Raw genomic sequence first — 43,829 nt, 5'->3', positions numbered from 1 at the left:
GGTCGCGGATCGCGACCGGGCGCAGCGGAGGCCTGCGAGCTGCTCAATCAGATCTACCCCTGGCTCGATCAGCGGCTGGAAGGACGCCACTGGATTGCCGGCGCAGACTTCACGCTGGCCGATTGCGCCGCCGCACCCTCGCTCTTCTACGCCGACTGGGCCCACGAGATCCCGGCTGGCTATGGCCGTCTGCGTGCCTATCGCGCCCGTCTGCTCAATCATCCCTCCATCGTGCGGGTGGTGGAGGAGGCGAGGCCATTTCGACACTACTTCCCGCTGGACGCGCCAGCGCGTGATTGAGCGGGATGACTTGTGGTGGGCGAGTATTGTCGCCCCAGGCAATGTGCGAGGCGGACAAGGGGCATGGCGTGATCCATTGCAGGGGAAAACAGCAATATTCATTCAAATGAGTGGGTATGCGTTTATGGCTGATATTTCCCCGAGGATTTTTTAATATTGATGCGTAATATTTCATGCTTTTGCATAAAGCAAATGCCGGGCATGTCTCTGCTGGTGGGTTGTGTAGTGAAAGAGAGATGAGAATCGGGTTAACGATGCGGCAACCTTTGATTAAAGATGGCAGTCGTCAGTCGAAGAGGAGGGATGGGGGCAGCAATCGCTGTTGGTGGCAAAGTCGGGGGGAGGTTGTCTCTTTGGCGGCCGCATAAAAAAAGCCCGCTTTGATCGCGGGCTTTTTGATTACTAGCAGAACCCAGCCTGGCTCGGATCTGGCACCGGGAACAAGGGGGCTGCGCTGGTCTGCTCGGCTTAGCGGGCGCGCACCACCAGTCCCTTGAGGTAGAAGCCTTCCGGATAGGCGGTGCCGATGGGGTGATCGGATGCCTGGGAGAGGAGCTCCAGGATCTGGGCATCACGGCCTGCATCGAGGGCCGCATCGGCCACTATCTTCTGGAACAGGCTCTGCTCCATCAGGCCGGAGCAGGAGTAGGTCAAGAGCACGCCACCCGGCGCCAGCAGTTGGAACGCCAGCATGTTGATGTCCTTGTAGCCGCGGCAGGCGCCCAGCAGCTGGGCCTTGCTCTCGGCGAACTTGGGCGGGTCCAGCACGATGACATCGAACTTCTCGCCCTTCTCGCGATATTCACGCAGCAGCTTGAACACGTCGTGACGGACAAACTGGGTGTTGCTGGTATCCAGCCCGTTCAGCTCGGCGTTCTGGCGGGCGATATCCAGCGCATTCTGGGAGAGATCGACGTTGACCACCTCTTTGGCACCGCCCTTGAGGGCATAAACGCCAAAACCGCCGGTGTAGCAGAAGCAGTTGAGGACGCGCTTGCCTTCGGTGTACTTGGCGGCAGCCTGACGGTTATCCCGCTGATCCAGATAGAAACCGGTTTTGTGGCCGTTGCGAATATCCACCAGGATCTTGACGCCGCCATTCTCCTCGATCACCACGGGGTCGGTCGGGGTCTGGCCATAGATAACGCCGGTGCGCTCTTTCAGCCCTTCCTTCTTGCGCACTGCCACGTCGGAGCGCTCATAGATGCTGCACTCGGGGTAGAGGGTACGCAGCGCTTGCGTGATCAGCTCACGCTGGAACTCGGCACCGGCGGAGAGAATTTGGCACACCAGAAAATCGGCGTAGCGGTCGATGGTCAGACCCGGCAGACCGTCAGATTCGGCGGCGCAGAGGCGGTAACCGGTGAGGCCCTGACGCTTGATGAGCCCATCGCGGGACTCTTGCGCATATTTGAGGCGACGGATAAAGAAGTCGAGATCGACGGTCTCATCCTTGTCGAAGGTCCAGACCCGGGCACGGATCTGGGAGCTGCCCGACCAGGCGCCACGAGCAAGCCATTTGCCGTCATGGGTGAGGATCTCGACGGTATCGCCGTCAATGGGGTTGCCCTGCACCCGCTCAATGCCCTTGGAGAAGATCCAGGGGTGGCGACGCAGCAGGGATTTTTCGCGGCCTTTGACGAGATAGATGGAAGCGCTCATGGGTAGTTGCCGATGGTAGAAAAGAAGGGGGCATATAGTAGGGGCTGCGAGGGTAGGCACGCAAGCCGCGTCTACCGGGATCCGTGCATCCACACGCGGTCAGGGTCGGACGGGCTGTTTCGCGCGTCCCAAGCGCCTGGCCCAGACATGGCAGGCCATCTGGACGATGGCCTGCCGGAGGGGGTCAGATCCGCAGGCCGGTGAGCGCCTGACCGAGTTCGCTGGCGGTTCCCTTGAGGCCGGTGGTGCCGGCAACCGCCGCGCTGGCGGACTCCTCCACCCGGCTCGCCTCGTGGCGCACCTTGTCGAGGTTGCGGGTGATCTCTTCTGCCACCGAACTCTGCTCTTCGCTGGAGGTGGCGATCTGGGTGCTCATCTCCAGCACCGCATCGCTGTGGTTGCTGAGCCGCTCGATGTCCATGCCCACTTCGGTGATGAGCTGCTGGCTGTCGGCCGCGCGCCCCACCGTCTTCTCCATGATGTCGTTCAGCGCCCCGGTCCCGGCCTGGAGCTCCTCGATCATCTGCTGGATCTCCACCGTGGCCTGCTGGGTGCGGCTGGCGAGGGTGCGCACCTCGTCGGCCACCACCGCAAAGCCGCGTCCCTGTTCACCAGCCCGGGCGGCCTCGATGGCGGCGTTGAGGGCCAGCAGGTTGGTTTGCTGGGAGATGGCGTTGATGACGTTGACCACTTCGTTGATGCGATTGGCATTGTGAGTCAGCCGCTCGACCGCGCCCGAGGCATTGCCAATCTCGTCTGCCAGGGTGCGGATGGCGGTAATGGTACGTGCCACCCGCTGTGCCCCGTGAGTCGCCTCGTCGCTGGACTGGCGGGTTTGCAGTAGGGTGTCGTTGGCGTTGCGGGCTACTTCCCGGATGGCGGCGGACATCTGCTCCATGGCGGCGGCCAGGGAGTCCATGTGCTGGCGCTGGGCACGGGCAAGCTGCTCGCCGTCGCTGGCATGCTCGCGAAATTCGTCGGCGGCCAGGGTAAGGGCATCGGCGGACTCTTCCACCAGTTGCACTATCTTGTGCTGGCGGTCGGTGAAGGTGTCGATGCTGCCCGCCAGAATGGAGAACTCGTCCCGCACCGGGAAGAAGTTGAGCCGGAAGGTGAGATCGCCGTTCGCTACCGTCTGCAATGCCTTGTTGGTGGAGTAGAGCGCCCCCGAGACAAAGGTCATCAGATAGTGGGTGATGAGGGCCAGCAGAGCGGCCAGCACCGCGATGATGGTGAGCGTGGTGCCCTGGCCATCCCAGAGGGCGTAGTGACTCGTATCCAGGGTGCCGGAGACGACGCCCGCCTGACCTGCGCTGGCGCCATAGCGAAAGATGTCCCCCTGCCGGCTAAGGCCGGTGGCGGCGCCAGGCGTGAGTACGAGATCCGCGGGCAGGGTAAGGGTCGGCTGCTGGCTCACCAGCTGGGCCGTGGTCTCGACCCGCCCTTTTAGCTGATCAACTCTGAGCTGCATCGCCTGATCATGGCCGTCGGCCAGCAGATACCAGGTGAGGAAGGCGATGAACACCAGGGGGCACCAGAAGGTGATGAGAAATTTCTCGCTGATCGTGAGGTGAATGAGATAACGGTCAACCCACCGAAACTTTACTTCTTTCATAATGGTATTGCGTCCTGCAAGGGGAAGAGAGTGTCGCGCTCATTATCGCCCCGGGGAAAAATTACTTAAGGGAAAGGTGTGATAAATGGGAGAGCAATCGTTTGTCGTGCGGGTGTGGGGTCAGGTTCAGGGGGTGGGGTTTCGCTACTTCACCCGGGAGCGGGCGCTGCAACTGGGGCTGCGGGGGCATGCCTACAACCTGGAAGATGGTTCGGTGGAAATCCTGATTGCCGGTCCCGAACAGAAGGTACAGATGATGCTGGGCTGGCTTGAGCACGGGCCCCGAACCGCCACCGTCACCCGAATGGAGTGCACCCAGGCGTTGCCACCCACCGGAACCGGTTTTCATACCAACTAGCCGGGAGGGTTCATGGGGGAGAGCGGGATTGCGCAGGCCAACCGGCTCGTTGGGCAATATCGGGGGGCGACCCTGGCACTGCGCCAGCACAAGGGGATGGAAGAGGTGCATGCCTACCGGATAGCGGCCCGCCGCCTGCTGGCGCTGCTCGCCCTGTGGCGACCCCTCATTCATGAGCCCGAGCTGGAGCGGCGATTGACCCGTGCCGTCGGCACGCTCTCCGCCCTGCGCGATGCCCAGGTCTATGCGCAGCATCATGGTGGCTCGCTTCGGCAGAACCGCTTGCCACGGGTCCCCCTGTTGACCGGCCTGCTTGCCCGTTGGCTGGCCCGACTGGAAGAGGTGCCCGTCGGTGTCGATCTCTTGCCGCTGTTTCAGCTGCATCTGGCGCTGTCACTGTCGGATGCACTGGCGAAGACCACCTCCCTTCCTGTGGGCATCAGGGCGAAACTTCGGTGCTGGCACCGGCTGCGTCTGGTGCTGAAACAGGCGCGCTACGGGATGGAGCTGCTGACGGCACAGGGGGGAGGGGATCCGGCCTGGTTGTCCATGCTGGTGAGCTGGCAGGAGCGGCTTGGGCAATTGCAGGACAGGCGCCAATGGCTCAGACGCCTTGGGGGCGAAACGGGGCGGGGCCAGCAACGGCGAGCCCTGAAAACAGAGATCCGCTGCCAACTACTGCAACTGGATTGCCATCAGGCGGAGCTGGTCGGCCTTCGCATGGCATTGCTGCAGAGCGGGCAGTAAGCACCCCACAAGGTAAAAAAAGAGAGGCCATTGGCCTCTCTTTTCATTGGGACTGTCCGGGAAGGGGCGTATTACTTCACGCGCATGCCCGGCTGGGCACCTTCCTGGGGCTCGAGGATCCAGAGATCCTTGCCACCTGGACCTGCCGCCAGCACCATGCCTTCGGACATGCCAAAGCGCATCTTGCGCGGGGCCAGGTTGGCCACCATCACGGTCAGCTTGCCTTCCAGATCTTCCGGGTTGTAGGCAGACTTGATACCGGCAAACACCTGACGGGTTTCGCCGCCGATGTCCAGCTGCAACTTCAGCAGCTTCTCGGCTTCCGGCACCGCTTCGGCCTTTTTGATCAGCGCCACCCGCAGGTCAATCTTGGCAAAGTCGTCGTAGGTGATGGTCTCGCTGATGGGATCGTCCACCAGGGGGCCTGCCGGTTTCTTGCTCTGCTCCTTGGCGAGATCTTCCTTGGACGCTTCCACCATGGCATCCACCTTGGCGGACTCGATGCGGGAGAAGAGCGCCTTGAAGGGAGCGACGCCGTGGGCGACCAGAGGGGCGGCGATGCCGTCCCAGGTCAGGGTCTCGCCGAGGAAGGCTTCGGCGCGCTCGGCCAGTTGCGGCATGACCGGCTTCAAGTAGGCCATCAGCACGCGGAACAGGTTGATGCCGACGGAGCAGACGGCTTGCAGCTCGGCATCCGCCCCTTCCTGCTTGGCGATGACCCAGGGAGCCTTGTCGTCCACATAGCGGTTGGCCTTGTCGGCCAGTGCCATGATCTCGCGGATGGCGCGACTGAATTCGCGCGCTTCATAGGCTTCGGCGATGCTGGCGCTGGCGTTGGCAAACTCGGCGTAGAGTGCGGGCTCGGCGCAGGTGGCGGCCAGCTTGCCGTCAAAACGCTTGGCGATAAAGCCGGCGTTGCGAGAGGCCAGGTTGACCAGCTTGTTGACCACGTCGGCGTTGACGCGGGAGACGAAGTCTTCGAGGTTCAAGTCCAGATCGTCGATGCGGCTGTTGAGCTTGGCGGCGTAGTAGTAACGCAGGCACTCCGGATCCAGGTGCTTGAGATAGGTGGACGCCTTGATGAAGGTGCCCTTGGACTTGGACATCTTGGCGCCGTTGACGGTCACATAGCCGTGTACGTTGACCTTGGTCGGCTTGCGGAAGTTCGCGCCTTCCAGCATGGCCGGCCAGAACAGGCAGTGGAAGTAGGCGATGTCCTTGCCGATGAAGTGATAGAGCTCGGCGTCGGAGTCCGCTTTCCAGTAGCTGTCGAAGTCGATGTCGCCGCGCTTGTTGCACAGGTTCTTGAACGACGCCATGTAGCCGATGGGGGCGTCCAGCCAGACATAGAAGTACTTGCCGGGGGCGCCGGGAATTTCGAAGCCGAAGTAGGGGGCGTCACGGGTGATGTCCCACTGCTGCAGGCCGCTTTCGAACCACTCTTGCATCTTGTTGGCCATCTCTTCCTGGATGGCGCCGGAGCCGCGTACCCAGTCGGCGAGCCAGGCTTCGAACTGGGGCAGGTCGAAGAAGTAGTGCTCGGAGTCCTTCATCACCGGGGTCGCACCGGAGACGGCGGATTTCGGATCAATCAGCTCGGTCGGGCTGTAGGTGGCGCCGCAACTGTCGCAGTTGTCACCGTACTGATCGGGGGACTTGCACTTGGGGCAGGTGCCCTTGACGAAGCGATCCGGCAGGAACATGGATTTTTCCGGATCAAACAGTTGGGAGATGGTGCGGATCTTGATTTTGCCGGACTCTTTGAGACGGCCATAGATCACGCCCGCCAGCTCGCGGTTCTCGTCGCTGTGGGTGGAGTGGTAGTTGTCGAAGCTGATGTTGAAACCGGCAAAATCCCCCTGGTGCTCCTGGGAGACGGCGGCAATCATCTCTTCCGGCGAGATCCCCATCTGCTGCGCCTTGAGCATGATGGGCGTGCCGTGGGCATCGTCGGCACAGACGAAATGCACCTGATGGCCACGCATTCGCTGATAACGAACCCAGATATCGGCCTGGATGTGTTCCAGCATGTGGCCGAGATGGATGGAGCCGTTGGCATAGGGGAGGGCGCAGGTTACCAGCATTCTACGAGGATCAGTTGCCATAATACGTTCTTTATGTGCCTGTTGGGATGATACAGTGCCCTGCATGTTACCCGAATTGGGGGCGGCCTGCCTAGGGTTGTGGCCCCCGGCGCCCTGACTGGCGGCTTCACGATGACGTCGGCAAGCCACTGATTTATGTGCGGTAACCGTTCACCTCAGCATAACGACAACATAATGGGGAGTTAATGGTGATTGATTCAGTAAAACAGATCCTGGCCGAATTTAAGCCGGCAGGATGGGGCAAGGATCTGGTCGCGGCCGGTTTTGTGCGTTCCGTCGAGCGGCACGAACAGACCCTGGCCATCACGCTGGTGCTGCCCTTTGCCGGACAGTCCCTGTTTGAACAGATCAAAGAGGAGTTCGATGCCAGGCTGCGCAGCGCAACCGGCGCGACCCGCATCGACTGGACGGGGGAGATAGACGTGGCCAGCATGCCCCGCGCGCAGCAACTGGCGGCGGTGCAGGGGATCCGCAATATCCTGGTGGTTGCCTCTGGCAAGGGAGGGGTGGGCAAGTCCACTACCGCGGTCAACCTGGCGTTGGCGCTGCAAAAAGAGGGGGCGCGGGTCGCCCTGCTGGATGCGGACATCTATGGCCCCTCTATCCCGACCATGACGGGGACCCTCAAGGAGCGCCCTGTCAGCTTTGATGGCAAGCTGATGGAGCCGGTGATGGCCTGCGGCATCAAGAGCAACAGCATCGGTTATCTGGTGGCCGAGCAGGATGCCACCATCTGGCGCGGTCCCATGGCGAGCAAGGCTCTCGGGCAGATCCTGCACGAGACCCGCTGGGGCGAGGTGGACTACCTGGTGGTGGACATGCCCCCGGGCACTGGCGATATCCAGCTGACGTTGGCCCAGCAGGTGCCCACCACGGCGGCGGTGATCGTCACGACGCCCCAGGATGTGGCGCTGGCAGATGCCCGCAAAGGGATTGCCATGTTCAACAAGGTCAATGTGCCTGTGCTTGGCATCGTCGAGAACATGAGTTACCACGTCTGCAGCGCCTGCGGGCATCACGAGCCGTTGTTCGGTACCGGCGGTGGCCAGAAGATGGCGGAGCAGTATCACGTGGCGCTGCTTGGTCAGTTGCCGCTGCATATCGACATTCGCCAGCACATGGATGACGGCTGCCCCACCGTGTTCGGTGCGCCGGATGGCGAGCTGTCACAGACTTACCTGAAACTGGCTCGCCGGGTAGGGGCCGAGCTCTATTTCAGCGCAAAACCGATTGCGACCCCGCTCTACACGGTGGCGCTGGACGAATAATCGGCGTTCGGCCAAGGGGGACGGATTTGGGGTGGGCATGGCCACCCCTTTTTCATATAATGGATCGGTTTAAACAATCCCCAGTGCTCTTCTCTTTAGGTATTTTCAATGTCTGATACTCAACATTCCTGCGTGATCATCGGTATTGCTGGTGCATCCGCGTCCGGCAAGAGTCTTATCGCCCAAACCATCTATGAAGAGCTGGTGGCCGAGCTGGGAGCGGGTCAGATTGGTGTGATCACCGAGGATTGCTACTACCGTGATCAGACCCACCTGACCATGGAAGAGCGGGTCAAGACCAACTATGACCACCCCAATGCCCTGGATCACGATCTGCTGGTGCAGCATCTGACCCAGCTGACGCAAGGGGAGGCGGTCAACATCCCCCAGTACTCCTATACCGAGCACACGCGCATGACCGAGGTCACCACCTTTGCACCGCGCCGTGTCATCATCCTCGAAGGGATACTGCTGTTGACCGACAGCCGCCTGCGCGAACTGATGGACGCCTCCATCTTCATGGATACCCCGCTCGACATCTGTTTACTGCGCCGTCTGGTGCGCGATGTGCAGGAGCGCGGTCGTACCATGGACTCCGTGCTCAAGCAGTATCAGAAGACTGTGCGTCCCATGTTCATGCAGTTCATCGACCCGTCCAAGCAGTATGCCGACGTGATCGTGCCCCGTGGCGGCAAGAACCGCATCGCCATCGACATGCTCAAGGCGCGTATCCGCCATATGTTGATTGGTTGAGAGAAAACAAGCCGGGTGATGCCCGGCTTTTTTTAATGAATCTTTTGTCAGGAGAGTCGCAGAATGCGTCTTTGTGATACCGATATCGAACGGCACCTGGATGAAGGCCAGATCGTCATCGAGCCGCGGCCCGGTGTTGAGCGGATCAGCGGCGTCAGCGTCGATGTGCTGCTGGGCAACGAGTTTCGGGTGTTTCGCGATCATACCGCGCCTTATATCGACCTTGGCGGGACCAGTGCCGAGATGGCCGATGCCATCGAGCGGGTGATGAGCGAGGAGATCCACGTGCCGGACGGCGAAGCCTTCTATCTGCACCCGGGTCAGCTGGCGCTGGCGGTGACCTATGAATCGGTTACCTTGCCCGCCGATATCGTCGGCTGGCTGGATGGTCGCTCCTCCCTGGCGCGCCTGGGCCTCATGGTGCACGTCACCGCCCACCGCATCGATCCGGGCTGGTCCGGTCGCATCGTGCTGGAGTTTTACAACGGCGGCAAGTTGCCTCTGGCCCTGCGTCCCAAGATGAAGATCGGTGCCCTGAACTTCGAGATGCTGTCAGGTACCGCGGCTCGCCCGTACAACAAACGGGAAAATGCCAAATACAAGAGTCAGCAAGGGGCTGTGGCCAGCCGGATCAACCAGGATTGATCCCCGCACCGTGCGGCTTGTCTATCGAGGAGGGTGCCAAGGCACCCTCTTTTTTATCTGACAAAAGGAAACGGGCGTGCCGAGCGGGTTGAAAGGCAGCTTTTTTAGGACATTGAGCCATGCTCCGGCTTTGATTGGCGCCTATCCACAGCAATGGAATGGACTTAAATTAATCATCGACAAGCCCCGTTCCTACAGGCCCTAAGACATTTTCTGACGGAATGCCCTTTTTTTTTTTTGCTGAAATATTTCAACAACGGGTATGGCGCATCGAGCCTTCTGGCATAATCCGCCGCAACTCATAAACAGGTTCGTTTTTATGTTTGAAATGTTTAGTGGTTTGGGTTTGTGGTGGTCAATCGGTTTGGTATTGGCCGTTTTTTTTGTGCTGGCCTATGAATTCATCAACGGCTTTCATGATACCGCCAACGCGGTAGCAACGGTTATCTATACCAAGGCGATGCCGGCTCATATGGCGGTGGTGGCTTCCGGTCTGTTCAATTTCGCCGGTGTCATGCTGGGTGGATTGGGGGTGGCCTACGCCATCGTTCATCTGCTGCCCATCGATCTGCTGCTTGGCATGGACTCCACCCAGGGTCTGATCATGGTGTTCTCCCTGCTGTTCTCGGCCATCGTCTGGAACCTGGGAACCTGGTACTTCGGCATTCCGGCATCCAGCTCCCACACCCTGATCGGTTCCATCCTGGGGGTAGGCGGTGCCTATGCCCTGATCAGCCATCAACCCCTGAAAGAGGGTATCAACGTCGGCAAAGCCATCGACATCATGCTCTCTCTCATCATCTCTCCCACCGTGGGCTTCATCATTGCCGCCCTGCTGCTGTTCGCCATGAAGCGCGTATGGCTTGGCAGCAAGATCCACAAGACCCCGGAAGAGCGCCTGCTGGTGGACGGCAAGAAGCATCCACCGTTCTGGGCCCGTGTCACTCTGATTTGTTCCGCAATGGGGGTGAGCTTCGTGCACGGCTCCAACGATGGCCAGAAAGGCATCGGTCTGGTGATGCTGGTGCTGATCTGCATGGCGCCTGCCTATTTTGCGCTGGACATGAACAGCCGCTCCTATGATCTGGACAGAACCCAGGATGCCAACCAGCGCATCATGGAGATCTACCAGCGTAACCAGGATCAGGTCTCCCATCTGGTGAACTTCAGTGTGCCTGCCAAAGCCCAGGAAGAGCTGATGAGCCACTGTGCGGCAGGGGAGGCCCTGCAGGCCATGGCGACCCTCGACAAGCGTCTGGGGCAGGTGCGCACCTACGAGGAGATGAACCTGGTGGATCGCCGCGAGGTGCGTCGTCTGCTGCTGTGCATCGATGACACTGCCCGCAAGGTCTCCAAGTTGCCACTGCCGGCCAAGGAGCTGACCGATCTCGCCAAATGGCGCAAGGATCTGACCGCAACGGCCGAATATGCGCCGACCTGGGTCATCGTGTCCATCGCCCTGGCGCTCGGTTGCGGCACCATGGTGGGCTGGCGTCGTATCGTCTACACGGTAGGGGAGAAGATCGGTTCCTCCGGCATGACCTACAGCCAGGGCATTGCAGCCCAGATCACGGCCGCCGCGTCCATCGGGATTGCGAGTCTGACCGGGATGCCGGTGTCCACCACCCACATTCTCTCCTCTGCGGTGGCGGGGACCATGGTGGCCAACAAGTCCGGCCTGCAGAGCCAGACCATCAAGACCATTCTGCTGGCCTGGGTGCTGACATTGCCGCTCACCATGCTGCTCTCCGGCGGCCTGTTCCTGCTGAACAACCATCTCTTTGGCGGGTAAGCGCGACAGTCATTGGAAATGAAACAAGGGCCTTCGGGCCCTTTTTTGTTGCCTGGTGAATGTCACGTCATACGGCAATAGTTCAATGAGTGATAGCTGTATGCCATCAGACAAGATGTTGAATGACATTATCTATCACCTCTTTAGCTTCTCTACATCCCTGAACTACTCGTTGTGCACAGTGAGAGGAACCTGCCTGTGTGACGCCTTGTTACAAGCCGACCCTTGCACGTGAAGCTGAAGGGAGGGCGTTCAACGGGTCTATGATCCTCACCAGAAATGATGAGAGTGAAGAGCGCCACAGGTTGCCCTATGTCTGGCATTCCTGTTCAACCTGGGCTGTCTCAGCTACCACGAACACACCGACAGAGCAGTCAAAGGGGCTGCCAGACTGTTTGCCAAAGGCATCATATGCTGTCAATGCACGGACCCTGTCGACAAAGCAGAGCATGTCGTGATGCTTTGTCAGAGATGAATCCTCTGTCTGGTGTGTTATTCACGTCTTGCTTGGACTGGGTGTGTGTGGTCATTGAACATCGGGAAAGCGGCGGATATCGAACGGGCAGGGGGGGAGAGCAAGGCGATGTCAGCCCCAAAAAAGAGACAAAAAAAGAGCCACACAATGTGTGGCTCTTTATTCAGACTAACGGGTCTGCTCAGGGGCGACCGGCCGGGCTGGTTGCCACGTTGCTGGCAGCGGTGCTGCCACCGTGGCGACCGGAGGTCACGACTTCGCTGCGTACCAGGGGAGCGTACTCCACGGGTTCACGGGGTGTCGGGGCAGGAGCCGCAGCCGGCGTTGCCATGGGGGCATAAGCCTTGCGGGCACGGGCCAATACACCGGCACCCTTGCTGACCTTCACTTCGGGGCTGGTTGCTGGCTCGGTTTGCACCACGGCAGCAGGCATCTCGACGACCTCCGCCTCGGCGGTGGCCGTCTCCTCAGCGATCGCGACAGGTGCCGCTTCAGCAACCGGTGCAACCTCTTCTGGGATGGCCTCAACTTGCTGGGTCTGCTCGACAGCGTCGATCACGGCTACAGGTTCGTCATGAGAGGCGGTGTCGACGATAGGTGCGACCATCTCGGGCTCGACAACTGCCACTTCGGCGACGGGTTCAGCGTCTGCTTGCGCAGCCTGCTCAACTTCGTCAGTGGAGGGCACGTCCACAGCCTGGGCTGCCAGTGCCTGCTCTGCCGCTTCCTCAGCAACGGCTTCAGCCACCACGTGTTCGGTCAGTGCGGCGGAGGCCTGCAGGGCGGCAGCAACCGCTTCTGCGCTCGGAATGGTGATGACAGGGACAACCGGTTCTTCCACCTTCACCTGAGCCGCATCGGCCTGGGCTGCGGTAGTCAGCTGCACTTCACCTTGTGCTTCGTCTTCACGCTGGCCACGAGCCTCTTCGTTGATGCGCTTGCGACGTTGCCCTTCGATGCGCTGATTGCGCGGGGTACGGCGGGAACGACGCTGACCTTCGCCTTGCTCTTCTTGCTGCTCAGCGGCGACATCGGTGATTTCCTCGTCAGTCGGCAGGGCAGGGGTGTCGGTCGCGGCGACATCGACACGGATCTGCTTGCGCAGTTGGCGACGTTCGCGGCGCTCAGCCACTTTCTGCTCTTTCTCCTGACGCGGTTCAGCGCTGGCGACCGCAGTATCAACGGTATCAACCGCCTCGACGATCACCTCGGCACGGGGTTCGCGGGGGACGCGAGGTTCACGAGCCGGACGCGGGGCACGAGGTTCGCGCTCCTGGCGGGGTTCGCGAGGCTCACGTTCCATGCGCTGTTCGGTGCGCACGTCACCACGGGGTTCCCGTTCCTGACGCGGTTCCCGCTCTTGACGAGGCTCACGCTCTTTACGCGGGCGACGATTGCGATCACTGCTCTCGCGGCTTGCTGCGCCTTCACGCTTGTCACCGCTCTCGGCGTTGCGATTGCTGCGGTTGTCGTCGCGACGGCCACGTTGACCACGGCTGCGGGATTCATCGCGCTGGTGACGGTGCCCGTCATCCTTGCGAACTTCGCGCTGGGCGGCCGGTTTGTCGGCAGGCGCCTTCACCTCGGCCGGAGCCGCATCGGAGGAGGCACCGAACAGGCCGGAGAAGGCCTTGGCCAGCTTGCCAAAGAAGCCGACTTGTTCTGCAACCGGAGCGGGAGTCGCAACAGGAGCCGGGGCGGCGGGCGCAACCGGCTGAGGAGCCGGGGCAAACCCTTGCAGCAGCGGTTGTTCACGCTCGACTACCTGAGCCTGGCGCGGCTGATAGACCGGCTTGGCAATCTCGGTTTTGAGCTCGTAGCTGGCCGCTTCCGGGATCTCGTTCTGACGGATGCGGGTCACTTCGTAGTGCGGGGTTTCCAGATGCTGGTTCGGAATGATGTAGACACGCACATCATTGCGCTGTTCCAGATTGGCGATGGAAGTACGCTTCTCGTTGAGCAGATAGGCGGCCACATCGACCGGCACCTGGGCATGAACCTGCTCGGTGTTGTCCTTCATGGCCTCTTCTTCGATGAGACGCAGGATGGACAGGGCGAGGGATTCATTGTCACGGATGACCCCCTGACCCTGGCAACGGGGGCAGATATGGCTGCTGGACTCGTTGAGGGAGGGACGCAGACGCTGGCGAGACATCTCCAGCAGACCGAAACGGGAGATACGGCCCAGCTGGATGCGGGCACGATCCTGATGCACCGCTTCACGCAGACGGTTTTCCACTTCGCGCTGATGGCGAACCGGGGTCATGTCGATGAAGTCGATGACAATCAGGCCACCCAGGTCACGCAGGCGCAATTGACGGGCAATCTCGTCGGCCGCTTCCAGGTTGGTCTGCAGGGCGGTCTCTTCGATATCGCCGCCCTTGGTGGCGCGGGAGGAGTTGATATCGATGGAGGTCAGTGCTTCGGTCGGGTCGATGACGATGCTGCCGCCGGAGGGCAGGCGCACTTCGCGCTGGAAGGCCGATTCGATCTGGCTCTCGATCTGGAAGTGGTTGAACAGGGCGACATCACCCTTGTACAGCTTCACGCGATTGAGGAAATCGGGGCGGACCAGCTCGATATGTGACTTGGCGCGCTCGAAGATGACCGGATTATCGATCAGGATCTCGCCCACATCGCGACGCAGATAGTCACGGATGGCGCGCACGATGACGTTGCTCTCCTGGTGAATGAGCACCGGAGCGGAACGTTGTTGTGACGCCTTGTGGATGGAGTCCCAGTGATTGAGCAGAACGTTCAGATCCCACTCCAGCTCTTCCGGGGACTTGCCCACACCGGCGGTGCGCACGATGAGGCCCATGCCGTCCGGCACGGTCAGTCCGCTCAGGGCTTCCTTCAGCTCGGTCCGCTCGTCACCCTCGATGCGACGGGAGATGCCGCCGGCACGAGGGTTGTTCGGCATCAGCACCAAGTAGCTGCCAGCCAGACTGATGAAGGTGGTGAGGGCTGCACCCTTGGTACCACGCTCTTCCTTGTCGATCTGGACAATCACTTCCTGGCCTTCGCGGACCACTTCTTTGATGTTGGGACGACCCTGATAGGAGTAACCGGAGGGGAAGTAATTGCGGGCGATTTCCTTTAACGGCAGGAAACCGTGGCGTTCGGCGCCATAGTCAACAAAAGCAGCTTCGAGACTGGGTTCTACTCGGGTGATTTTGCCCTTGTAAATGTTCGCTTTTTTCTGCTCGTGTCCCGGACTTTCAATATCCAAATCGTAGAGCTGTTGTCCGTCAACCAGCGCTACGCGCAACTCCTCTTCCTGAGTCGCGTTGATTAGCATTCTTTTCATTGAGTTCTCATTATTTTGTCATTTTGATTCCTCCACTGGGTCCTGCCGGCGCCGGCCTCGGGTCTTCAGCATGCTGGGGCAACCTCCCGGTTGGGGTATGCATGAGGCGCAAACTAAGGGCACTCTGGTTCAGCCTTCTCGAGAGGGCGTGAATTAAGGATACCGATGTGGAGACAATTTACGTCGGCTCTGTTTGTGTTCTCCATGCGTTGTACCTCGCACCCGGGAACCGTCATGTTCTTGTATACACGGTGTTTCGGGATTGGGTGGCATACATTTTGGCCACTTAGTACAAGGCTTGAACACAATGACAAAACCTTGTTTATTATCCCATTTAAACCACTTTTATAGCAAGACGCCATTTTTTAACAAAGCATGGAGCCAAGGGCTGTCAGCGGTGTTAAAATCCGCGCCATGACACAGATACATCAACAAGTGCAGCTGCTCACCATCGAAGCTGAGCATGACGGGCAGCGCATCGACAATTTTCTCAAGACTCAGTTAAAGGGCGTCCCCAAGAGCCTGATTTATCGCATCCTTCGAAAAGGGGAGGTGCGGGTCAACAAGAAGCGCATCAAACCGGAATACAAGCTTTGTGCCGGTGACGAGGTGCGGGTGCCCCCCGTGCGTGTGGCCGAGAAGAACGAGTTGCCTTCTGCCAACCTCGGCAGCATCCAGCGTCTGGAGAGCCAGATCCTGTTTGAAGACGATGCCATGATAGTGCTCAACAAGCCGTCCGGCATGGCAGTGCACGGCGGTAGCGGCCTCAGCTTTGGCGTCATCGAAGGGCTGCGTGCCCTGCGCCCCGAAGCCCGTTTCCTCGAACTGGTGCACCGGCTGGATCGCGACACCTCCGGCGTGCTGCTGGTTGCCAAGAAGCGCAGTGCCCTGCGCAGCCTGCACGAGCAGTTGCGGGTCAAGACCATGCGCAAGCAGTATCTGGCGCTGGTGCGCGGCCAGTGGCAACCCCACGTCAAGGTGGTCAATGCGCCACTTCGCAAAAATGATCTGCAATCCGGCGAGCGGGTGGTGCGGGTCAGCAGCGATGGCAAACCTTCCGAGACCCGGTTCCGGATTGCCCGTCAGTTTGCTGAGGCCACACTGGTCGAGTGCAGTCCCATCACTGGCCGTACTCACCAGATCCGTGTCCACACCCAGCACGCCGGCCATCCCATCGCCTGCGATGACAAATATGGTGAGGCCGGGTTTGATGAAAAGATGCGAGGGCAGGGGCTAAAGCGTTTGTTCCTGCACGCCTGGAAGCTCACCTTTACTCATCCGGTGGACGACCGGGAGATGCAGGTGGAAGCGCCATTGTCACCGGAGCTTGAGGCGTTCCTCGCCAAGCTGCCACGCTGACAACCATGAAAAACGGGAGCCAAGGCTCCCGTTTTTCATGGCAGAGTTCTTGTTATGGCAGAGCCAGGCCGTGGCGACCCAGGAGATCAACCAAGCCTATCAGGGGAAGACCGACAAGGGCGTTGGGATCGCGCCCCTCCAGCGCCTTGAACAAGACGATGCCCATTCCCTCGCACTTGAAGCTGCCGGCACAATCCAGAGGACGTTCGGCCTCCACATAGCGACGGATGGCGGCTTCGTCGAGCGAACGAAAATGCACGGTGAAAGGCTCGACGAGCTGCTCGGCATGGCCATTTGCAGCATTGATCACGCACAGCCCGGTGTAAAAGATGACGCGCTTGCCTTGGGCCTGCAGCAACTGCTCGACCGCCTTCTCCACCGTGCCGGGCTTGCCGAGGATCTGCCCGTCACAGACGCACACCTGATCTGAACCGATGATCAATCCTTGATCACGAGCAGCCGCAACCGCACTCGCCTTGGCAAACGCCAATCTGCTGACCAGGGCTTCCGCGGTTTCCCCGTGTTGCGCCGTCTCATCGACTTGAGGCGCGGCACAGTGAAACGGCTGACCGAGTTTTTCCAGCAAGGTCTTGCGGTAGGACGAGGTGGACGCGAGGATCAAGGAAGGCTGCATGTTTTGATGATATCCATTTATAAATCAATTGGTTGATTCTATCTGTGCAGATGGGGCCACGCAAACAGGAGATGTCTACAGCGGGACTCGCCTAATTAGCGGGAAGCATGCATGCTGATGGAACCACAGCACAAACACAAGAGATCGGAATTGAGCGTGATGACACGATATGCGGCCTTGGTCATGGCACTGATCTCCTTCGCCAGCTGGGCAGGGACATGGCAACTTCGCCAGGGGGATGAGGGGGTGATGCTTTGGACCCAGCCACATCCTCCGACCTCTTTTCAGGCCTTACGTCTGGAGATGCGCGTGAATGCCGATCCTGGCGCGCTGATCACGGTGCTGCGCAACACGGCGCGCCATAAAGAGTGGTTGCCCCAGAGCCGTGAAGTCAGGGTGCTGGCCAGATCGGGTCCCGACGATGATCTGGTCTATACCCGCCTGGCATCTCCCTGGCCGGTGCAAGACAGGGAGCTCATCACCCGCTCCCATCTGAGTCGACGCATCGATTGCAGCCTGACTCTCGAGGTGTTGGCAGAGCCGAATGCCCTGCCATTGCATGCAGGGCTGTTCCGGATCCAGGAAAGCGCCGGACGGTGGGAGGCGCTACCCCAACGGGATGGCAGCACACTCGTTCGGCTCGAAACCTATACCAACCCGGGCAACAACTTGCCGGGCTGGCTGGTCAATCCCATTGCCATCAAGGCTGCCGTGGGCAGTTTCAAAGCCATACGCCGACTGATGGAAGCCGAGCCCAGAGTGGCTGCGACACCAGGCCTGCTGGGGAGCGACCCGCGCTGTTCTGCCACCTGATGAGACACCAAGGAGCACATCCGGTGGACAGACAGGGGAGGGGAACAGGATCCTGTGCCAGATCCTGCACGATATGGCATAATCGGCCACCGATGAGCACAAGTTCCTCTTGCAGGGGCCTGTGAAGGTAAAATCATCGGCGGTAAGGACTTTTTCCTTTGACTATCCCTTGTTGGACCTATAATATTCGCGCCCTATGCAAAAGGTGAAGTTGCCCGTTAAGGTTGATCCAGTCCGTAATGCCTTGAAGCTACTCGATTATGTCGGGATAGTGGAAAAGTCGCAGATGCCCAGGCTGGAGGAATCAACCGAAGGCTTGCGAAGTGATGTGGATGTCACACTGCACTTTGGCAAAGATGTCCAGAAGTTGACCGTTATGAAAGGCACTGCCCATGCCAAGGTCGACCTGGTTTGCCAGCGTTGTGGTGAGACATTTGAACACCTTTGTGAAGCTAGTTTTGTTTACACTCCGCTGTTCGAAAGAACAAACGAGGAAGAACTGCCGGAAGCTTATGAGCCCATTGAGTTGGACGAAAACGGCGAGATAGATCTTCATCAAATCCTGGAGGATGAACTCATCCTCTCGTTGCCTCAGGTAGCCATGCATCCGGTGGATGTGTGTCCCAGAGGAAACATGGAGATGACCTGGGGTGAAATCGAACCTGCTGATGAGCGGCCGAATCCCTTTGCAGTTCTTGAAGCGCTCAAACGTAAGTGAATTTTAGGAGTTAGCCTACCATGGCCGTACAACAGAACCGTAAAACCCGCGCCAAGCGTGGCATGCGTCGTTCCCACGATGCGCTGACCACCGCTGCCCTGACTGTTGATCAGACCAGTGGCGAAATTCATCGTCGTCACCACGTGACTGCCGATGGTTTCTACCGCGGTAAAAAGGTAATCGCTTAAGGATTGCCTTTGTCTACGCAAACTGTCGCGCTAGACATAATGGGGGGAGATATCGGCCCCTCGGAAACAGTGCCTGCCGCCGTGCAGGCACTGTCTCTTCTACCCCAGCTAAAACTTGTTCTGGTCGGTGATCAACACCAGACTGCCCCTCTTCTGCAGCAACATGGCCTGCTCAACCACCCTCGCGTTCGTCTCGTGCATGCCTCCCAGGTCGTGGGCATGGGCGAAAAGCCTATCGTGGCGCTGCGTACCCTGAAAGACTCCTCCATGCGCGTGACCCTGGATCTGGTCAAGAGCGGCGCCGCCGATGCCTGTGTCAGTGCCGGTAACACCGGTGCCTTGATGGCCATGGCCAAGTGCGTGCTCAAATCCTTGCCCGGTGTTGACCGGCCAGCCCTCATCAAGGCGCTGCCCACATTGGGTGGAAAACGGACCGTGATGCTGGATCTGGGTGCGAACGTGAGCTGCGATGCCGACACCTTGCTGCAATTTGCCGTGATGGGCGCCGTGGTCGCAGAGAAGGTGGAGGGGATACCTTCACCCAGAGTGGCGCTGCTCAACGTAGGGGAGGAGGAGATCAAGGGCAACGACCTGGTGCGCCACAGCGCTGAGTTGCTGCGCCAATGCTCCGCCCTGAATTTTGTCGGTTTCATTGAGGGAGACAGGATCTTCAGCGGCGAGTGTGACGTGATCGTCTGCGACGGTTTCGTGGGCAACGTGGCGCTCAAGACCGCGGAGGGGGTGGTGCGGATGATGGCCGAACTGGCCGGATATCCGCGTAAAAAACGCAGTTTTCTTGGTCGACTCGCCGGATTTATGTTCAAACGGCGTTTCTCTTACCTGAACCCCGACCAGTATAATGGCGCGAGTCTGTTAGGATTGCGCGGCATTGTGGTAAAAAGCCATGGGCGGGCCGAGCGCCGCGCTCTGTGTCATGCGATTCTGCTGGCCGCACAAGAAGCCAGACATCAACTTCCATTGCAAATTGCAGATCGCCTTGAATCTGTCTTTTCCGACAGGGATTTATAAAACTCTATGCATAGCAAAATTCTGGGTACTGGCAGTTATCTGCCGAGTTCGGTTCGTACCAACGCCGATCTTGAACAGATGGTTGAAACCAGTGACGAATGGATCGTGGAACGCACCGGGATCCGTGAACGCCGTATCGCCGGAGCCGACGAAACCGTCGCGACCCTTTCTCATCAGGCGGCCTTGCGTGCGCTTGATGCGGCAGGTCTGACTGCCGCCGATCTGGACATGATAGTGCTGGCCACCACCAGCGCAGAGAATGCCTTCCCAGCTGCTGCCTGTGAACTGCAGGGGCTGCTTGACGTACCGGGGATCCCGGCGTTTGACGTAGCCGCCGCCTGTGCCGGCTTTACATATGCTCTCGCCATCGCCGATCAGTTCGTCAAATCCGGTGCTGCTCGCCACGTGCTGGTTGTCGGTGCGGACGTGCTGTCACGCATGTGCGATCCCGAGGATCGCGGCACCATCATCCTGTTCGGGGACGGGGCAGGGGCCGTGATCATCGGTGCCAGCGACACTCCTGGGATCCTCTCCACCCATCTGCATGCCGATGGCCGTTATGGCGAGCTGCTCAAACTGCCGCAGCCCCGTCGCGGCATGCCGGGTGCTGAGCTCGAAGCCTACATGTACATGAAGGGCAACGATGTCTTCAAGGTGGCGGTGACACGCCTTAGCGAGATCGTGACCGAAACCCTGGCTGCGGCCAACGTCGAGCCGAGCGAGCTGGACTGGCTGGTGCCCCATCAAGCCAACTTCCGCATCATCAATGCCACCGCCAAGAAACTCGGCATGGGGCTCGACAAGGTGATCCTGACCCTGGATCGTCATGGCAATACCTCCGCGGCCTCCGTGCCCATCGCCTTCGATGAAGGGGTGCGCGATGGTCGCATCAAACCCGGCCAGCTGGTCCTGCTGGAAGCCTTCGGCGGCGGTTTTGCCTGGGGCTCTGCGCTGGTTCGCCTCTGATACCGAGCGGTGCCCGGTCCTCGGGCGCCCGCTTACCGAATTCGTCTTACCTTAAAGGAATCAATGATGACCCGATTTGCCATTGCCTTCCCGGGACAAGGCTCCCAGAGCGTCGGCATGCTGGCCGAGCTGGCCGAGCAACACGCAGTGATTAAAGAGACCTTCGCCGAGGCGAGCCAGGTGCTGGGCTATGACCTGTTTGCCCTGGTGATGGCAGGCCCGGCCGAGGATCTCAACAAAACCTGGCGTACCCAGCCAGCGCTGTTGACCGCCTCCGTCGCGCTGTGGCGCCTGTGGCAACAACAAGGCGGGGTAACCCCTGCCGTGATGGCCGGCCACAGCCTGGGGGAATACTCCGCCCTGGTGTGCAGCGGCGCGCTGGCGTTTGCCGATGCCGTCAAGCTGGTCGAGCTGCGTGGTTTGGCCATGCAGGAAGCCGTACCGGAAGGCACTGGCGCCATGGCTGCCATCATCGGTCTGGACAACGAAAGCATCGCTGCCAACTGTGAGAAAGCGGCCCAGGGGCAGGTGGTCTCTCCGGTCAACTTCAACTCTCCGGGTCAGGTGGTCATCGCCGGCCACAAAGAGGCGGTCGAGCGTGCCAACGTGCTGATGAAAGAGTCAGGCGCCAAGCGTGCCCTGCCGCTGCCGGTCTCCGTGCCCTCCCACTGCGCCCTGATGAAACCGGCCGCAGAAAAGCTGGCCGCCGCCCTGGATGGGATCGAGATCAAGGTTCCTGCCATCGCCGTCATCAATAATGTTGACGTCTCTTGTGAGCAGGATCCTGCCGCCATCAAGCAAGCCCTGGTGCGTCAGCTGTTCAGCCCGGTTCGCTGGACTGAAACGGTAGAGCGCATGGCCAACGACGGTGTTACCCTCGAAATCGAGATGGGCCCGGGCAAGGTGTTGACCGGCCTGGCCAAGCGCATCGATGCGCGAGTGGAAGGTATTCACGCCAACGACGCCGCCTCGTTCGAGCAGGCGCTGGCCCAGATCAAGTAAACAGGAGCAAGTCATGAGTTTTACCGATAAGGTTGTGTTGGTCACTGGCGCCAGCCGTGGCATTGGTCGTGCGATTGCGGAGACGTTTGCTGCTCGTGGCGCCAAAGTCGTGGGTACCGCGACCAGCGAGAGCGGTGCCGAAGCGATCAGTGCTTACCTGGGTGAGCAAGGCTGCGGCATGGCACTGAACGTGACCAGTCAGGAATCCATCGAAACCGTCTTCGCCGCCATCAAGGCGCGTTTTGGCGACATCGACATCCTGATCAACAACGCCGGCATCACCCGCGACAACCTGCTGATGCGGATGAAGGATGACGAGTGGAACGAGATCATCGACACCAATCTCACCTCCCTGTACCGTCTGAGCAAGCCGGTATTGCGTGCCATGATGAAGAAGCGTAACGGTCGCATCATCAGCATCGGTTCCGTAGTCGGCACCATGGGCAACGCCGGTCAGGTCAACTATGCTGCTGCCAAGGCTGGTCTGGTTGGCTTTACCAAGTCGCTGGCCCGTGAAGTGGCATCTCGTGGCATCACGGTGAATGCGGTTGCTCCCGGTTTCATCGAGACCGACATGACCAAGGCGCTCAATGAAGAGCAGCGCGCCGGCATCATGAATCAGGTGCCTGCTGCCCGTTTGGGCGATCCGAAAGAAATTGCTGCCGCTGTGGTATTCTTGGCATCGGATGATGCCGCCTATATTACCGGCGAAACCCTGCATGTTAATGGCGGGATGTACATGGTGTAATCAATTTGTCGTGAGTTCTGTTCAAATTTGCGATAATACGCCGAAGTTTGGCGAATTTCGTGGTTTGACCAGCGGCAAGTCACTTGCAAACTCACGTCAATTGAATACACTACCCCAACCAGACGCAATAGCGTATTTTTAAAGGAAAATTCAGGTCATGAGCAACATCGAAGAACGCGTAAAGAAAATCATCATCGAACAACTGGGTGTTAAAGAAGAAGACGTGAAGAACGCTGCCTCCTTCGTCGACGACCTGGGCGCTGACTCTTTGGATACCGTTGAACTGGTAATGGCGCTGGAAGAAGAATTCGATACCGAAATTCCTGATGAAGAAGCCGAGAAGATCACCACTGTTCAAGCGGCTATCGACTACATCACCGCTAATCAGGAATAAGTTCCTGTTCTGAAAGAAGCGGCCCAAGGGCCGCTTCTTTTATGTTTACCCCTTTCAAAACACCTCTCGGAGACTACCTCAGTGTCAAAACGCAGAGTCGTGGTGACCGGCTTGGGGATGCTTTCCCCGGTAGGCAACACTGCCGAATCCAGCTGGCAAGCCCTGCTCAACGGGCAGAGCGGCATTTCCCTCATCGACCACTTTGATGCAAGCGAGTTCGCAACCCGTTTCGCAGGCCTGGTCAAGGATTTCGACCCCGAAGAGTTCGGCATCAACCGCAAAGAAGCCCGCAAGATGGATCTCTTCATCCAGTATGGCGTGGCGGCGGGTGTCCAGGCCCTGGAAGATTCCGGCCTGATCATCAACGAAGAGAACGCGGAGCGGGTAGGCGTTGCCATCGGCTCCGGTATCGGCGGTCTGGGTCTGATTGAGCAGAACCACAGCAGCCTCATCAATGGCGGCCCTCGCAAGCTGAGCCCTTTCTTCGTTCCGTCCACCATCATCAATATGGTGTCCGGTCATCTTTCCATCATGAAAGGCATGCAGGGCCCGAACATCGCCGTGACTACCGCCTGTACCACGGGTACCCATGCCATCGGCATGGCTGGCCGGATGATCGCCTATGGCGATGCGGACGTGATGGTTGCCGGTGGTGCCGAGAAAGCCTCCACCCCCATGGGCATGGGCGGCTTTGCCGCTGCCAAGGCGCTCTCCACCCGCAATGACGAACCGCAGAAGGCGAGCCGCCCCTGGGACAAGGATCGCGACGGTTTCGTGCTGGGCGACGGTGCCGGCGTGTTGGTGCTGGAAGAGTATGAACATGCCAAGGCCCGAGGCGCCAAGATCTATGCCGAGTTGGTCGGCTTTGGCATGAGCGGGGATGCCTATCACATGACGGCCCCTCCCTCGGACGGTGATGGTGGCGCACGCGCCATGAAGAACGCCATCAAGGATGCTGGCATCGCACCCGAGCAGATCGGTTACATCAATGCTCACGGTACCTCTACCCCCCTTGGGGATGTGGCAGAGCTGCGCGGCATGAAGAAGGTGTTTGGTGAACATGCCAGCGCCCTGATGGTCAGCTCCACCAAGTCCATGACAGGCCACCTGTTGGGTGCGGCTGGCGCCATCGAGGCGATCATCACAGTGCTCTCTCTGCGTGACCAGATGGTGCCTCCCACCATCAACCTGGACAACCCGGATGATGAGTGCGACCTGGATCTGGTGCCGCACGTTGCCAAGGCCGGCAGCTTCGAATATGCCCTCTCCAATTCCTTCGGTTTTGGCGGCACCAATGGCTCCCTGATCTTCAAACGCGTATAATTCGCTCTGGGCGAATGATAAGGCCCGATACGGCAGTATCGGGCCTTTTTTATCGGAGGGATCCCCTTGCTGATTAATGGAATACCCACAGACACACTGTCAGCCAGGGATCGTGGTCTGGCATACGGTGATGGTCATTTCACCACCATGCTGGTGAGGGAAGGGAAGGTACTCTGGTGGCAGGACCATCTGGCCCGGCTGCAACATGCCAACGCCCGGCTTGGTTTTGGCGAGCACTCCTGGGACCTGCTTGCCGACGAAGCGGCGCAGCTGGCTTCTGGGCAGACACAGGCTGTCGTCAAGATAATGCTGACCCGGGGCGCCGGTGGGCGGGGATATGACGGCGCAGGCTGTGACACGCCCACTCGCATCGTCTCTTTGGCACCTTATCCTGAGCATTATCATGATTGGCAGCAAACCGGCATCAATGCCCTGGTATGCCAGCAGCAGCTTGGGGACAGTCCCATGCTCGCCGGTCTCAAGACGCTGGGGCGCCTCGAACAAGTGATGCTGAAGCGCGAACTTGCTGCGCGTGGCGGGGTCGAAGGTATAGTCTTGAACAGCCGGGGATTTCTGATAGAAGGGGTCAGCGCGAATCTGTTTTGGCGTCGTGGCAGGACGGTGTTCACACCGGATCTCACCCGCGCCGGGATCGATGGCATCATGCGCAAGCGCGTGATGACGATGCTTAAACAGATGGGCATTGAACTGCGTGTCGTAGAGGCTCCATTGGAGTCACTCTGGCAGGCGGAAGAGGTCTGGCTGACCAATACCCTGATGGGGATTGTCCCGGTCACCAGCATCGGGGATATGCACTATCCCAGTCCGGTATTGATTCGCCGTTTACAGGAGCGCTTGGTCATTGAAGTTTAATCGGCTTTACACCCTGCTCGCGGGGGCGGCACTCTCTGTCGCCGTTGCCGGAGGGTACGTGTATCACAAGTGGCAACAGGTGGAGACGCTCACCAACAAGGGGCCAACCCGCCTCTTTACCGTCGAAAAAGGCGCCCATGCGGCGCGCCTGATTGCCGAACTGGGGGAGGGGGAAACCAGCCCCTGGGCGGTGCGTCTCTGGTTGCGCGGTCATCCCGAACTGGTGGCCATCAAGTCCGGCACCTATGAAATCAAGGAAGGGGCGCCGCTCAAGGAGACCCTCTCTCTCTTTGCTTCCGGCAAGGAGTTTCACTTCAGCCTGACCTTTGTCGAAGGGTCCCGATTTGAGGATTGGCTGAAGCAACTTTCCAGTGCCCCCTATCTGGAGCGCCTGACTCTGGAGCAGAGCGAAACCGAGCTGGCTCAGGAACTCGGCATCGAAAATGGCAAGCTGGAGGGATGGTTCCTGCCGGAAACCTACGCCTATACCACTCATGCCAGCGATCTCTCCATCCTGCGCCGCGCCTATCAGGACATGAAAACGTTCCTGGAGGCTTCCTGGGAGAAGCGTCAGGCCAATCTGCCCTACAAGACACCCTATGAGGCGCTCATCATGGCCTCCATCATCGAAAAAGAGACGGGCCAACCGGATGAACGGGCCCAGATTGCCTCTGTGTTCGTCAACCGCCTACGCCTTGGCATGAAGTTGCAGACCGACCCTACCGTCATCTACGGGGTGAAGGACAGGTTCGATGGCAACATTCGCCGCAGCGATTTGACCGACGTGAACCCCTACAACACCTATGTGATCGATGGTCTGCCTCCGACGCCCATCGCCATGCCGGGCAAGGCCTCCATCGAGGCGGCGCTCAACCCCAAATCGACCGACTATCTCTACTTCGTTGCCAAGGGGGGCGGTGCCCACTACTTCTCCAAGACCCTCGATGAACACAATCGGGCGGTCCGCGAATACATATTGAAGAAACCCTAATGTCTAAATTTATCGTGATTGAAGGACTGGAAGGAGCAGGGAAGAGCTCCGCGGTGCGTTATGTGACCGACTATCTGCATGGCCACGGCGTGGCTCGGCTCGAGTGTACCCGTGAGCCGGGCGGCACGCCGCTGGCCGAGCGGATGCGGGCCATCGTCAAGGAAGTGCACGACGAGCGCCTGACAGTCGAGGCCGAGCTGCTGTTGATGTACGCCTCCCGGGTACAACTGGTGGAGACCCGGATCAAGCCTGCCTTGGCAGACGGCATCTGGGTAGTGGGCGATCGCCACGATCTCTCCTCCCAGGCCTATCAGGGGGGTGGCCGCGGCATCGATGCGAACCTCATCGGCGCCATCAAACGGGCGGTCCTCGGGGATTTCAAGCCGGATCTGACGCTCTATCTGGACATCGATCCTGCCATCGGCCTGCAGCGGGCCCGCCATCGCGGCGAGCTGGACAGGATTGAGCTGGAGCAGATCGGCTTCTTTGAACGTACCCGCCAGCGTTACCTCGAGTTGGCGGCCGCCGATGATTCCATCCAGGTCATCGATGCCGGATTGCCCCCGGAGCAAGTCAAAGCCGCCATCGAGGCAGCTCTTGAGCATTATCTGGCAAGCGAGGGACTATGTATCCCTGGCTGATCCCGGATTGGCATGCCTTGAGCGAGACGGCCCGGGCCGGACGGCTCGGGCACGCCTGGTTGCTGCTAGGCGATCCCGGCCTTGGCAAGGAGCAGCTTGCAGAGCGACTGGCGCGACTGCACCTGTGTCAGCATCCACAACGAGGTGAGCCCTGCGGTCAGTGCCACTCCTGCCAGCTTTTTGAGAAGGGGCATCACCCGGATCTTGGCACCCTGGGGCCCGAGGGCAAGACCATAGGTGTCGAAGCCATCCGGGAGATTTGCAGCCGTCTCCAGAGCACGTCCCAGCTCGGTCGCGGAAAGGTGGTGATCATTCAGGAGGCGGAGCGCATGACGGAGTCTGCCGCCAATGCTTTGCTGAAGACGCTGGAAGAGCCGGCTGGCGACAGTCTGTTGCTGCTCATCGCATCCCGGGTATCTCGCCTGCTCCCCACCATCTTGAGCCGTTGTCACAAGCATGTCTGCCAGCTCCCCTCTGAGGGGGAGACCCTTGCCTGGCTCGCCGAGCAGGGCCATCAGGCCACCCAGGCCCAGGTGCGGATCTGCCAGGGTGCGCCGCTGCGGGTGCTGAGCTACATCGAAGCACAGCAAGATGATGCCAGACGGGCATTGCTCGACGGATTTGTCTCGCTGGCATCGGCCCCCACCCGTGCGGCGAATGTCTGTGCCCAGTTGGCCGAGGATACTCAGGTCCGGCTGCACTGGTTGCAGCTCTTCCTGTGCGATGCCCTCAAGCTTCAGGCTGGCTGCGGCAATCATCAACTGGCAATGCCGGATCTTGCATCACTCAGCCAGCAACTGGCAGAGAAACACTCCAGCGAACGGCTCCTGGAAGCTGAACAGCAGCTGGTTGTGCTGAAAGAGGCTTGTCAGCCAGGACAGCTTTCCAATCCCACCATCCATTTGATGAACTGGCTCAATCGCTGGTTATAAACAAGGTTGTCTATGTTACTCGTTGATTCCCATTGCCATCTCGATCGCTTGAGTTATGGCACCAAGCAGACCGACATGGCCGATGTGCTGGCCAAGGCGGCGCAGCAGAGCGTGGGATATTTTCTCTGCGTGAGTGTGACCCAGGCCCAGTTCCCGACCATGATGGAGGCCATCGCTCCCTATCCTCAGGTGTTTGCCTCCTGCGGTGTTCACCCGCTCAATCAGGATCCCGGGGTGGATGCTGCCTTGCTGCTGACTCAGGCGGCCGATGAGAGAGTGGTGGCCATCGGCGAAACCGGGCTCGACTACTTCTATTCACCGGAAAACAAGGATGTACAGCAAGCCTCTTTCCGCGAACATATTCGTGTAGCCCGGGCACTGAACAAACCGCTCATCATCCACACCCGGGATGCCCAGGAAGACACGTTGCGGATCATGCGAGAGGAGGGGGCCGAACAGGTGGGCGGAGTGCTGCACTGCTTCACCGAGTCCCTCGAAATGGCCGAGGCCGCGATGGCAATGGGGTTCTATATTTCCATCTCGGGGATAGCCACCTTCAAGAACGCCTCAGCCCTACAGGCCGTGGTCAAGGCGTTGCCCCTGGAGCGACTGCTGGTTGAAACCGACTCTCCCTATCTGGCACCGGTTCCGCACCGGGGGAGGGAGAACGAGCCGGCCTTTGTTCGCGACGTTGCCCAATTTATCGCGGATCTTCGCCAGATATCGCTCGCTGAATTGGCGGAGGCCACCAGCCACAATTTCTTCGAATTGTTCAAGTTGGCAAAGCGATAACAGACAACGCCCCGCATAGCGGGGCGTTTTACTATGACAATCAGCACTATCATTACCCATCCAAAAACAATCATGCCAAGTTGTTATCTCTCACTTTTTTTGCGGTGGATACTGATGAGATTAAAGCCACAATCCTGATAAAACGGAGCAGGGATGACAGGGTACTTGAGAAATAAATGAGGGAGCTGAAATGGGTTAAAAGCACTCTTCCTAAGTATCGATAATATTCATTATCGATACTTGATAGATCTGAATGATCCTGTAAGATCCACCGAAACTCCGCTTTAAATCATAGAGTTAAGTGAACTACCCACGCCTTCAAAACCCAGTTCAGCAATCCTTGCAAAGCGTCTTCGATCCTCAGCTGAACAGCCGGGCAAGACGCTTCCTGCGCAGCGCTAAAGCCGACTCCACCCTCAATGCCTATCAGGCAGATACCCGTATTTTTGTCTCCTGGTGCCAGCTCCACGGGCTGGAGCCCTTGCAGACGACACACCACGACATCATGAATTTTCTGGCGGATCAGGCCGACGGCATCCTGGCCAACTGGGTCTGGCTGGACAAAGAAGAAGGGAAGGGGGAGCTTCGCAACGGGGAACCTCGCAAACCGGCCACCCTGGTAAGACGGCTTGCCGGCATTCGCTATGCCTTCAAGCAGAAGGGGATCCACCCCATGCCGACCGAGCATGCGGAGATAAAGGAGATGATGCGGGGCATAGTACGGCTCGGTGATAACCGCAAACGCAAAACGGGGGCGCTGACCCTGAAACCATTGGCCTGCGTGCTGGACGAGATAGATACCAGCAACCTGGCGGGACTTCGGGATTACACCCTGTTGCTCCTGATGTTCAGTGGCGCCTTGCGCCGATCGGAAGCGGCCAGGATCGAGGTGAATGACGTGCAGTTTGTGGGGCAGGGGATACGCCTTTGTCTCAAACCAAGCAAACATCAGCTCCATGAATCGGAGATAGCACTCATTCCAGGAACCCGGTATTGCCCGGTCTCTGCACTGCAACAATGGCTGAAAAAAAGCCGGATTGCTGAGGGTCCCCTGTTTCGTCGAATGAATCGCTGGGGACAGCTGATGACAGACCCCCTGGGGCCGCAAGGTATCAACCTGATGATCAAGCGGCGAACCGGCCAGGCCATCGACGATCTCCATGTCAGTGGCCACAGTTTGCGGCGGGGGTTCATCACCTCGGCGGTGACGGCGGGCAAGCCGATGAACAAGATCATCGAGGTGACAAGGCACAAGGACATGCGCACCTTGCAGGAATATTTCGATGATGCACACAAGTTCTCGGATCACGCCCTGGATGGGTTGTTATAGAAAAACCGCGCCTCTCCATTTTTTATGTTAAATGATATCCTGTTGATCTGGTGATATATTCATGTCGTCGTCCACAGACATCATGACGGTGGGGGAGTCGTAATCCGATTTACTTTCGTAGAAGATGCCAACGAAAAATGAGAGATAACATTCACGATATAGACATGTCGGAAGGTCACGATAGCCAGGAATTGAAGAAAAGCGCTGCGCAAGAGAATGCCGAACGGCAGCGCCAGCACGTGAAGCGCAAGCAGGAAACCCACAGCCGGTTGCAATGCTGGATAAGCAATCGTCATGCAGAGCGGTTGGCTATGCTGGGGCAACAACTGGAAGACAGTCAGGCCTCCATCATCGAGCAGGCAATCGATCTGCTCTATCAGCACGAACTGCAACAAATGACCAACGCGCAGCAGAGCGATATTCCCGAGTCGGCAGACATGCTCGAATAGACGATGGTATCGTGCCAATATGGTTGAAAAAGGAAGACAAAAAAAGCCAGGTACGAATTCCTTGTACCTGGCATAGGGGAATTGGCTCCTTGCAGAGCCGTGCGCTAACTGGTATGCGGATAGCCTTAAGCTTAGACAAGGCTCTAGGCATTTCAAGAACCGGATAAAAGTTCAACCAGAGTGGGGGTTTTTCAGACTCGAACAGGCGCTGTTTTTGCTCGAGCGACCCCACTCTCACGCATTGAACAGGTTGTTGTCCCGTACCAGCTCCCGGGGCAGGGCATTCTTGATGCGACTCCCCACCCATTTCCCCATGCCGAGCGGGTGCCCCTGGTAACGAACGATCACTTCCCCAGTCCCGGCATCCTGCTCTGGCCAGACATCTCGTCCCATCATGAATTCACGGGCATTGGCGGCATCCAGCTCGACGCATCCCTTGCTCGCCTCATGGCCGTAAGCCAGAGCCCATTCATGGGTCAATCGATATCCCTTCTTGAAGGTCTCAGCCAGCTTGATGCCGATGCGATCGAAACGCAGCTTCCCCTGTACCTGCTCGAAGGCGTGAGGGAAGAGCCAGATCTCGTCATTGCGGCCAAACAGTTGGCCATGGGGCACGATGCCAAAATTCCCTTCAATCTCCCGCAGCATGGGGCCGGCCTCTTTCTCTGGCAGCGGCGAGAAGGGGAACTTGCCGAGCTTGCCCGGTTTGAACATGGTGTTGGGCACGGAGTGATGCTTGTGCAACCGGGCAACGAAAAAGCCCTCACTGTCGAAGATCTGGGGCCACACATGCAGGTATCCCTCCGGCGTACAGGCTTTCTCCGCCCCCGGAAAGAGATCGGCCAACGAGTCAAAGCTGAAGGCATCGCCGAACTTCTCTTGCAGTGACTGACAGACGGCCTGATTCTCTTGCAGGCTCAGGGTGCAGGTGGAGTAGACCAGTACGCCGCCGGGTTTGAGGGCGTGAAAAGCGCTCTCCAGCAGGCCACGCTGCACCGCGGCAATCTCGTCGATGCTCTCGAGACTCCAGTTGCGCAGCGCGTCTTCATCTTTTCGCACCGTCCCCTCGCCGGAGCAGGGGGCGTCGAGCAGGATGGCGTCGAAGGTTTCAGGCAGCCATTGGCCAAAGACCTTGGCATCGAAATGGGTCATGCCGACGTTGGTCACACCGCAGCGCTGGATATTGGCGCTCAGCACTTTCAACCTGCTGCTGGAAAACTCGTTGGCGATCAGCATGCCGCGGTTTTCCATCAGCGCCGCGATCTGGGTAGTCTTGGAGCCAGGGGCGGCGGCCGCGTCCAGCAACATGCCATCCCGTCTGGTTTGCTCACTGGCAAAGAGCGCCGTCACCGGCAACATGGAGCTCGCTTCCTGGATATAGAAGAGGCCGCACAAATGCTCGGCCGTGTTGCCAAGGGGAACGCTCTCATCGCTGCGGGTGAGCCAGAAGCCGGCTGCACACCAGGGCACGGGATCCAGCTGCCAACCAAGCGGCGCCATACGGGCGACAAACTCGGATACCGTGATCTTGAGGGTGTTGACCCTGATGCTGCGCCGCAGCGGCTGCCGGCAACTCGCCACGAATGCCTCCATGGAGAGATGGGATGGCATGAACTCCGCAATGTGACGCAGGAAGTGATCGGGGAGGTAGGTGTTGTCGTGCACGGCGCAATCTCGCTGACCCAAAATGAGGGGCGACATCTTACCACAGTGCGCGGCCCTTCTTGATGGGGGAGTCCATGAGGCCATAAAAAAACCGGCACAAGGCCGGTTTTTGACGAACAGGGGAATAACTCAGGGCAAGATGCGGGGGCTCCACTCCAGCCACTCTTTCTCTGCCTTGACATGAAGCGGATAACGATGGCCCGCCTTGACGGTCGCGCCCATTTCCCGCTCCGGCGTATTGAAGGCAATCCCGCCTGCCAGCAGGCTTTGCACCGTTTCGACCTCGATGGTGCCACCGGTCAGCCCGATATCGGCCTTGACCCCGGAGACATTCCAGAAGCGGCTATTGGCGCGTATCAGATGGGCGTACTGTCCATCCACATTCACATCGATCAGTACCTCACTGCCATCCCGGGCCAGGGTCACGCCGGTGACGCTGCCCACGACCATCTTGCGAAACAGCAGGGGGCTGCCCACGCTGATGCCATCGACGGAGGGGCTCTTGAGGGTCAGGGCAAGACCGGCGGGGCCACTCTGGCTCAAGGGGAAGGTCTCCTTGCCAGCCCCCCGGCCCGGTGTCGCCTCCACAAAGGCCCCCTTGATCAGGGTATCGAGGTGGGCAACCCCCCCCAGCCCGACCTTGGCCTGCACCAGGGCATAGCGTGCCCCGGATTGCAGGAAACGCGCGGCATATTGCTCATTCAGCTCGGCCTTGAAGCTTACCTGGCCCAGGGTCGGATCCAGTTCCACCTGCTCCACCTTGCCGATGTCCACTCCGCGATAGCGGATGGGGCTGCCGACCCCGAGACCCGGGTTGTGATCCGCCGTGAGCGTGAGGGTGCGCACCTGGGAGCTTGCCTGCTCCTTGCTGTCAAAGAGCTGATGACTGCTGCGACCTGTCCCCAGCTTGTCGAATTCGATGGCACCACGCAGCAGGGTGGCGAGGTTCCCCATCTTGACCTGCACGCCGTCGAGCCGGATCTTGCCGTCGATGGCGGCCTTCTTCCAGAACTGGGGTTGCTGCTTGAGCAAAGGAGCATAGATGGCATCGATCTCCAGGGTGATGGCCACCCCGCGATCATCGGCATCCAGCGCCTTGACCTTGCCCGCTTCCAGTCCCAGGTAGAGGACGGGGGAGCCCACACCGATACCATCAGCCTGAGCGGCACGCAGCGTCCAGCTGACCGCTTTGGCATGGCGGCTCCCAAGCAGGGCCAGCTCCTGGCTGGGGTAGAGGCGGTCAATCCTGTCACCCTTCGCAGCCTGTACCAGCTTGATGCCCCCCGCCAACCAGGCACTGGCCGGGCTGGTCTCCACCTTGATACCGCTGAGGTCCGCCTCCACCTGCAAGGGGGCGGCGCGATAGAAGCGAGCCCGTTGCAGCAGATGGCGATAACGCTCGTTCACCAGCAACTCGACACTGGCATTGCCGCCGGCATCCAGGGTCAGTGCCCCGAGCTGACCTATCTGCAACCCCTTGAACCAGAGCGGAGCCCCTTCGCTCAAACCGGCGAGATCCTCTGCCTGCAGGGTCAGCTTGATGCCGCCGCGCTGTGCCTGGCTCTCCAGGGTCATGGTGTTGACCCGTTTACCGGGTTCATAGTCCAGACGAATGGCGGGCCCGGCCAGCAGGCGATCCGCATGCTTGATCCCGGCAGGGGAGAGAGAGACCGTCTCCCACACCAGACGACTCTTGCCGGTCACCCGGAACGCCTGTTCGGGGTTGATGAGGGCCGTCACGCTCCGTCCCTGTTCGGTGAGGCGAATGGGGTCGACTCGTCCAATCTCGATGCCCTCATAGAGGATGGGCATCCCTTCCTTGATGGGCAGAGTCCCCGCCTGGATGGTGATGCGCTCACCCCGGGCGGCCTCGGCCAACCCCTTGTAGAGGATGAAGTTGACCCCCTTTTGCGCCACGGGAGAATCTTTGGGGGAGTCAAACGCAATGCCGCCGCTCAGAATGGAGGTGAGGCTGCCCGCCTCCACGCTGACGCCAGCCAGGCTGAAGGAGCCTTTGATGCCGCTGATGTTCCAGAATCGGGTATCCGCCTTGACGAGGTGCTCGAAGCGCGGCTCGATCACCAGATCCAGGATCACGTTCTGGTTCTCTTCCCCAAGACGGGTGTTGATGACACTGCCCACCTCCAGCCCGCGGAAATAGATCTTGGCGCCGATGCCCACCGACCCCAGAGAATCGGCTGTCAGGTGCAGGGTGCGCCCTTGGGCCTGATAACCGGGGGGAGGGCCATCCAGGGCATCGAACTCATCCTCCAGCGGGTTGTTCTCCCGTCCGGGTTGCAGGTTGATGTAGTTGCCTGACACCAGGGTGTCCAGGCCGGAGATCTCGGTCAGTGACGCCTTCGGACTCACCAGCCAGAAGTCGGAGCCCTTGCGTATGAGGGAGCGGGCACGGCTGTCCACCTTGGCCAGCACCGCAATCTTGCGACCATCCTGTGCCAGTTCCAGCTCCTGGACCACGCCGATGGCGACCCCCTGATAGCGCAACTGGGTCTTGCCCGGCAAGATACCGTTGCCCTGGGCAAAGTTGATGCGAATGAGTTGACCACTGCTCGTCCACTGCTGGTAGAGAAAGCCTCCCGCCAGCAAGAGGGCGATGAAGGGCAGCAACCAGACCGGTGATAACCAGCGGTGCTTCTCAATGACGGGCTCAGCCCCGACCATACCGACTCCTTACATTGGCTGTGATGCACAGCGCGTTCGACACAAAAAACATTAACGGGCCGCCTTGTCCCACAACAGGCGGGTATCGAGCATCCTGGCCGACATCATGGTGAGCACCACCACGCCGGCGAATGCCGTCGCCCCGGGGCCGGCACGCACGTTGAGCAGCACGCCGCGATCCACCAGGGCCACCATCAGCGAGATGACGAACAGGTCCAGCATGGACCAGCGTCCGATGAAATCGATGATGCGGTACATGACGAGCTGGCGTTTGCGGCGCACCGGCTTGCTGCGCTGCAACTGCCAGCAGATCCAGCCAAGACCCAGGATCTTGCCGATGGGCACGATGATGCTCGCGGTCAGTACTATGGTGGCGATGCCGGACATCTTGCTGCGATAGAGCGCCATGATACCGCTGAAAATGGTATCGGACTGCAATAATCCCTTGTTGTAGAAATGGGTGATGGGCAGCAGGTTTGCAGGCAACAACATGAAGGTGGCCAGCGCCAGCAGGCCCCATGACCAGGCGAGGGAATGGGGGATGCGCATCTGCAAGGGGGTGTGACAACGAGGGCAGCTCATGCCGTGTTGATGGCGCACCAGCAACCCGCAGGTATGGCAGCGGCAAAGCCCCAGTTCACGGGCGCTGATCGGGGACATGGTCCGGCTCCCGGGAGGCATGTTGCAGCGGAATCCGCTCCCAGTAAGGGGCAGGATCAAAGAGGATCAGCAGCGTCATGTTGAGCAGCATCAGACAACCCAGGCTCAGCAGACCGCCTCCCAGGCGCACGTCGGCGATGTCGATAAGCTTGAACAGGGCGACCAGCAGGCTGACGATGTACACCTCCAGCATGGCCCAGTGGCGAAATACCTCGACCGCTTTGAGGGTCCACGCCAGCAGATGCCAGCGCTTGGCCAGGCCGGAGGCGAGGGCAAAGATCCCGAGCAGCAGCCCCGTCGGCGCCAGCACGGCGCACCAGAGCACCAGTGTTGCCACCCAGAGCTCGCTCTCGGCATACAGCATCATAATTCCCTTGATCAGGTTGGCGTCCGAGTTCACGCCCGCCAGACGAAGATAGATCAAAGGCTCAAAAAACGCGGAAGGCAGCAACAGGAATCCGGTGATGGTCAGCGCCATCAACTGGGAAGGGCGAAAGGCATAGCGCCCATACAGATGCTGATGACAGCGGGGGCAATGGGCGTGACGGCGCAGTGGCAGCAACTTGCGTTCGATCAGCAAGTCACAGGCCGGACAGACAATCACCGAGTGCGGATCCGACATACGATTCAACCTGTTGAAGGAATTGATGAAATTTACCTTAAAACGCCTGCCCTGTCTTGCCGCGCTGCACACCCCCCTTTGAAAAGACGTGTTTTCCGCTGTGAACTGGCCGCCGCCAGCCAAGCAGGGGCTGGCGATGCATGCCGACATGCTGAGGGTATTTGCAATACTGTATATACGTACATATACTTGCAATCACTATCATCAGGAGGGCGCCGCGATGGCCGTTGAGATCAAGTATGTTGTGGTACGTGGGGGAGTGGAGAAGATGACCTTTGCCAGCAAGAAAGAGGCGGATGCCTATGACAAACTGCTGGACACCGCCGATGAGCTGATGACACTGCTGGCGGGTGCGCCGGTCGCGCTTGCACCGGAGCAGCAGGAGAGTCTGGCCTTTTATCTGGCCGAGCAGCGGGATCAGTTGCAGCAGGTATTGCGCGGTGGAAAAGGGCAGGGGAATCCACCCAAAGAAGACAAGCTGGATACTGAACTGCCAAAGGGGAAGCCCCTGAAGAGCGTGGCTTGAGACGAAAGGGCGGGGAAGGGGATGTGAGGCAGAAGCCGCTCTCTCATTCATGAAAAGTGCAACTTAAGTCATTGTCGCGACTATTTTCCCCGAGAATTTTCCAACCACACTGCATATTCATTGAATATGCCGATTGCTCGTGATCATGGGGTATCACAGCAAGATGCCTCAGGTCGTTGCCCCCAAGGCGCACTGCAAGCCCTGATGCCGATAACCCCATTTATCGGCATCAGGGGGTTGCGGCCCCGTTCAAAACATTCAACCGACATCACACACCATCATGATTCATCCAGCACTTCCACCCGCCATGCCACTGTTCGATAGCGTGGACCACCTTGAAGCGGGCAATCCCCAGGTCAACCAGTACCTCGCCACCCTGAGTCTTGGCAAGGTCCCCGACGCGGGGATCGTGTATGAGCTGGCCGTCGACTGGCTGCTGGAGCAGCGCCACAGCGAAAACAACTACAAGACCTATCGCAGTGAGCTGACCACTTTTTTGCACTGGTGTTTTTGCGAGGTGGCCATCAGCCCCAGGGATCTCACCAGGCGCATCATGATGCGCTATCTCGACTATTGCCAGGCGCCACCGTCCGGACTGATTGCCTATCGCAACGTCGCCCAGTTCGTGCTCGACAAGGAGTGGGGGGAGCGGTTGCCAAACCCCCTGTGGCGTCCGTTTCTTGGCAAGCGGGAACTGGGCCGGGAGCTGCCGTATCGACTGAGTAAGCAGGCGATGAAGACAAAACTCGCCATTTTGTCCGCCTTCTTCCAGTTTCTCATCCAGGAGGAGTACATGGATCGCAATCCGGCTCTCCTGCTGCAGCGGGTTAAACGTGCGGGTCCCCAGGAGGCTGGTGAAGACGCGCAATCCTTCACCGAACTGCAATGGTCCTATGTGATGCAAGCCGCCGAACAGCTCGCTGCCGAATGCCCGGCACAACATGAGCGCAGCCGCTTTCTCATCTGTCTGATGTATGCCTGTTATCTGCGGATTTCCGAGGTGGCGGCCAGGCCGGGTTTCAGCCCAGTCATGGGCCAGTTTCGACGTGACGCCAAAACGGGCGTCTGGGGTTATGACATTCCCCGCAGCAAAGGCGGTAAACGTCGCACCGTGGCCGTTTCTCAGGCTCTGCTCGAAGCCCTGGCTCGCTATCGTACCTTTCTTGGACTTTCGCCACTGCCGGCCCCCGGAGAGCAGACCCCGCTGTTCGTACGCCACAAGGCGGCGGCCCATGGCCGCGAACAAGGCGAACTCAATGCCAATCTGGGTATCCGCCAGCTACGAGACCTGGTAATGGCGGTATTTGAACAGGCCGCAAGCCTTGCCGAACAAGACTGTTTTGATCAGGATGCCGCTGAAATGCGAACCCTGACGCCGCACTCCATTCGCCACACCGGTATCACCCATGACATCAATCTGCACGGCCGGCCTTTATCCCACGTACAAGCCGATGCGGGACATGACAGCATCGACACCACCTCCAAGTACCTGCATACCGGCAACCGGGAACGTCACGAGAGTGCCAGCCGCAAGCCGCTGGACCACTTGCTCGACCAGAACCGAACATATGATTGATAACCAGTGGTGAACAATAAAACTGCACTCATAACCAAGACGCGGGACCTAAAGACAATCCTTGATTGACCATGCCCTGGGACTCATAAAATACGACACTGCGCATAATGTATATTATGTTAAATGAAACATCTTGGTATTCTGTCACCCTCAACCGAACTGTGTATAATGGTGGCAATTGATCCTATCCCCGACCGGATGTCTTAAGTGGCTGAATTAACATCAGAACAATTAAAACCCGCTTTCTCGATTGAGCAGTTCCCCACACTGGGCGAACTCGACCCCATTCCGTTTGCCGCCCTGCAACCCAGAGCGATTTCGGGTATCAAACGGCTGGCCAGTTTTGATGGTGACTGCCCGGTCATGATCCTCAATGGTTTCCCCGGTGCAGATTACGAGAATGTCTGCCAGACCCTGATCGCCTCTTCGAATGGAAAGGATGGCGACCTGTTCGATCTCTGTTATACCGAGAATCTCAACAACCCTTTCAAGCCCATCTGGCTGCGCCTGCAACCGGGCTCGGGTTTCGAGTTCTGCGAAATGGTCGGTGAGCTGCTCAAGCTGATGAGCCACCATCTCGACGCCGAGCGGCTGGTCACCCGGATCATCCGCAAACAGAACAACGACCCCAAGATCGTGGATTTCCTCTCCGATCTGGCCGCCCATGTCGCCCAGGGCCTCGAGTTCCAGCACCCGGTGCTCATCAACCTGCTGATCCATCATGAGGATCAGCAAGCCCCTGTCGTCTACGGCCGTGACCTGAACTGGGATACCTTGTTCGGCTCCATCAACTATCAGACGGAACAAGGCTCCGTTTACGCCAACCAGCACCTTTTGGAACCTGGTCTGCTGCGGGAAGCCAACGGTGGTTACCTGATACTTCAGCTCGATGAGCTGCTGGATCAGCCTCATCTCTGGTTCAAGCTCAAGAACGCCATGCAAAAAGGCGAGCTGGACTGGAATGCCTATCAGGAAGGCAAGACGCTGACGCCGTTCTTCACCCCGGAAGCGACCCCCATCCGGTTCAAGTTGATCCTGGTCGGTGACAGGCTGGACGTGGCGGAATTCCAGATGCTGGACAGGGACATGGCGGAGCGCATCTTCCTGCGTGCCGATCTGGTCTCCGAAGTGAACATCGAGGAAGATCTCCCCGCCTTCCTGCAATATCTCGCCTGGCTGCGAGCGCGCTGGGCGCTGCTGGATTTCACGCCAAGTGCCCTCCTCGCCCTCTGTCGCCATGCCAGCCGCCTGTGTGACCACCAGGAGTGGCTATCCCTCTCCGAGGTACAGCTCGGCGCCATCATGCGCATGGCCGACAGCCTGGCCCGCGAGCTGGAAGCGACCTGCGTCACTGACGAACATATCCTGCTCGCCCTGGAAGAGCAGGATTACCGCCTCAACTATCTGGTGGAGCAATCGGATCAGGGTGTTATCGACGGCCAGATCCTGCTGCAGACCGACGGTGAAGAGGTTGGCCAGATCAACGGCCTTTCCGTCATCCAGGTGGCCGGCCATCCCTATGACTTCGGGGAGCCGGTACGCCTCACCGCGACCGTCCACCTCGGGGATGGCGATGTGGCTGACATCGAGCGCAAGGCGGAGCTCGCCGGGCACATTCACGCCAAAGCCATGATGATCATCCACGGCTACCTCTCCAACAAGTTCGGCGCAGAGAACCCCTCGCCGCTCTCGGCCAACCTGGTGTTCGAGCAGTCATACCACGAGATCGATGGTGACAGCGCCTCCCTGACCGGCCTGTGTGCCCTGCTCTCCGCCCTCGCCCGCCAGCCCATCTATCAGCACTTCGCCGTGACCGGTGCGGTCGACCAGTTCGGCAATGTGCAGGCCGTTGGCGGCGTGAACGAGAAGATTGAGGGTTTCTTCCGGGTGTGCAAGATCCACGGTCTCACCGGCAAGCAAGGCATTCTGCTGCCAGGCACCAACGCCCAGCAGCTCAACCTTTCTGATGAAGTGATCGCGGCAGTAGAGGCCGGCCAGTTCCACATCCACCCGGTGGATCACGTGGAAGAGGCAATCGAGCTGCTCACCGGCTGCGTCGCTGGCGAACCGGACATGCCGGATACCCTGTTTGGCCGCATCCAGGAGAGACTGGACGAACTCAATGGCACGGCAACAAAGAGTGGCGGCCTGCTGCGCAGCCTGCTGGACCGGCTGCTTGGCCGTTAAATGAAGTGATCGGAGTTGTTTGGCGAACATCTGTAAGCTAAATTGGCCCGGCTTTGACCCATATGAAGGATAAACAGCGTGACCCTAGATAACGACACCACTGATCCCCGCCTCTCCCTGTGCGAACAAGGCAAAGAGTCCTTTACCCGTGAAGAGCTGCTTGCCTGCAGCCGTGGCGAATTATTTGGTGAAGGTAACAGCCAGCTGCCCGCCCCCAACATGCTGATGATGGATCGCATCGTCAAGATCAACGACCATGGCGGCGAGCACGGCAAGGGTGAAATCCTGGCTGAACTCGATATCACGCCGGATCTCTGGTTCTTCGACTGCCACTTCCCCGGCGATCCCGTCATGCCCGGCTGCCTGGGCCTGGATGCCATGTGGCAACTGGTCGGCTTCTTCCTGGGCTGGAAAGGGGGCCCTGGCAAGGGACGTGCGCTGGGTGTCGGTGAAGTCAAGTTCACCGGCCAGATCCTGCCGACGGCCAAGAAGGTCACCTACAAAATCACCTTCAAGCGCGTCATCAACCGCAAACTGGTCATGGGCATTGCCGATGGCGTCGTGGAAGTGGATGGTCGCCCCATCTACAGCGCCACCGATCTGAAAGTGGGCCTGTTCAAAGACACCACCGCATTCTGATCCTGCTCCTGGGTGAGCAGAGACAACGTAAAGGGGCCACGATGGCCCCTTTCCTTTTGTAATGAGTGATGAAGTATCGGTTACTTCATGAAGAGGCCTGAGCCTCGCCCTTCCATGGCATCGCGCCAACCACCAAGCCAATGGCCCCTGGCATCCAGGCACTGGTACGGACACGCTTCTTTCTGTTTGCCGACTACGCCAGCCTGATAACCACGAGCGCGAGCTCTCTCCAGACGGTCCCGTTTCTGTCTCTTCATCATCTACGACCCTCTTCGTGGAACAAAAAAAGCGACCAGTTTTTCACCGGTCGCCTTCATCTTTACCCCAGGGGGGGGGCAGGGTCAAACAAAAAATTCCATGCTATTCAGGGGTTGTGACACAAGATACTGAACTGCATTAATTTTTGATGACACTTATTTATCGCTGATAGCGACGCAGCCAGGCAAAGGGCAGCGCCAGCAGAGTCAACCAGAACAGGCTGCCGCCACCGCCCTCGCCACCATCCTGACCGGTCTGGTTGTTGACCGGCGCATTGCTGACCACATAGCTGGCCGGGGCATTGCCCTGATAATCCGCCACGGCCGGCGTCAGTTTGACGGCGACAACGGTGGCGTTGGCGCGTTTGTTGAGGTCGCTCTCGCTGTCATAGCGATACGCCGTCGCGGCAATGGTGCCGTCGCTGCTGATGCCGCTGGCGTAAGCGATGTGATAGTACTTGCCGTTCTGGGCACACTGCTTGTTGCCGGCGTCATCCTTGCCACAGATGAGATCGTTCAGATACCAGCTGTTGGCCGGGGCGGCCGCGTTCAGCAGGAAGGCTTCCTGCATGCGGTTGGTGCCATTGACCACCGGTTGGGTCTGGTGACGGGAGTCGCGCCAGCCAACCACCATGTTGTGATCGTTGATGGCGGCCGCTTCCGAGCCTGCCCCCGAGACCGGCTTGTCCTGGAGAGGAAGGCTGGCCGCCGTACCCGGCTTGCTCAGGTTGAACAGGAACATCTCCACCGGGCGGTTCTGTCCCTTGTTGATGCGATAGCGCTGGTTGCCGATCACGTAGCCGTTGTCGTTGACGGCCACGGCCCAGCTGTGTTGCAGCTTGGCATCGTCCTTGCCAGGCTCGCCATCCGGCAGCGGGATGATCTTGGTGGTGCCCACGGTGCCGGCAGCCGTATCCAGGGTCCAGTAGCTGGCGAGGTTGCGACCATCCAGATCACCGGTGCCCACCTCGCCGGTGGAGCTGTAGCCCACGCCGTAGAGGGTGCCGTTGTACTTGGCCACGCCCAGTGCAGAGGCGGTTTGCAGCACCTCGTCACGCTGATGGCCATAGGTACCGGCCTGCATCAGCTTGTTGAACCCGCCCGAGCTGTTGAGCAGCCAGAAGCTCGCCTGGGTATCGACCCCGGGGCAGTAGCGGAAGTCACCGTACTGGCTGTCATTGCCCGTCTCGAAACACCACTTGTAGAAGTCACCGCCCACCTTGTGGCGATACTTGTCGCTGGCCGCGGTACCGGTCACCAGATACTGACCGTTGTCCAGCTTCTTGATGGAGGTGGGTACGCTCAGGCCGTGGGTGCTGGCCGCATCCTTGAGCTCGACCGGGTTGCCGTCATTGACCACGGCAAAGGCGGTGCGCAGCTTGCCATTCATCTTGTAACCGACCCGATCCTCCGGGACATCCCCGAGGGCCGTCACCAGGCCATCGACCTCGGAGCTGGTCACATAGCCCAGGTTGCTGCGTTGATCCACCTTGTCCAGGAAGTCGCGACGCCACTGGTAGGCAAAGCCCGAGTTATCGCTCCAGAAGGAGTTGCAGACCGAGTTGGAGAGCATGCAACCCTGCTCGAAACGGAAACGATCGACCAGGAAGTCGGCAAACCGCACGGTGGAGAAGTATTCCGCCATGTTGTTCTTGGTGTTGAGCCCGATGAGGCCGTTGGCATCGCCGCTGATCCCGCTGGCATAGCCTTTGACTTCGTCATCGACGATGGTGAAAAAGGAGCTTTGTGCCGCCTGCGCGTTGAGGCTGGCGCCGACCAGGATGGCCAGCATGGATAATTGCTTTTTCATCTACTTCCTTAGTCTTGATGTTTCAACGCTTCCAACTCCTCCCAACGGGAGAAGGCGTGTTCCAATGCGGCCTCTGCCGCATTCAATGCATCCAGTTTGGGCTGGGTCTGCTCTGCTGGCAGAGAGAAGAAACCGGGGTGGTTAATCTCGGCCTGCAGGGCATCGAGTTCCATTTCCAACTGTTCCAGCCGGGCTGGCAGATTATCCAGCTCCAGTTGCAACTTGTAAGAGAGTTTTCGTGTTTTTTTCGCAGGCTCCGCTGCCGACGCGACAGGCTCTGCCACCTTGATCTGGGTCGCCTTGGCCGTCTGTTGGGCGGCCTGCAGGGCTCGTGTGACCATCATGTCGGCGTAGCCCCCGACATAATCGCTGATCCGTCCATCCCCTTCAAACAGCCAGCAGCCGGTCACGGTATTGTCGATGAAACGGCGATCGTGGCTGACCAGCAGCAGGGTCCCCGGGTAATCGGTGAGCAGCTCTTCCAGCAATTCCAGCGTTTCGACATCCAGGTCGTTGGTTGGTTCATCCAGAATCAACAAGTTACTGGGCTTGAGGAAGAGTTTGGCCAACAGTAGACGGTTTTTCTCGCCCCCTGACAAGGCCTTGACCGGGGTGCGCGCCCGCTTGGGCTCGAACAGGAAGTCCTGCAGATAGCCGAGGATGTGACGGGAGCGGCCGCGAACCATCACCTCCTGCTTGCCCTCCCCCACGTTGTCCACCACCGTCTTCTCGGGATCGAGCTGCTCACGGTATTGATCGAAGTAGGCCACTTCCAGGTTGGTCCCCTGGCGCACCGAGCCACGGCTCGCCTCGAGCTGGCCCATCAGCAGCTTGATCAGGGTCGACTTGCCGCAGCCGTTGGGGCCCACCAGAGCAATCTTGTCCCCGCGCAGCACCTGCAGATCCAGTCCCTGGAACAGGGTGCGATCACCAAAGTCCAGCCCCAGCCCCTCGGTCTCGAACACCAGCTTGCCGGAGCGGCCTGCCTCGTCC

The 43,829-nt window shown here is 59.3% G+C and carries 40 protein-coding genes (1 of these 40 only partly in view); 28 read left to right on the top strand and 12 right to left on the bottom strand.

The genetic code is table 11. From position 1 onward, the window contains the following. Window positions 1-300: glutathione S-transferase family protein (locus AB5Y53_RS09345; protein ID WP_368181777.1), on the top strand; the 300-nt coding region annotated here is incomplete at its 5' end. A gap of 468 nt (window positions 301-768) precedes the next feature. On the opposite strand, the gene AB5Y53_RS09340 is transcribed toward AB5Y53_RS09345, so the two are convergent. Further along, window positions 769-1,962, bottom strand: a complete 1,194-nt coding sequence (locus AB5Y53_RS09340) for a class I SAM-dependent methyltransferase (RefSeq protein ID WP_368181775.1) — start codon at window positions 1,960-1,962, stop codon at window positions 769-771. 184 nt (window positions 1,963-2,146) lie between these two features. Further along, entirely contained in the window at window positions 2,147-3,577 is a 1,431-nt protein-coding gene (locus AB5Y53_RS09335) for a methyl-accepting chemotaxis protein (protein WP_368181772.1), read from the bottom strand. Window positions 3,578-3,662: 85 nt separating this feature from the next. Here AB5Y53_RS09335 and AB5Y53_RS09330 point away from each other — a divergent pair, with 85 nt between their 5' ends. Together AB5Y53_RS09330 and AB5Y53_RS09325 are read left to right on the top strand one after the other, a co-directional pair. Next, on the top strand, window positions 3,663-3,935 hold the full coding sequence (locus tag AB5Y53_RS09330) for an acylphosphatase (protein ID WP_010674727.1): 273 nt from the start codon (window positions 3,663-3,665) through the stop codon (window positions 3,933-3,935). Window positions 3,936-3,947: 12 nt separating this feature from the next. Next, window positions 3,948-4,682, top strand: coding sequence for a CHAD domain-containing protein (locus AB5Y53_RS09325; RefSeq protein ID WP_045524856.1), 735 nt, complete (start codon window positions 3,948-3,950; stop codon window positions 4,680-4,682). A 71-nt stretch (window positions 4,683-4,753) separates the two neighbouring features. On the opposite strand, the gene metG is transcribed toward AB5Y53_RS09325, so the two are convergent. After that, a complete protein-coding gene (metG, locus tag AB5Y53_RS09320) occupies window positions 4,754-6,787 on the bottom strand; it encodes a methionine--tRNA ligase (RefSeq protein WP_368181769.1) in 2,034 nt (677 codons plus the stop codon). Window positions 6,788-6,972: 185 nt separating this feature from the next. On the opposite strand from metG, the gene apbC reads away from it, so the two are divergent. The 4 genes from apbC to AB5Y53_RS09300 all read left to right on the top strand — a co-directional run bounded on the left by apbC (window position 6,973) and on the right by AB5Y53_RS09300 (window position 11,245). Further along, complete coding sequence (gene apbC / locus AB5Y53_RS09315; RefSeq protein WP_103243127.1) at window positions 6,973-8,055, top strand: iron-sulfur cluster carrier protein ApbC; 1,083 nt, start codon at window positions 6,973-6,975, stop codon at window positions 8,053-8,055. A 108-nt stretch (window positions 8,056-8,163) separates the two neighbouring features. Then, window positions 8,164-8,808: a uridine kinase gene (udk, locus tag AB5Y53_RS09310; RefSeq protein ID WP_010674731.1), complete on the top strand. Its 645-nt coding sequence runs from the start codon at window positions 8,164-8,166 to the stop codon at window positions 8,806-8,808. A 63-nt stretch (window positions 8,809-8,871) separates the two neighbouring features. Next, entirely contained in the window at window positions 8,872-9,453 is a 582-nt protein-coding gene (gene dcd / locus AB5Y53_RS09305) for a dCTP deaminase (RefSeq protein WP_368181766.1), read from the top strand. A gap of 319 nt (window positions 9,454-9,772) precedes the next feature. Beyond that, entirely contained in the window at window positions 9,773-11,245 is a 1,473-nt protein-coding gene (locus AB5Y53_RS09300) for an inorganic phosphate transporter (RefSeq protein WP_029314527.1), read from the top strand. Window positions 11,246-11,901: 656 nt separating this feature from the next. Here AB5Y53_RS09300 and rne read toward each other — a convergent pair. Next, window positions 11,902-15,030, bottom strand: coding sequence for a ribonuclease E (rne, locus tag AB5Y53_RS09295; protein WP_368181763.1), 3,129 nt, complete (start codon window positions 15,028-15,030; stop codon window positions 11,902-11,904). A 414-nt stretch (window positions 15,031-15,444) separates the two neighbouring features. Between rne and rluC the strand changes: the two genes are divergently transcribed. Next, window positions 15,445-16,389, top strand: coding sequence for a 23S rRNA pseudouridine(955/2504/2580) synthase RluC (rluC, locus tag AB5Y53_RS09290; protein WP_201893979.1), 945 nt, complete (start codon window positions 15,445-15,447; stop codon window positions 16,387-16,389). A 52-nt stretch (window positions 16,390-16,441) separates the two neighbouring features. Here the strand turns inward: rluC and AB5Y53_RS09285 are convergent, their stop codons facing one another. Next, window positions 16,442-17,023, bottom strand: a complete 582-nt coding sequence (locus AB5Y53_RS09285; RefSeq protein WP_368181761.1) for a nucleoside triphosphate pyrophosphatase — start codon at window positions 17,021-17,023, stop codon at window positions 16,442-16,444. Window positions 17,024-17,140: 117 nt separating this feature from the next. Between AB5Y53_RS09285 and AB5Y53_RS09280 the strand changes: the two genes are divergently transcribed. The 16 genes from AB5Y53_RS09280 to AB5Y53_RS09205 all read left to right on the top strand — a co-directional run bounded on the left by AB5Y53_RS09280 (window position 17,141) and on the right by AB5Y53_RS09205 (window position 30,212). After that, window positions 17,141-17,836: an START domain-containing protein gene (locus tag AB5Y53_RS09280; RefSeq protein ID WP_368182010.1), complete on the top strand. Its 696-nt coding sequence runs from the start codon at window positions 17,141-17,143 to the stop codon at window positions 17,834-17,836. Window positions 17,837-18,032: 196 nt separating this feature from the next. Then, on the top strand, window positions 18,033-18,554 hold the full coding sequence (gene yceD, locus AB5Y53_RS09275; protein WP_368181760.1) for a 23S rRNA accumulation protein YceD: 522 nt from the start codon (window positions 18,033-18,035) through the stop codon (window positions 18,552-18,554). Between the two features lie 20 nt (window positions 18,555-18,574). Next, the gene (rpmF, locus tag AB5Y53_RS09270; protein WP_005300935.1) at window positions 18,575-18,742 is read left to right on the top strand and encodes a 50S ribosomal protein L32; all 168 of its coding nucleotides are present in this window, start codon (window positions 18,575-18,577) and stop codon (window positions 18,740-18,742) included. A 9-nt stretch (window positions 18,743-18,751) separates the two neighbouring features. Beyond that, complete coding sequence (gene plsX / locus AB5Y53_RS09265; protein ID WP_041215168.1) at window positions 18,752-19,771, top strand: phosphate acyltransferase PlsX; 1,020 nt, start codon at window positions 18,752-18,754, stop codon at window positions 19,769-19,771. A 6-nt stretch (window positions 19,772-19,777) separates the two neighbouring features. After that, entirely contained in the window at window positions 19,778-20,737 is a 960-nt protein-coding gene (locus AB5Y53_RS09260) for a beta-ketoacyl-ACP synthase III (RefSeq protein WP_368181758.1), read from the top strand. A 66-nt stretch (window positions 20,738-20,803) separates the two neighbouring features. Continuing rightward, a complete protein-coding gene (gene fabD / locus AB5Y53_RS09255) occupies window positions 20,804-21,739 on the top strand; it encodes an ACP S-malonyltransferase (RefSeq protein ID WP_010674741.1) in 936 nt (311 codons plus the stop codon). A gap of 13 nt (window positions 21,740-21,752) precedes the next feature. Beyond that, entirely contained in the window at window positions 21,753-22,487 is a 735-nt protein-coding gene (gene fabG, locus AB5Y53_RS09250) for a 3-oxoacyl-ACP reductase FabG (RefSeq protein ID WP_039041169.1), read from the top strand. Between the two features lie 157 nt (window positions 22,488-22,644). Next, the gene (gene acpP, locus AB5Y53_RS09245) at window positions 22,645-22,881 is read left to right on the top strand and encodes an acyl carrier protein (protein ID WP_005300909.1); all 237 of its coding nucleotides are present in this window, start codon (window positions 22,645-22,647) and stop codon (window positions 22,879-22,881) included. A gap of 81 nt (window positions 22,882-22,962) precedes the next feature. After that, window positions 22,963-24,204: a beta-ketoacyl-ACP synthase II gene (fabF, locus tag AB5Y53_RS09240; RefSeq protein WP_039041168.1), complete on the top strand. Its 1,242-nt coding sequence runs from the start codon at window positions 22,963-22,965 to the stop codon at window positions 24,202-24,204. A gap of 66 nt (window positions 24,205-24,270) precedes the next feature. After that, a complete protein-coding gene (gene pabC, locus AB5Y53_RS09235; RefSeq protein ID WP_368181757.1) occupies window positions 24,271-25,077 on the top strand; it encodes an aminodeoxychorismate lyase in 807 nt (268 codons plus the stop codon). Beyond that, window positions 25,067-26,068 (top strand): endolytic transglycosylase MltG, encoded by a 1,002-nt coding sequence (mltG, locus tag AB5Y53_RS09230; RefSeq protein ID WP_201888737.1) that lies wholly within the window; start codon window positions 25,067-25,069, stop codon window positions 26,066-26,068. Before pabC ends, mltG begins: the two co-directional genes overlap by 11 nt. Beyond that, the gene (tmk, locus tag AB5Y53_RS09225) at window positions 26,068-26,709 is read left to right on the top strand and encodes a dTMP kinase (RefSeq protein ID WP_368181754.1); all 642 of its coding nucleotides are present in this window, start codon (window positions 26,068-26,070) and stop codon (window positions 26,707-26,709) included. Before mltG ends, tmk begins: the two co-directional genes overlap by 1 nt. Next, complete coding sequence (holB, locus tag AB5Y53_RS09220) at window positions 26,694-27,641, top strand: DNA polymerase III subunit delta' (protein ID WP_368181751.1); 948 nt, start codon at window positions 26,694-26,696, stop codon at window positions 27,639-27,641. Before tmk ends, holB begins: the two co-directional genes overlap by 16 nt. Before the next feature lie 12 nt (window positions 27,642-27,653). Next, window positions 27,654-28,433 carry a TatD family hydrolase gene (locus tag AB5Y53_RS09215; RefSeq protein ID WP_368181749.1) on the top strand — a complete coding sequence of 260 codons (780 nt, stop codon included), beginning with the start codon at window positions 27,654-27,656 and terminating at the stop codon, window positions 28,431-28,433. Window positions 28,434-28,734: 301 nt separating this feature from the next. Beyond that, window positions 28,735-29,763: a tyrosine-type recombinase/integrase gene (locus AB5Y53_RS09210; protein WP_327787960.1), complete on the top strand. Its 1,029-nt coding sequence runs from the start codon at window positions 28,735-28,737 to the stop codon at window positions 29,761-29,763. 164 nt (window positions 29,764-29,927) lie between these two features. Next, window positions 29,928-30,212, top strand: a complete 285-nt coding sequence (locus AB5Y53_RS09205) for a RepB family protein (protein ID WP_368181747.1) — start codon at window positions 29,928-29,930, stop codon at window positions 30,210-30,212. A 234-nt stretch (window positions 30,213-30,446) separates the two neighbouring features. On the opposite strand, the gene rsmF is transcribed toward AB5Y53_RS09205, so the two are convergent. The 4 genes from rsmF to AB5Y53_RS09185 all read right to left on the bottom strand — a co-directional run bounded on the left by rsmF (window position 30,447) and on the right by AB5Y53_RS09185 (window position 35,841). After that, window positions 30,447-31,877, bottom strand: coding sequence for a 16S rRNA (cytosine(1407)-C(5))-methyltransferase RsmF (gene rsmF, locus AB5Y53_RS09200; protein ID WP_368182009.1), 1,431 nt, complete (start codon window positions 31,875-31,877; stop codon window positions 30,447-30,449). Between the two features lie 129 nt (window positions 31,878-32,006). Then, the gene (locus tag AB5Y53_RS09195) at window positions 32,007-34,559 is read right to left on the bottom strand and encodes an MlaD family protein (protein WP_368181745.1); all 2,553 of its coding nucleotides are present in this window, start codon (window positions 34,557-34,559) and stop codon (window positions 32,007-32,009) included. Between the two features lie 51 nt (window positions 34,560-34,610). Beyond that, on the bottom strand, window positions 34,611-35,219 hold the full coding sequence (locus AB5Y53_RS09190) for a paraquat-inducible protein A (protein ID WP_010674753.1): 609 nt from the start codon (window positions 35,217-35,219) through the stop codon (window positions 34,611-34,613). Then, window positions 35,197-35,841: a paraquat-inducible protein A gene (locus tag AB5Y53_RS09185; protein ID WP_010674754.1), complete on the bottom strand. Its 645-nt coding sequence runs from the start codon at window positions 35,839-35,841 to the stop codon at window positions 35,197-35,199. Before AB5Y53_RS09185 ends, AB5Y53_RS09190 begins: the two co-directional genes overlap by 23 nt. Window positions 35,842-36,061: 220 nt before the next feature. On the opposite strand from AB5Y53_RS09185, the gene AB5Y53_RS09180 reads away from it, so the two are divergent. From AB5Y53_RS09180 to fabA, 4 genes are all read left to right on the top strand, one after another. Next, a complete protein-coding gene (locus tag AB5Y53_RS09180) occupies window positions 36,062-36,367 on the top strand; it encodes a YebG family protein (protein ID WP_039041159.1) in 306 nt (101 codons plus the stop codon). Window positions 36,368-36,674: 307 nt separating this feature from the next. After that, complete coding sequence (locus AB5Y53_RS09175) at window positions 36,675-37,943, top strand: tyrosine-type recombinase/integrase (protein ID WP_368181743.1); 1,269 nt, start codon at window positions 36,675-36,677, stop codon at window positions 37,941-37,943. Between the two features lie 207 nt (window positions 37,944-38,150). Then, window positions 38,151-40,130 (top strand): Lon protease family protein, encoded by a 1,980-nt coding sequence (locus AB5Y53_RS09170; protein ID WP_045524875.1) that lies wholly within the window; start codon window positions 38,151-38,153, stop codon window positions 40,128-40,130. Between the two features lie 78 nt (window positions 40,131-40,208). Next, window positions 40,209-40,769, top strand: a complete 561-nt coding sequence (fabA, locus tag AB5Y53_RS09165) for a 3-hydroxyacyl-[acyl-carrier-protein] dehydratase FabA (protein WP_010674758.1) — start codon at window positions 40,209-40,211, stop codon at window positions 40,767-40,769. 80 nt (window positions 40,770-40,849) lie between these two features. Here the strand turns inward: fabA and rmf are convergent, their stop codons facing one another. The 3 genes from rmf to AB5Y53_RS09150 form a co-directional block, all read right to left on the bottom strand. After that, window positions 40,850-41,026: a ribosome modulation factor gene (gene rmf / locus AB5Y53_RS09160; protein ID WP_010674759.1), complete on the bottom strand. Its 177-nt coding sequence runs from the start codon at window positions 41,024-41,026 to the stop codon at window positions 40,850-40,852. Between the two features lie 160 nt (window positions 41,027-41,186). Beyond that, window positions 41,187-42,836: a DUF3466 family protein gene (locus AB5Y53_RS09155; protein ID WP_045524876.1), complete on the bottom strand. Its 1,650-nt coding sequence runs from the start codon at window positions 42,834-42,836 to the stop codon at window positions 41,187-41,189. Window positions 42,837-42,844: 8 nt separating this feature from the next. Then, window positions 42,845-43,829, bottom strand: the 3' portion of a protein-coding gene (locus AB5Y53_RS09150) for an ABC transporter ATP-binding protein (protein ID WP_368181740.1). Its footprint extends 926 nt past the window's final position; only the last 985 of its 1,911 coding nucleotides appear in the window; its start codon lies beyond the right edge, outside the window; its stop codon occupies window positions 42,845-42,847.

The organism is Aeromonas sp. R7-5 (genome assembly GCF_040908015.1).
Taxonomy (GTDB): Bacteria; Pseudomonadota; Gammaproteobacteria; order Enterobacterales; family Aeromonadaceae; genus Aeromonas; species Aeromonas caviae.
Note: the sequence above shows the minus strand (reverse complement) of the source record. Positions and strands in the feature narration are given on the sequence as shown.

Excerpts from the sequence above, each read along its gene's own strand:
- AB5Y53_RS09280 (WP_368182010.1), top strand. The coding sequence starts at position 17,141 with ATGGAACCACAGCACAAACACAAGAGATCGGAATTGAGCGTGATGACA.
- AB5Y53_RS09175 (WP_368181743.1), top strand. The coding sequence starts at position 36,675 with ATGCCACTGTTCGATAGCGTGGACCACCTTGAAGCGGGCAATCCCCAG.
- AB5Y53_RS09325 (WP_045524856.1), top strand. The coding sequence starts at position 3,948 with ATGGGGGAGAGCGGGATTGCGCAGGCCAACCGGCTCGTTGGGCAATAT.
- rne (WP_368181763.1), bottom strand. The coding sequence starts at position 15,030 with ATGAAAAGAATGCTAATCAACGCGACTCAGGAAGAGGAGTTGCGCGTA.
- AB5Y53_RS09155 (WP_045524876.1), bottom strand. The coding sequence starts at position 42,836 with ATGAAAAAGCAATTATCCATGCTGGCCATCCTGGTCGGCGCCAGCCTC.
- metG (WP_368181769.1), bottom strand. The coding sequence starts at position 6,787 with ATGGCAACTGATCCTCGTAGAATGCTGGTAACCTGCGCCCTCCCCTAT.
- AB5Y53_RS09260 (WP_368181758.1), top strand. The coding sequence starts at position 19,778 with ATGCATAGCAAAATTCTGGGTACTGGCAGTTATCTGCCGAGTTCGGTT.
- AB5Y53_RS09215 (WP_368181749.1), top strand. The coding sequence starts at position 27,654 with ATGTTACTCGTTGATTCCCATTGCCATCTCGATCGCTTGAGTTATGGC.
- AB5Y53_RS09340 (WP_368181775.1), bottom strand. The coding sequence starts at position 1,962 with ATGAGCGCTTCCATCTATCTCGTCAAAGGCCGCGAAAAATCCCTGCTG.
- AB5Y53_RS09180 (WP_039041159.1), top strand. The coding sequence starts at position 36,062 with ATGGCCGTTGAGATCAAGTATGTTGTGGTACGTGGGGGAGTGGAGAAG.
- yceD (WP_368181760.1), top strand. The coding sequence starts at position 18,033 with ATGCAAAAGGTGAAGTTGCCCGTTAAGGTTGATCCAGTCCGTAATGCC.
- AB5Y53_RS09195 (WP_368181745.1), bottom strand. The coding sequence starts at position 34,559 with ATGGTCGGGGCTGAGCCCGTCATTGAGAAGCACCGCTGGTTATCACCG.
- AB5Y53_RS09185 (WP_010674754.1), bottom strand. The coding sequence starts at position 35,841 with ATGTCGGATCCGCACTCGGTGATTGTCTGTCCGGCCTGTGACTTGCTG.
- dcd (WP_368181766.1), top strand. The coding sequence starts at position 8,872 with ATGCGTCTTTGTGATACCGATATCGAACGGCACCTGGATGAAGGCCAG.
- acpP (WP_005300909.1), top strand. The coding sequence starts at position 22,645 with ATGAGCAACATCGAAGAACGCGTAAAGAAAATCATCATCGAACAACTG.
- holB (WP_368181751.1), top strand. The coding sequence starts at position 26,694 with ATGTATCCCTGGCTGATCCCGGATTGGCATGCCTTGAGCGAGACGGCC.
- AB5Y53_RS09335 (WP_368181772.1), bottom strand. The coding sequence starts at position 3,577 with ATGAAAGAAGTAAAGTTTCGGTGGGTTGACCGTTATCTCATTCACCTC.
- AB5Y53_RS09285 (WP_368181761.1), bottom strand. The coding sequence starts at position 17,023 with ATGCAGCCTTCCTTGATCCTCGCGTCCACCTCGTCCTACCGCAAGACC.
- rmf (WP_010674759.1), bottom strand. The coding sequence starts at position 41,026 with ATGAAGAGACAGAAACGGGACCGTCTGGAGAGAGCTCGCGCTCGTGGT.
- rpmF (WP_005300935.1), top strand. The coding sequence starts at position 18,575 with ATGGCCGTACAACAGAACCGTAAAACCCGCGCCAAGCGTGGCATGCGT.
- fabD (WP_010674741.1), top strand. The coding sequence starts at position 20,804 with ATGACCCGATTTGCCATTGCCTTCCCGGGACAAGGCTCCCAGAGCGTC.
- apbC (WP_103243127.1), top strand. The coding sequence starts at position 6,973 with ATGGTGATTGATTCAGTAAAACAGATCCTGGCCGAATTTAAGCCGGCA.
- fabG (WP_039041169.1), top strand. The coding sequence starts at position 21,753 with ATGAGTTTTACCGATAAGGTTGTGTTGGTCACTGGCGCCAGCCGTGGC.
- AB5Y53_RS09205 (WP_368181747.1), top strand. The coding sequence starts at position 29,928 with ATGTCGGAAGGTCACGATAGCCAGGAATTGAAGAAAAGCGCTGCGCAA.
- AB5Y53_RS09190 (WP_010674753.1), bottom strand. The coding sequence starts at position 35,219 with ATGTCCCCGATCAGCGCCCGTGAACTGGGGCTTTGCCGCTGCCATACC.
- rluC (WP_201893979.1), top strand. The coding sequence starts at position 15,445 with ATGACACAGATACATCAACAAGTGCAGCTGCTCACCATCGAAGCTGAG.
- tmk (WP_368181754.1), top strand. The coding sequence starts at position 26,068 with ATGTCTAAATTTATCGTGATTGAAGGACTGGAAGGAGCAGGGAAGAGC.
- udk (WP_010674731.1), top strand. The coding sequence starts at position 8,164 with ATGTCTGATACTCAACATTCCTGCGTGATCATCGGTATTGCTGGTGCA.
- AB5Y53_RS09330 (WP_010674727.1), top strand. The coding sequence starts at position 3,663 with ATGGGAGAGCAATCGTTTGTCGTGCGGGTGTGGGGTCAGGTTCAGGGG.
- AB5Y53_RS09300 (WP_029314527.1), top strand. The coding sequence starts at position 9,773 with ATGTTTGAAATGTTTAGTGGTTTGGGTTTGTGGTGGTCAATCGGTTTG.